The 57,671-nt window shown below is 62.1% G+C and carries 42 protein-coding genes, 2 tRNA genes and 2 pseudogenes (1 of these 46 running past the window's edge); 15 read left to right on the top strand and 31 right to left on the bottom strand.

What is annotated here, in order from left to right:
- From ACO2Q9_RS16655 to ACO2Q9_RS16615, 9 genes are all read left to right on the top strand, one after another.
- Nucleotides 1-690, top strand: partial view of an efflux RND transporter periplasmic adaptor subunit gene (locus ACO2Q9_RS16655; protein WP_423312904.1) — the 3' portion only. Its footprint begins 438 nt before the window's first position; the window shows 690 of its 1,128 coding nt (coding positions 439-1,128); its start codon lies beyond the left edge, outside the window; its stop codon occupies nt 688-690.
- Between the two features lie 7 nt (nt 691-697).
- Nucleotides 698-3,847, top strand: coding sequence for an efflux RND transporter permease subunit (locus ACO2Q9_RS16650; RefSeq protein ID WP_423312903.1), 3,150 nt, complete (start codon nt 698-700; stop codon nt 3,845-3,847).
- A gap of 79 nt (nt 3,848-3,926) precedes the next feature.
- Nucleotides 3,927-4,013, top strand: a tRNA-Leu gene (locus ACO2Q9_RS16645).
- Nucleotides 4,014-4,057: 44 nt separating this feature from the next.
- Nucleotides 4,058-5,371: a trigger factor gene (gene tig / locus ACO2Q9_RS16640; protein WP_423312902.1), complete on the top strand. Its 1,314-nt coding sequence runs from the start codon at nt 4,058-4,060 to the stop codon at nt 5,369-5,371.
- Nucleotides 5,372-5,483: 112 nt separating this feature from the next.
- Nucleotides 5,484-6,089 (top strand): ATP-dependent Clp endopeptidase proteolytic subunit ClpP, encoded by a 606-nt coding sequence (clpP, locus tag ACO2Q9_RS16635; RefSeq protein WP_423312901.1) that lies wholly within the window; start codon nt 5,484-5,486, stop codon nt 6,087-6,089.
- 108 nt (nt 6,090-6,197) lie between these two features.
- Nucleotides 6,198-7,463: an ATP-dependent Clp protease ATP-binding subunit ClpX gene (clpX, locus tag ACO2Q9_RS16630; RefSeq protein ID WP_423312900.1), complete on the top strand. Its 1,266-nt coding sequence runs from the start codon at nt 6,198-6,200 to the stop codon at nt 7,461-7,463.
- Between the two features lie 131 nt (nt 7,464-7,594).
- Nucleotides 7,595-10,012: an endopeptidase La gene (gene lon / locus ACO2Q9_RS16625; protein WP_423312899.1), complete on the top strand. Its 2,418-nt coding sequence runs from the start codon at nt 7,595-7,597 to the stop codon at nt 10,010-10,012.
- A 52-nt stretch (nt 10,013-10,064) separates the two neighbouring features.
- Nucleotides 10,065-10,140 (top strand) — tRNA-Gly (locus ACO2Q9_RS16620).
- Nucleotides 10,141-10,365: 225 nt separating this feature from the next.
- Nucleotides 10,366-12,300 (top strand): tyrosine-type recombinase/integrase, encoded by a 1,935-nt coding sequence (locus ACO2Q9_RS16615; protein ID WP_012112377.1) that lies wholly within the window; start codon nt 10,366-10,368, stop codon nt 12,298-12,300.
- 37 nt (nt 12,301-12,337) lie between these two features.
- Here ACO2Q9_RS16615 and ACO2Q9_RS16610 read toward each other — a convergent pair whose 3' ends face one another.
- Entirely contained in the window at nt 12,338-13,306 is a 969-nt protein-coding gene (locus tag ACO2Q9_RS16610; RefSeq protein WP_423312898.1) for a Dyp-type peroxidase, read from the bottom strand.
- 157 nt (nt 13,307-13,463) lie between these two features.
- The gene (locus tag ACO2Q9_RS16605; protein ID WP_012112376.1) at nt 13,464-14,117 is read right to left on the bottom strand and encodes a substrate-binding domain-containing protein; all 654 of its coding nucleotides are present in this window, start codon (nt 14,115-14,117) and stop codon (nt 13,464-13,466) included.
- Between the two features lie 119 nt (nt 14,118-14,236).
- Here ACO2Q9_RS16605 and ACO2Q9_RS16600 point away from each other — a divergent pair, with 119 nt between their 5' ends.
- On the top strand, nt 14,237-14,530 hold the full coding sequence (locus ACO2Q9_RS16600) for a helix-turn-helix domain-containing protein (protein ID WP_423312897.1): 294 nt from the start codon (nt 14,237-14,239) through the stop codon (nt 14,528-14,530).
- Between the two features lie 23 nt (nt 14,531-14,553).
- Here the strand turns inward: ACO2Q9_RS16600 and ACO2Q9_RS16595 are convergent, their stop codons facing one another.
- The 19 genes from ACO2Q9_RS16595 to ACO2Q9_RS16505 form a co-directional block, all read right to left on the bottom strand.
- Nucleotides 14,554-15,444 carry a LysR family transcriptional regulator gene (locus ACO2Q9_RS16595; RefSeq protein WP_012112374.1) on the bottom strand — a complete coding sequence of 297 codons (891 nt, stop codon included), beginning with the start codon at nt 15,442-15,444 and terminating at the stop codon, nt 14,554-14,556.
- 186 nt (nt 15,445-15,630) lie between these two features.
- On the bottom strand, nt 15,631-17,148 hold the full coding sequence (locus tag ACO2Q9_RS16590; protein WP_046482877.1) for a thymidine phosphorylase family protein: 1,518 nt from the start codon (nt 17,146-17,148) through the stop codon (nt 15,631-15,633).
- Entirely contained in the window at nt 17,145-18,503 is a 1,359-nt protein-coding gene (locus ACO2Q9_RS16585; RefSeq protein WP_423312896.1) for an MBL fold metallo-hydrolase RNA specificity domain-containing protein, read from the bottom strand. The genes ACO2Q9_RS16590 and ACO2Q9_RS16585 overlap by 4 nt, the downstream gene beginning before the upstream one ends.
- 35 nt (nt 18,504-18,538) lie before the next feature.
- Nucleotides 18,539-20,917 carry a xylulose 5-phosphate 3-epimerase gene (locus ACO2Q9_RS16580; RefSeq protein WP_423312895.1) on the bottom strand — a complete coding sequence of 793 codons (2,379 nt, stop codon included), beginning with the start codon at nt 20,915-20,917 and terminating at the stop codon, nt 18,539-18,541.
- Between the two features lie 38 nt (nt 20,918-20,955).
- Nucleotides 20,956-21,852 (bottom strand): ribose-phosphate pyrophosphokinase, encoded by an 897-nt coding sequence (locus ACO2Q9_RS16575; protein ID WP_003050021.1) that lies wholly within the window; start codon nt 21,850-21,852, stop codon nt 20,956-20,958.
- Nucleotides 21,853-22,055: 203 nt separating this feature from the next.
- The gene (locus tag ACO2Q9_RS16570) at nt 22,056-23,129 is read right to left on the bottom strand and encodes a lipid A deacylase LpxR family protein (RefSeq protein WP_132978739.1); all 1,074 of its coding nucleotides are present in this window, start codon (nt 23,127-23,129) and stop codon (nt 22,056-22,058) included.
- On the bottom strand, nt 23,126-23,620 hold the full coding sequence (locus ACO2Q9_RS16565) for a universal stress protein (RefSeq protein ID WP_132978740.1): 495 nt from the start codon (nt 23,618-23,620) through the stop codon (nt 23,126-23,128). The genes ACO2Q9_RS16570 and ACO2Q9_RS16565 overlap by 4 nt, the downstream gene beginning before the upstream one ends.
- A gap of 87 nt (nt 23,621-23,707) precedes the next feature.
- Nucleotides 23,708-25,459 (bottom strand): PHA/PHB synthase family protein, encoded by a 1,752-nt coding sequence (locus tag ACO2Q9_RS16560; RefSeq protein ID WP_423312894.1) that lies wholly within the window; start codon nt 25,457-25,459, stop codon nt 23,708-23,710.
- Nucleotides 25,460-25,602: 143 nt separating this feature from the next.
- Nucleotides 25,603-26,805, bottom strand: a complete 1,203-nt coding sequence (gene gltS, locus ACO2Q9_RS16555; protein WP_132978741.1) for a sodium/glutamate symporter — start codon at nt 26,803-26,805, stop codon at nt 25,603-25,605.
- On the bottom strand, nt 26,802-28,040 hold the full coding sequence (locus tag ACO2Q9_RS16550; RefSeq protein ID WP_054668798.1) for an acetate/propionate family kinase: 1,239 nt from the start codon (nt 28,038-28,040) through the stop codon (nt 26,802-26,804). The genes gltS and ACO2Q9_RS16550 overlap by 4 nt, the downstream gene beginning before the upstream one ends.
- A gap of 79 nt (nt 28,041-28,119) precedes the next feature.
- A complete protein-coding gene (locus ACO2Q9_RS16545) occupies nt 28,120-28,872 on the bottom strand; it encodes an SDR family NAD(P)-dependent oxidoreductase (protein ID WP_054667835.1) in 753 nt (250 codons plus the stop codon).
- A 61-nt stretch (nt 28,873-28,933) separates the two neighbouring features.
- Nucleotides 28,934-30,355: a bifunctional enoyl-CoA hydratase/phosphate acetyltransferase gene (locus ACO2Q9_RS16540; protein ID WP_068679681.1), complete on the bottom strand. Its 1,422-nt coding sequence runs from the start codon at nt 30,353-30,355 to the stop codon at nt 28,934-28,936.
- Complete coding sequence (locus ACO2Q9_RS16535) at nt 30,352-32,856, bottom strand: DUF3141 domain-containing protein (protein ID WP_132978742.1); 2,505 nt, start codon at nt 32,854-32,856, stop codon at nt 30,352-30,354. Before ACO2Q9_RS16535 ends, ACO2Q9_RS16540 begins: the two co-directional genes overlap by 4 nt.
- 85 nt (nt 32,857-32,941) lie before the next feature.
- Nucleotides 32,942-33,688: an acetoacetyl-CoA reductase gene (gene phbB / locus ACO2Q9_RS16530; protein WP_068679679.1), complete on the bottom strand. Its 747-nt coding sequence runs from the start codon at nt 33,686-33,688 to the stop codon at nt 32,942-32,944.
- Nucleotides 33,678-34,139 carry a phasin family protein gene (locus tag ACO2Q9_RS16525; protein ID WP_044396478.1) on the bottom strand — a complete coding sequence of 154 codons (462 nt, stop codon included), beginning with the start codon at nt 34,137-34,139 and terminating at the stop codon, nt 33,678-33,680. The genes phbB and ACO2Q9_RS16525 overlap by 11 nt, the downstream gene beginning before the upstream one ends.
- A 49-nt stretch (nt 34,140-34,188) precedes the next feature.
- Nucleotides 34,189-35,319 carry an ABC transporter permease gene (locus ACO2Q9_RS16520; protein ID WP_423312893.1) on the bottom strand — a complete coding sequence of 377 codons (1,131 nt, stop codon included), beginning with the start codon at nt 35,317-35,319 and terminating at the stop codon, nt 34,189-34,191.
- A gap of 1 nt (nt 35,320) precedes the next feature.
- Nucleotides 35,321-38,083 carry a ribosome-associated ATPase/putative transporter RbbA gene (gene rbbA / locus ACO2Q9_RS16515; RefSeq protein WP_132978744.1) on the bottom strand — a complete coding sequence of 921 codons (2,763 nt, stop codon included), beginning with the start codon at nt 38,081-38,083 and terminating at the stop codon, nt 35,321-35,323.
- 3 nt (nt 38,084-38,086) lie between these two features.
- Nucleotides 38,087-39,166 (bottom strand): HlyD family secretion protein, encoded by a 1,080-nt coding sequence (locus tag ACO2Q9_RS16510; RefSeq protein ID WP_132978745.1) that lies wholly within the window; start codon nt 39,164-39,166, stop codon nt 38,087-38,089.
- Nucleotides 39,167-39,180: 14 nt separating this feature from the next.
- The gene (locus ACO2Q9_RS16505) at nt 39,181-40,668 is read right to left on the bottom strand and encodes an efflux transporter outer membrane subunit (protein ID WP_132978746.1); all 1,488 of its coding nucleotides are present in this window, start codon (nt 40,666-40,668) and stop codon (nt 39,181-39,183) included.
- Between the two features lie 451 nt (nt 40,669-41,119).
- Here ACO2Q9_RS16505 and ACO2Q9_RS16500 point away from each other — a divergent pair, with 451 nt between their 5' ends.
- Genes ACO2Q9_RS16500 through ACO2Q9_RS16490 form a run of 3 tightly spaced genes read left to right on the top strand, consistent with a single transcriptional unit; the run spans nt 41,120 to nt 44,741 of the window.
- Nucleotides 41,120-41,758, top strand: coding sequence for a TetR/AcrR family transcriptional regulator (locus ACO2Q9_RS16500; RefSeq protein ID WP_068679673.1), 639 nt, complete (start codon nt 41,120-41,122; stop codon nt 41,756-41,758).
- Nucleotides 41,759-41,766: 8 nt separating this feature from the next.
- Nucleotides 41,767-42,801 (top strand): DUF4105 domain-containing protein, encoded by a 1,035-nt coding sequence (locus tag ACO2Q9_RS16495; RefSeq protein WP_068679670.1) that lies wholly within the window; start codon nt 41,767-41,769, stop codon nt 42,799-42,801.
- On the top strand, nt 42,798-44,741 hold the full coding sequence (locus tag ACO2Q9_RS16490) for an esterase/lipase family protein (RefSeq protein ID WP_068679668.1): 1,944 nt from the start codon (nt 42,798-42,800) through the stop codon (nt 44,739-44,741). Before ACO2Q9_RS16495 ends, ACO2Q9_RS16490 begins: the two co-directional genes overlap by 4 nt.
- Nucleotides 44,742-45,262: 521 nt before the next feature.
- Here ACO2Q9_RS16490 and ACO2Q9_RS16485 read toward each other — a convergent pair.
- From ACO2Q9_RS16485 to ACO2Q9_RS16440, 10 genes and pseudogenes are all read right to left on the bottom strand, one after another.
- Nucleotides 45,263-45,772, bottom strand: a pseudogene (locus ACO2Q9_RS16485) (transposase); the annotation flags it as partial.
- 66 nt (nt 45,773-45,838) lie between these two features.
- Nucleotides 45,839-46,645 (bottom strand): annotated as a pseudogene (locus ACO2Q9_RS16480) (LysR family transcriptional regulator); the annotation flags it as partial.
- A gap of 231 nt (nt 46,646-46,876) precedes the next feature.
- Nucleotides 46,877-47,161 carry a CopK family periplasmic copper-binding protein gene (locus ACO2Q9_RS16475; RefSeq protein WP_003090336.1) on the bottom strand — a complete coding sequence of 95 codons (285 nt, stop codon included), beginning with the start codon at nt 47,159-47,161 and terminating at the stop codon, nt 46,877-46,879.
- A gap of 128 nt (nt 47,162-47,289) precedes the next feature.
- Nucleotides 47,290-48,216, bottom strand: coding sequence for a copper homeostasis membrane protein CopD (copD, locus tag ACO2Q9_RS16470; RefSeq protein WP_068679650.1), 927 nt, complete (start codon nt 48,214-48,216; stop codon nt 47,290-47,292).
- Nucleotides 48,217-48,220: 4 nt separating this feature from the next.
- Complete coding sequence (gene copC, locus ACO2Q9_RS16465; protein WP_003090319.1) at nt 48,221-48,607, bottom strand: copper homeostasis periplasmic binding protein CopC; 387 nt, start codon at nt 48,605-48,607, stop codon at nt 48,221-48,223.
- Nucleotides 48,608-48,748: 141 nt separating this feature from the next.
- Nucleotides 48,749-51,055 carry a heavy metal translocating P-type ATPase gene (locus tag ACO2Q9_RS16460; protein WP_236081622.1) on the bottom strand — a complete coding sequence of 769 codons (2,307 nt, stop codon included), beginning with the start codon at nt 51,053-51,055 and terminating at the stop codon, nt 48,749-48,751.
- A gap of 287 nt (nt 51,056-51,342) precedes the next feature.
- Nucleotides 51,343-51,615, bottom strand: coding sequence for a DUF2933 domain-containing protein (locus ACO2Q9_RS16455; RefSeq protein ID WP_003097518.1), 273 nt, complete (start codon nt 51,613-51,615; stop codon nt 51,343-51,345).
- Nucleotides 51,616-51,648: 33 nt separating this feature from the next.
- Complete coding sequence (locus ACO2Q9_RS16450) at nt 51,649-52,134, bottom strand: DUF411 domain-containing protein (protein WP_003090303.1); 486 nt, start codon at nt 52,132-52,134, stop codon at nt 51,649-51,651.
- A gap of 37 nt (nt 52,135-52,171) precedes the next feature.
- Complete coding sequence (locus ACO2Q9_RS16445) at nt 52,172-53,152, bottom strand: copper resistance protein B (RefSeq protein WP_005408883.1); 981 nt, start codon at nt 53,150-53,152, stop codon at nt 52,172-52,174.
- Between the two features lie 25 nt (nt 53,153-53,177).
- On the bottom strand, nt 53,178-55,079 hold the full coding sequence (locus ACO2Q9_RS16440; protein ID WP_006217733.1) for a copper resistance system multicopper oxidase: 1,902 nt from the start codon (nt 55,077-55,079) through the stop codon (nt 53,178-53,180).
- A gap of 254 nt (nt 55,080-55,333) precedes the next feature.
- Between ACO2Q9_RS16440 and ACO2Q9_RS16435 the strand changes: the two genes are divergently transcribed.
- Both ACO2Q9_RS16435 and ACO2Q9_RS16430 read left to right on the top strand, forming a co-directional pair.
- Complete coding sequence (locus tag ACO2Q9_RS16435) at nt 55,334-56,026, top strand: heavy metal response regulator transcription factor (RefSeq protein ID WP_003097513.1); 693 nt, start codon at nt 55,334-55,336, stop codon at nt 56,024-56,026.
- A complete protein-coding gene (locus ACO2Q9_RS16430; RefSeq protein WP_003097498.1) occupies nt 55,998-57,434 on the top strand; it encodes a Cu(+)/Ag(+) sensor histidine kinase in 1,437 nt (478 codons plus the stop codon). Before ACO2Q9_RS16435 ends, ACO2Q9_RS16430 begins: the two co-directional genes overlap by 29 nt.
- Nucleotides 57,435-57,671 lie beyond the last annotated feature (237 nt).

Here is a 57,671-nt window from a genome sequence, read left to right as displayed (position 1 = left end):
TTGAAGGCCGCACAGGCCTCGCTCGAACAGGCGCAGGCGCAACTCAATTCGCAAGGCAATCAGGCGGCGTACACCAATCTCACGGCGGATGCCGCCGGTGTGGTGACCGCTGTCGAGGCCGAGCCGGGACAGGTCGTGACCGCAGGCACGCCGGTGGTACGGGTCGCGCAGGATGGCGGACGCGACGCCGTGTTCTCGGTGCCCGAAGACAAGGTCGCGGCGATCAGGACCGGGTCCGATGTCAGCGTGCGTGCCTGGGCCCAGAACGCGGAGCTGAGCGGGAAGGTGCGCGAAGTCGCCGCCAGCGCCGATCCGGTTACCCGCACGTTCGCCGTCAAGGTCGCGCTCGACGCAGCGTCTGCGCCGCCGCTGGGCGCAACGGTTTACCTCACGCCTGCGGCCCTGGCGCACGCTGGCGTGCAGGTCCTGAAGCTTCCGACCAGCGCGTTGCGTCAGGAAGGCCAGGGCAGTGCTGTCTGGGTACTGGACGAAGCGAACATGACCGTGCGCTCGCAACCCGTGGTGGTGGCGACGGCCGACGGCAACGAAGCGGTCATCGCATCGGGTCTGCAACCGGGCATGAAGGTCGTGTCTGCCGGTGTGCATGTGCTGTCGCCCGGCCAGAAGGTGACGTTGTACAAGTCGCGCGATGTCGCTGCAGCGGCTTCTGCTTCCCCCACGGCGAAGTGAGGCGCGCATGAGCCAGGTTCAACCGAAAGAGGGATTCAATCTCTCGCGCTGGGCGCTCGAGCATGCGGCGCTCACACGCTACCTGATGGTGGTTCTGATGCTGCTGGGCTGTGCAGCCTATTTCCAGCTGGGGCAGGACGAAGACCCTCCGTTCACCTTCCGCGCGATGGTGGTTCGCACCTACTGGCCGGGCGCGACCGCGCAGCAGGTGGCCGAGCAGGTGACCGACAAGATCGAGCGCACGCTGCAGGAAGTGCCGTACGCCGACAAGATCCGCAGCTACTCGAAGCCGGGTGAGTCGCAGATCATCTTCCAGATCAAGGATTCGTCGCGCGCTTCCGAAGTGGCGAACGTCTGGTACCAGACGCGCAAGAAGATCGGCGACATGCGCTACACGCTGCCGGCCGGCATCCAGGGACCGTTCTTCAACGACGAGTTCGGCGATGTCTACGGCGTGATCTATGCACTGGAGTCGGACGGCTTCTCCGATGCCGAGCTCAAGCTGTTCGCCGACGATGTGCGCCAGCAACTGCTGCGCGTACCCGACGTGGCCAAGGTCGAGCAGTTCGGCGTGCAGGACGAGAAGATCTTCGTCGAGATTTCGCAGAAGCGCCTCGCACAACTGGGCCTGGACTTCAATGCGGTGCTTCAGCAACTGGCGCAACAGAACGCGGTGGAAAACGCCGGCGCCGTGCAATCGCCTCTGGATGTGGTGCAGGTGCGCGTGGCCGGCCAGTTCGTCGCCGTCGAGCAACTGGCAGCGATGCCGATCCGTGGCAACAATGGCAACCAGTTCCGTCTGGGCGACATTGCCGACATCAAGCGCGGCTATGTGGACCCGCCCACGGTGAAGGTGCGTTACCAGGGCCGCAACGTCGTGGCGCTGGGGGTCTCCATGGCCAAGGGGGGCGACATCATCGCGCTCGGCGAAGCGCTCAAGGTCGCAACCACGAAGATCCAGCAGTCGCTGCCCGCCGGGGTGACGCTCGCGCAGGTGCAGGACCAGCCCGTGGCCGTGTCCACGTCGGTCAATGAATTCGTGAAAGTGCTGATCGAAGCTGTGGTCATCGTGCTGGCAGTGAGCTTCATTGCGCTGGGCCTGCACAAGGGTGGGCGCTTCGGCTGGCACATCGACATCCGGCCGGGGCTGGTGGTGGGCATCACGATACCGCTCGTGCTGGCGGTGACCTTCCTGGCCATGTGGTACTGGGGCATCGGGCTGCACAAGATATCGCTGGGCTCGCTCATCATCGCGCTCGGCCTGCTGGTGGACGACGCGATCATTGCTGTCGAGATGATGGTGCGCAAGATGGAAGAGGGCTACGACAAGGTACGCGCCGCCACCTTCGCCTACGAAGTCACGGCAATGCCCATGCTTACCGGTACGCTCATCACGGCGGCAGGCTTCCTGCCGATCGGCATCGCGCGCTCGGTGACGGGTGAATACACCTTTGCGATCTTCGCGGTGACGGTGATCGCGCTCGTGCTCAGCTGGATCGTCTCGGTCTATTTCGTGCCGTATCTGGGCACGCTGATCCTCAAGGCCAAGCCGCACGCGCCTGATGACCAGCCGCACGAGATGTTCGACACGCCGTTCTACAACCGCTTCCGCCGCGCGGTGCACTGGTGCGTGCAGCACCGCTGGATCACCATCGGCGCGACGGTGCTGATCTTCGCTTTGGGCATCGTGGGCATGGGCAAGGTGCAGCAACAGTTCTTCCCGGATTCGAGCCGTCCGGAAATCCTGGTGGACATCTGGTTTCCCGAAGGCACCTCCTTCAAGGCGAACGAGGAAGTGACCGCGCGCGTGGAGAAGCGCTTCATGGAGATCGAAGGCGTTTCCAGCGTGGCGACCTGGGTGGGTTCGGGCGTGCCGCGTTTCTACCTGCCGCTGGATCAGGTGTTCCCGCAGTCCAACGTGTCGCAGTTCATCGTGCTGCCCAGGGACCTGAAGACGCGTGAGTCGTTGCGCGTGAAACTTCCTGCGCTGCTCGCCGAGGAGTTCCCCGAAGTGCGTGGCCGCGTGAAGCTGCTGCCCAACGGGCCGCCCGTGCCGTATCCGGTGCAGTTCCGCGTGATGGGCCCGGACCCGGCGCAACTGCGCGAGCGTGCCGACGAGGTCAAGGCCGTCATGCGCCAGAGCGCCAACACGCGCGGCGTGAACGACAACTGGAACGAATCGGTCAAGGTCATCCGCCTCGAGGTGGACCAGGCGAAGGCGAGGGCGCTGGGCGTCACCAGCCAGTCCATCGCGCAGTCGGCCAAGACCATTCTCCAAGGCACGACGGTCGGCCAGTTCCGTGAGGGCGACAAGTTGATCGACATCGTCATGCGCCAGCCACTGGACGAGCGCAGCGCGATCTCGGACATCGGCAACGCCTACCTGCCGACGGCATCCGGCCGCTCGATCCCGCTGACCCAGATCGCCAAGCCCGTGTTCACGTGGGAGCCCGGCGTGATGTGGCGCGAGAACCGCGACTACGCCATCACGGTGCAGAGCGACATCGTCGAAGGCCTGCAGGGCGCAACGGTGACGGCGGAACTGCAGCCGCAGCTGAAGGCGCTGGAGGCGAAATGGCCGGCAGGCTACCGCATCGAAGTGGCGGGTGCCGTGGAAGAAAGCTCCAAGGGCTCGGCGTCCATCGCGGCGGGCGTGCCCATCATGCTGTTCATCACTTTCACGCTGCTGATGCTGCAACTGCACAGCTTCAGCCGCGCCATGCTGGTGTTCCTGACCGGACCGCTGGGGATCGCTGGCGTGGCGGGGGCGCTGATCCTGCTGAACCGTCCATTCGGCTTCGTGGCTCTGCTGGGCGTCATCGCGCTCATGGGCATGATCCAGCGCAACTCGGTGATCCTGATCGACCAGATCGAGCAGGACCGTGCCCGCGGTGTGCCGGCCTGGGACGCGATCGTCGAGTCGGCCGTGCGACGCCTGCGCCCCATCGTGCTGACGGCGGCTGCGGCGGTATTGGCGATGATCCCGTTGTCCCGGAGCGTGTTCTGGGGCCCGATGGCCGTGGCCATCATGGGCGGCCTCATCGTGGCCACGGTGCTGACACTGCTGGCGCTGCCGGCCATGTACGCGGCGTGGTTCCGGGTGCGCCGGGAAGACCCTCCTCCTCCGCAGGTCGAACCAGCCCTGGTTCCGGGGTAAAATCTAGGGCTCACCGATTTGCCGCGGGCGGCTCGGGTCAGTATCTGGCCGGGCCGCCCGTATGGTTTGGAACCCGACCGCGCGGGTGGCGAAATTGGTAGACGCACCAGGTTTAGGTCCTGACGCCAGCAATGGTGTGGGGGTTCGAGTCCCCCCCCGCGCACCAGGAAAGTCCCCACTGATGGGCTCACTTTGTAAGAGAGAAACGATATGGCCGTGAATGTTGAAACGCTTGAGAAGCTGGAACGCAAGATCACTCTGACCCTGCCGGTCAACGTGATCCAGTCGGAAGTCGATGCGCGCCTGCGCAAGCTGGCCCGTCAGGTCAAGATGGACGGCTTCCGTCCCGGCAAGGTGCCGCTGAACGTGGTGGCCCAGCGCTACGGCTACTCCGTGCAGTACGAAGTCATGAACGACAAGGTGGGCGAAGCCTTCGCTTCCGCCGCCAATGAAGCCAAGCTGCGCGTCGCAGGCCAGCCGCGCATCACCGAGAAGGAAGGCGCGCCCGAAGGCGAACTGTCCTTCGACGCGATCTTCGAGGTGTACCCCGAAGTCAAGATCGCCGACCTCTCTGGCGCCGAAGTCGAGAAGATCAACGCCGAAGTTACCGACGACGCGATCGACCGCACCGTGGACATCCTGCGCAAGCAGCGCCGCACCTTCGCGCAGCGCGCGCAGGACGCTGCCGCACAAGACGGCGACCGCGTGACCGTCGACTTCGAAGGCAAGATCGATGGCGAAACCTTCCAGGGCGGCAAGGCCGACGACTTCCAGTTCCTCGTCGGCGAAGGCCAGATGCTCAAGGAATTCGAGGACGCCGTGCGCGGCATGAAGTCGGGCGAAAGCAAGACCTTCCCGCTGAGCTTCCCGGCCGACTATCACGGCAAGGACGTGGCCGGCAAACAGGCCGACTTCCTCGTGACCGTGAAGAAGATCGAAGCCGCACACCTGCCCGAAGTGAACGAAGCGCTGGCCAAGTCGCTGGGCATTCCCGACGGCACGGTGGACGCGCTGCGCGCCGACATCCGCAAGAACCTCGAGCGCGAAGTGAAGTTCCGCCTGCAGTCCCGCAACAAGCAGGCCGTGATGGACGCGCTGGTTGCCAAGGCAGAGCTCGACATCCCCAATTCCAGCGTGCAGGCCGAAATCGACCGCATGGTCGAGAGCGCCCGTGCCGACCTGAAACAGCGCGGCATCAAGGACGCGGACAAGGCACCGATTCCCGACGACGTGTTCCGTCCGCAAGCCGAGCGCCGCGTGCGCCTGGGCCTGGTGGTGGCCGAGCTGGTGCGTACCCATGAACTGCAAGCCAAGCCCGAGCAGATCAAGTCGCACATCGAAGACCTGGCGGCCAGCTACGAAAAGCCGGCGGACGTGGTGCGCTGGTACTACGGTGACAACCGCCGTCTGGCCGAAGTCGAAGCCATCGTCATCGAGAACAACGTGACCGAGTTCGTGCTGGGCAAGGCCAAGGTCACCGACAAGGCGATCTCGTTCGACGAACTGATGGGTCAGCAAGGCTGATCCACTGTCCCCTTAAACGGGGCCTGCGGCGGACTTGCAGTCCGGCCTGCAGGCCCCATTTCATTTGGGGCACCGGAATTTTCGGTACAGTATCCCAATCATTGGAGAAAACATGAGTTCACTGGACACCCAAGCCCTCGGCATGGTCCCGATGGTGATCGAGCAATCGGGCCGCGGCGAACGCTCTTACGACATCTATTCCCGCCTGCTGAAGGAGCGCGTGATCTTCCTGGTGGGCGAGGTCAACGACCAGACCGCCAACCTCGTGGTGGCGCAGTTGCTTTTCCTGGAAAGCGAAAACCCCGACAAGGACATCTCGTTCTACATCAACTCGCCCGGCGGCAGCGTGACGGCCGGCATGGCCATCTACGACACCATGCAGTTCATCAAGCCCGATGTGTCCACGCTGTGCGTCGGCTTCGCGGCGAGCATGGGCGCCTTCCTGCTGGCGGCGGGCGCGAAGGGCAAGCGTTTCTCGCTGCCCAATTCCAAGATCATGATCCATCAGGTGCTGGGCGGCGCACGCGGTCAGGCGACAGACATCGAGATCCACGCGCGTGACATTTTGCGCACCAAGGACCAGATGAACCGCATCATGGCCGAGCGCACGGGCCAGCCGCTGGACAAGGTCAAGCACGACACCGAGCGCGACTACTTCATGACGGCCGACGAAGCCAAGGACTATGGTCTCGTCGACCAGGTCATTGCCAAGCGCTGAACGCGTTTTGCGCGACAGCAACAGCCGGGCGGCGGTTACGTCTGCCCCCGGCTCGATTGGTTATCATTGAGCAACTTGCGTAACAGGCACACCCGGATACTCTGACCAATGGCCGACAAAAAGGGCTCTACCAGCGAAAAAACCCTCTACTGCTCCTTCTGCGGCAAGAGCCAGCACGAAGTGAAGAAGTTGATCGCCGGTCCGTCGGTTTTCATCTGCGACGAGTGCATCGACCTGTGCAATGAAATCATCCGCGACGAACTGCCGACCACGGCAGAGACGCGCGAGGGTTCGGGCAGCTTGCCCACCCCGGCCGAAATCAAGGCCAACCTCGACAATTACGTCATCGGGCAGGACGCTGCCAAGCGCATGCTGGCCGTCGCCGTGTACAACCACTACAAGCGGCTGCAGCACAAGGAAAAGGCGCGCACCGACGACGTCGAACTCACCAAGAGCAACATCCTGCTGATCGGCCCCACTGGCTCCGGCAAGACGCTGCTGGCGCAGACGCTGGCCCGCATGCTGGACGTGCCGTTCGTCATGGCCGACGCCACCACGCTGACCGAAGCGGGCTATGTGGGCGAAGATGTCGAGAACATCATCCAGAAGCTGCTGCAAAGCTGCAACTACGAAGTCGAACGCGCGCAGCGCGGCATCGTCTACATCGACGAAATCGACAAGATTTCGCGCAAGTCGGACAACCCGTCCATCACACGTGACGTATCGGGCGAAGGTGTCCAGCAGGCGCTGCTCAAGCTGATCGAAGGCACGATGGCGAGCGTTCCCCCGCAGGGCGGCCGCAAGCACCCGAACCAGGACTTCCTGCAGATCGACACGACCAACATCCTGTTCATCTGCGGCGGCGCGTTCGCCGGCCTTGAGAAGGTCATCGAGAACCGCACGGAAGCGTCGGGCATCGGCTTCGGCGCACAGGTCAAGAGCAAGGAACAACGCTCGCTCACCGAAGTGTTCCGCGACGTCGAGCCCGAAGACCTGATCAAGTTCGGTCTGATCCCGGAACTCGTCGGCCGCATGCCGGTGGTCGCCACGCTGGCCGAGCTGAGCGAAGAAGCGCTGGTGCAGATCCTCACGGAGCCGCGCAACGCGCTGATCAAGCAGTACGGCAAACTCCTGTCCATGGAGGGCGTGGACCTCGAAATCCGCCCCGCCGCGCTCCGCGCCATCGCCCGCAAGGCACTGGCCCGAAAGACCGGCGCACGCGGCCTGCGGTCGATCCTCGAGCAGTCGCTGATCGACACCATGTTCGACCTGCCGAACGCGAGCAATGTTGACAAAGTCGTGGTGGACGAATCCACCATCGAAGAGAACAAGCCCCCGCTGCTGGTGTACCGCGAGGCGGCCCGCAAGGCCTGAGGCGCGGTCGACGGATGGCACCATTGCTGAATCCGTACAACCCAGCAACCATGCCCGGCGCATTGACATGCGCATGGGTTGAAAATTCCCGATTGGTGACGATATTCACCAGGTAACCTCGAAGGATTGCCATGTCCGGCCATACGCCCCTGCCAGCCACCCCCATCGACCTGCCGCTGCTTCCGTTGCGCGACGTCGTGGTCTTTCCCCACATGGTGATTCCGCTTTTCGTCGGACGGCCCAAGAGCATCAAGGCTCTTGAGCTCGCAATGGAAGCCGAGCGCCGCATCATGCTGGTGGCGCAGAAAACTGCCGCGAAAGACGAGCCCTCCGTGACGGACATGTTCGACGTGGGCTGCGTCTCCACCATCCTGCAGATGCTCAAGCTGCCCGACGGCACGGTGAAAGTGCTGGTCGAAGGCCAGCAGCGCGCGCGCGTGAACCGCATTGCCGACGGCGAGACGCATTTCTCCGCGAACATCACGCCCGTCGAGCCCGCAGCTGCGGCGCCGGACAACAGCGAGGTGGAAGCGCTGCGCCGTGCGGTGATGCAGCAGTTCGACCAGTACGTCAAACTCAACAAGAAGATTCCGCCCGAAATCCTCACGTCGATTTCCAGCATCGACGACCCCGGTCGCCTGGCCGATACGATTGCCGCGCACCTGCCGCTCAAGCTCGACAGCAAGCAGGTCGTGCTCGACCTGGCCGACGTGCGTGCGCGCCTCGAAAACCTGTTCGAGCAGCTCGAGCGTGAAGTCGACATCCTGAATGTCGACAAGAAGATCCGTGGCCGCGTGAAGCGGCAGATGGAAAAGAACCAGCGCGACTTCTACCTCAACGAGCAGGTCAAGGCGATCCAGAAGGAGCTTGGTGAAGGCGAAGAGGGCGCGGACATCGAGGAGATCGAGAAGAAGATCAAGCTCGCCAAGATGCCCAAGGACGCCCGGAAGAAGGCCGAAGGCGAACTCAAGAAGCTCAAGCTCATGTCGCCCATGTCCGCCGAGGCGACCGTGGTGCGCAACTACATCGACGTGCTCACCGGCCTGCCCTGGAGCAAGAAGACGAAGATCAAGCACGACCTCTCCAATGCGGAAAACGTGCTGAACGAAGACCATCATGGTCTGGAGAAGGTCAAGGACCGCATCCTCGAATACCTCGCGGTGCAGCAACGCGTGGACAAGGTGAAGGCGCCCATCCTGTGCCTGGTCGGCCCTCCGGGCGTCGGCAAGACCTCGCTCGGCCAGTCCATCGCCAAGGCGACGGGGCGCAAATACGTGCGCATGGCGCTGGGCGGCATGCGTGACGAGGCGGAAATCCGCGGTCACCGCCGCACCTATATCGGTGCGCTGCCGGGCAAGGTGCTGCAGAGCCTGAACAAGGTGGGAACGCGCAATCCGCTGTTCCTGCTCGACGAGATCGACAAGCTCGGCACCGATTTCCGGGGCGACCCGTCCAGCGCGCTGCTCGAAGTGCTCGACCCCGAGCAGAACCACACGTTCGGCGATCACTATGTCGAAGTGGACTTCGATTTGTCTGACGTGATGTTCGTCGCCACGTCGAACTCGATGAACATTCCGCCGGCGCTGCTGGACCGCATGGAAGTCATCCGCCTTTCGGGCTACACCGAGGACGAGAAGACCAGCATCGCCATCAAGTACCTGCTGCCCAAGCAGTTGAAGAACAACGGCGTGAAGGAAGAGGAACTGCTCGTCACCGAAGAAGCGGTGCGCGACGTGGTGCGCTTCTACACGCGTGAAGCCGGTGTGCGTTCGCTCGAGCGCGAACTGTCCAAGATCTGCCGCAAGGTGGTGAAGGGTCTGCAACTCAAGAAGATGCAGCCGCAGGTGGTCGTCACATCGGAGAACCTCAACGAATTCCTGGGCGTGCCCAAGTTCACCTACGGTCGTGCCGAGAAGCAGAACCAGGTGGGGCAGGTGGTCGGTCTGGCGTGGACGGAAGTGGGCGGCGACCTTCTCACCATCGAAGCTGCGCTCATGCCCGGCAAGGGCAACATCACGCGCACCGGTTCGCTGGGCGATGTGATGAAGGAATCGGTCGAAGCCGCGCGCACCGTGGTCCGCAGCCGTGCGCGCCTGCTGGGCATCAAGGACGAGATGTTCGAGAAGAAGGACATCCACATCCACGTGCCCGACGGCGCAACACCCAAGGACGGCCCCAGCGCCGGTGCCGCGATGACCACCGCCTTCGTTTCCGCGCTCACGGGTATTCCCGTGCGCGCCGACGTGGCGATGACGGGCGAAATCACCTTGCGTGGCGAAGTAACGGCGATCGGTGGCCTGAAGGAAAAGCTGCTGGCTGCACTGCGCGGTGGCATCAAGACGGTGATCATTCCCGAAGAGAACGTGAAGGACCTGCAGGAAATTCCCGAGAACGTGAAGAGCGGCCTCGAGATCGTGCCGGTGAAGTGGGTGGACAAGGTGCTTGAGGTCGCGCTCGAACGACGGCCCGTCCCATTGCCCGACGAAGAGCCAGTGGTTGCCGCCGCGCCGGTGGCTGCCTCGCCCGCAGGAGAGGCCATCAAGCATTGATTGCGGCAGCCTTGCAAAACAGCGAAAAAATGCGCTACAATGCAAGGCTTACGCGGGAATAGCTCAGTTGGTAGAGCGCAACCTTGCCAAGGTTGAGGTCGCGAGTTCGAGTCTCGTTTCCCGCTCCAAATTATGATCTACAGACTTCCACTGGGGTCTGTAAGTCGCTGAAAAGAGGAGCTTCGGCTCCTTTTTTCATTCCAGCAAAAGCCACTGGAATCCACCGACAGCCAGCGTTTTTGAGGCCAAAAACAAGGCCAAAGAATGCGGGCGGTGCCGGTTCCGGTTTGTTGCTGGGGTTGGATCGGGATGACCAGCAGCATCGGGCCTAAGTCCAAGACTTAGGAGCTTCGATGATGGCACTCTCTGATCTGACTGTGCGGCAAGCCAAGGCCGCTGACAAAACCTACAGCCTCCCCGATACCGATGGCCTCGGCCTGGTGGTCGCCCCTACCGGCGGCAAATCGTGGCACCTGCGCTACTACTGGCTCGGCAAGCAAAAGCGCATCTCCCTGGGCAACTACCCCGAGATCGGCCTGCGTGAAGCGCGTACCTTGCGCGACGAAGCCCGCGCACTCTTGGCTAGGGGCATCAACCCTCACACCGACCGCAAGCAGAAACGCCATGCCGTGAAGCTGGCGGCCGACTACACGTTCAAGGCGGTCTTCGATGCCTGGGTCGAGCATCGGCGCAAGGAACTCAAGGAAGGCCGTCAAAGCACCCTCTCGCAGATCCTGCGGATTTTCGGCAAGGACGTGCTGCCCGCCCTCGGGAAGATGTCGATCTACGACATTCGCCGGCCCCAGCTTCTGGGCGTCCTGGCAAGAATCGAGGAACGCAAGGCTTTCACCACGGCAGAAAAGGTCCGCACCTGGTTGAGCCAGTTGTTCCGCTATGCCCTCGTGATCGTCGAGGGGCTGGAGGCCAATCCGGCTTCTGACCTGGATGTGGTGGCGGAGCCCAAGCCTCCGGTGAACCACAACCCGTACTTGCATTTGCCCGAGCTGCCGGAATTCCTTCAGAAGCTCCGGCTCTACAACCCGCGTGGCTGGCAGACCCAGCTCGGCATCCGGCTGCTGTTCCTGACCGGGGTGCGAACCGGCGAGCTGCGGCTGGCGACCCCGGATCAGTTCGACCTGGACCGCGGCCTCTGGATCATTCCGCCCCAGATCGTCAAGCAGCTTCAGGATGAGATGCGCAAGGCCGGCAAGCGCCCCCAGGATGTGCCGCCCTACATCGTACCGCTGTCCCTTCAAGCCATCGAGATCGTGAGCTACCTTCTGGGGGTGATACGGCCGGCCCAGCGCCACCTGCTGGCGCACCGCAGCGAACTCAAGAAGCGCATCAGCGAGAACACCCTCAATGCCGCCTTGAAGCGGATGGGCTACGAGGACCAACTGACCGGCCACGGCATCCGGGGAACGATTTCGACGGCGCTCAACGAGATCGGCTACCCCAAGATTTGGGTGGACGCGCAGCTCTCGCACTCCGACCCGAACAAGGTGAGTTCGGCTTACAACCATGCCAAGTACGTTGAGCCGCGCCGCCGGATGATGCAGGACTGGGCGGATCGCCTCGACCTGCTCGAACAGGGCCAGGTGGAGGCGGCCAGCGCGCACCTCACCATTCACATCGAGGGCGTGCCGGCCATGGCAGAGGAGGACAAGCCCGACGCCATCGTTGCAGCGTCCTCTGCGGCACCCGTTCCGTCGATGGTGACCGCTCCCATCGTCGTGACGCCGAACGACGGGAGCATCACGTTCCAGCGGCTGTCGCAGGTGCCGCCGCCTCCGACGCATGCGCCAGAACCGGAAGTATCTGCCATCCAGCGCGAGCGCGAGGAAATGCTGGCCATCTATGAATCGCCGAGCAGCCTGCCGGTCCCCCTGTTCGGCAAGTTGGCCGGGAAGTCCAAAGACCAGATCAACCGCGAGTTGAAGGCCGGCAAACTGCTATCCGTCAGCTTGGGCAACCGGGGCCAGCGAGTTCCCGATTGGCAACTGGTGCCGCTCAAGCACAAGCTGGCCCAGGTGCTCATGCGCCAGTGTCCGCAAGCGGATTCGTGGGAGCTTTACCGCATGCTGACCCGGCCACACCCGGACCTGGGCGATCGCGCGGCCATCGATTTGGTGACGCCAAGCAATCTGGGCATGGTGGTCCAGGTCATCGCAAGCGGCCAGTTCCATGCGAATGCGCCAGAGACAGTCCCACCGCGGCCTATCCCAGAGGAGGTGCGGCAGAGCGTTCGCCGAATGGTGGACAGCGCCGTGGTTCTGGACGGCGCATAGGGCTACCAGCCCTTGCGGGCGCCTTGCGGCCCCCGCGCTACGCTTGTACAGCCTGCACGAGTTCGCTCAGCGTGCGCGGGGCGGACGCAAAGAACACGGCACCAGTGTGCGCCGTCGAGAAATCGAGCAGGCGGTCGTTCATGCCCGGCGGATCGCCGAGGAACATGCGCTTCAGCATCTTCTGCGTGACGCACAGATGCCTGGAGTAGCCGATGAAGTAGGTGCCGTATTCGCCTTGGCCGGGGCGGCCAAAGGGCATGTTGTCGCGCAGGATGTCGTGCTCGGTACCGTCAGCACCCACGATCGTGGCGAGGGTCTTGTGCGACTTCTGGCCGCTCGTCGCATCGGGCAATTCGATATTGCTGACGATCTCCCGGCCGATGATCTGCTCTTGCTGGTCCTCGGGAAGCCGAGCCCACGGCTGCATTTGATGCAGATACATCTGCACCACCACGTAGCTCCCGCCGGCGAATTCCTGATCCTCACTGCCGACCAGCGTGGATGCGCCGATTTCGTGCCCGGTCGGATTGGCTGTGCCATCGACGAAGCCAAGGAGATCGCGGGAGTCGAAATAGCGAAAGCACGCCACCTCGTCGGCCACCGTCACGCTGCTGCCCAATTGGTCCAACAGCAGGCGCTCGAATTCAAAGCAGAGGTCCTCGCCCTCGGCCCGGATATGAGCCGGGCGTGGCCGGCGCGGTGTGCTTCGCGCCCTTGATGGGTGCGAAGGGACGCAGTTCTTTCGGGCGCCTTCCGGCCTGGAAACGGTCCCACAGCGCCGATCCCAGGGCGGTGATGCACGACAGCCGGCCGTTGAGATCGCGAAGAAAGCCGTCTTGATCAGGTCGTCCAGGCCGTCCAGGACGCCGGCGACCGCCTGCAGGGACTCTCGGCCCTCGGCGACCGTCAATGTGAGAAACACCGCCGCGCGCGACAGTGGCGCATCGATGCTTTGCGAGTCGATGGGTACTCGGTCCCAACTACTTCCAACCATTGGCATCTCCATAAGGCCGGTTTAATTCGTCATGTTGCCAGAGATGAAAACGCGATGCTGGCGCATTGACAGCGCGTGCCGTTGCAATTACCAGGAAGCAGTGAATTCCCGCGCCGATTACGGATGCCTGGCATCGGCATCTGAGTGGAGAGCACTCAGCGCGAGTGAGCTATCGGGTATTCGAGTAGGCCGCGCTATCTTTGGCAACCTGCATCGCCCTGCGCTCGAACAGCTCAGAAATGGCGCTGGCTCGCTCCCTGGGCCGCTGCAGATGTGTCACGACCTCGTAGGGAGCATCAGAAAGCGGCCGCATGGTGATGCCCCAGGCATGGGCGCGCTCAATACGCGATTGCGCAGAGATCCCGACGCCATAGCCAGCGGCGACCCATAGCGCCAAAATCTCAAACGAAGTGACATGCTGCATGCTCTGCTCGCTCAGCGGCGGGAAGGAGGACAACCGCTGATCCAGCAGCGGGCAGGTCTCTGCTTGCCAGCGAAACCCGGGGTAGTCCAGAACCTCGGCGGTCGTGAGCGTTGCCCGGCCAAGCAAGGAAGACCGCAATGGCATGGCGACAGCCATGTTATCGATCCACAAAGGCTGGCTTCTCAGGAACGGAGCACTCACGTGCCGAAGCGATATTCCTGCGTCATAGCGGCCTTCTTCAAGGCCGATCACCAGGTCGTCACCCGAGGCTTCAAAGAAGGCGATGGGGGTGTCCGGCTCTTCCGTGCGCTGCAGGGCGAGAAGCGTGGAGAGGCATGAGGACGGCACCCCGGGTGCTATAGCAAGCCTGAAATGAGAAAACTGGCTGGTGGCATGCATGAGGACCCCCAAGAAGCGATCTGGCCAGGAAGGCGAACCAACATCGTGGTTAAGAGTGAAGTTTAACGTCGTTAAAAATAACGTGGTTAATTTTGGAAGATTGTTTGACGCTTCTGCTAATGCAGAAATCAACAATCCAGCCAGGCCGCCCTACTGGCACATCAACGTATGAATCCGAGTCGGCGTTGGCCTTCGGACAGGCCGTGCGCGCTGCCCGCGTCGCTCAGGGAGTCGCGCAAGACGAGTTCGCGTCTCGGGCAGTCATCTCGCGCTCGCACATGGACAAGATCGAGCGCGGTAAGCACGTGCCCACACTGCCTCTCATACTGAGAATTTCTACGGCGCTCAGGATAAGCGCGGCTGAACTGATGACGGCGACCGAACGCAATCTGCGTGCCGAAACCGATCCTTGAGGATGTCCGCCGGCAGGACTCCGTCAACCGTCGGACGAGTCGCGTAACCGAGCGATAAACCGCTCCAGCGAAGCCGACAAACTGTTGCTTTCAGGCCGAAGCAAGTAGGTGGTGATCACCGCGGAATCCATCGCCAAGGGACGAATCACCACATCCGGCCATTGGCAGACCGGAATCTTGGTCGCCGTCATGAAGCCGACGCCATATCCTGCACCGACCAGCGTGAGCATCATGTCCAGCGAAGACACTTCCTCGACGATGTTCAGCTTGTGCTCCAGCACCTGCAAGAGCCGCCCCAATTCGCGGCAGTACCCCTCGCATGCGTGAGGGTCGCACAAGACAAGCGGATGCCCCCGGAGTTCATGAAGTGGGACCTTCTTGTGGACGAGCAGCGCGTGCCGAGCTGGCACGGCGATCACCAACGGATCCCGCCAGATGGGTTCGGCAACAATGTCGTCACCGACTTCGGCCGTGTGCGCGAATCCGATCGTGAAGTCGCCTGACCGCAAGCCGCGTAGCTGCTCGGCCAACGGCACCTCGGATAGGCGTATCTCTATCTCCGGTTCCTCTGCGCGGCAGCGGACCAGAAATGCTGACAGTCGAGGATCGATCGCACCATCGGACACTGCAATGCGCAAGCTGCCTCGCAAGCCTGAGGCGACAGCCTTGGCGTTTTCTCGTGCCTGCTCCAGGACGGTGAGCAGGCGTCGAATATCCTGCAAGAAGGCAGCACCTGCTGCGGTCAGAACGGTTCCACGGCGATTTCGGTCGAAAAGTACCACCCCCAGTTCGTCTTCAAGCTCTTTGATGGCGCGAGATAAAGGGGGTTGCTCGATATGCAGGCGCTCGGCGGCCCGTGTGAAATGAAGCTCTTCGGCCAAAACGATAAAGCAACGCAGGTGTCGCAGTTCCATGAGCAATGTTCCTATTCAGACGCTGACGACCTCCTTCTATTTGCTCCACGCTATGCAGGTTGAAAACTTCTAGGCGATGTTTTTTGCATATTCTCTTTGAGCACGAGATGTAGGCGTTCAACTTTTCCAAACGAGAGGCCGGGCTGTGTTTGACTGAGCATTCAAGAGCCCTGTTTATCTACGGCGCTAAGGTTCAATCTTTACGATGTCACCAATGTCATGCACGTATGCGAGTGCATAGGCCATCTCTCCAGAGGTTTGCGCATGCAAAAACATCAATGATTGTCCGCGTGTTACCTCGTCACCTAAGCGCACTTGCAATTGAATCCCTGCGGCTGGACTCTCAGGCGCTCCGGCTAATTTGGCTAAACGGGACAGCTTACGGTTGTCGATGTGTACTGCTCGGCCTGAAGTGGTTGCCAAAAGCGGTTCGACATAGAGAGCTTGGGGCGGCTCACGAAATCCCCCCTGAGCCGCGCAGATTCTCTGAAATTTTTCCCAGGCGCGGCCACTGCTGATCGTCTCGTGAGCCAACCGAAGTCCGTCCCCTTCTTTGGCGACACCGCCAAGCTCAAGCACCGCGCCCGCGACCAACGCCACGCGGTCACATAGGTCTTGCGGCGCATCCGCCTCGTTGCGCAATACGGCCAACACGTCGCGCGCCTCCAACGCCGGGCCGATACCTCTGCCGACAGGCTGATTCCCGTCTGTAAACAGGCAACGCAATACAAGGCCAAATGACGCGGCGACTTCCGAAAGGTGATGCGCAAGATGCTCGGCAGTTTCCCGGCTGCGGACTTTTGCGGTTGGCCCAACCGGAATATCGATCACGATGTGGGTCGCCCCTGCTGCAATCTTCTTGGATAACACCGAGGCAATCAGTTGTCCTTGCGTGTCGATATCCAGTTCACGCTCAATACGCACGAAGATGTCGTCCGCGGGGCTGAGGTGCATCGCGCCGCCCCACGCCACGCATCCACCCTCTTTCTCCACGACCTTTCTGAGCGTATCCAGGTCCAGGTCTACAGGAGCCAGCGTTTCCATGGTGTCCGCGGTGCCAGCGGGAGAGGTGATGGCGCGTGATGAGGTCTTGGGCATCACCAATCCATTGGCTGCGGCGATGGCAACCACCAACGGCGTGGTGCGATTTCCCGGTAATCCGCCCACGCAATGCTTGTCCACAACAATCGGAGCCTGCCATTGCAGGTGATCTCCGACATCGACCATCGCACGGGTGAGATGGATGGTCTCTTGCATATCCAGAGGCAGTACCGCCGTTGCGGTCAGGAAGGCCGAAAGTGCGACATCGGTATAGCGACCATCGACCACATCACGGACGATCGCCTGCAACTCCGTCGTTTGCAGTCGGTGGCCGTGAATTCGCGCACGCACGGCCGACAACGATTCGAGCAGCGGAGGATGCCGAACCTGCACAAGATCGCCCTCATGAATGTCCAGGGCATCCCAGGCGGCCTCGGACAGAGCGATCTGTCCGGTTTTGAGCAGATCGCTGTCGATTTGGTACAGTAGCGCTTGCACAGTGCGGTCGCCGGCAATGATCAGTACCTGTGACCGCGGTGCCAGCCCTTCGGCACGGCAGACATGGCAATCGGTACGCATCAAGACGACGGGTTGATGCTGGGCATGCAGTCGCATGCGCAATGCTTGCAAGGCGGGTGTCTGGGGGGTGATGCGGGCACTCACAGGGCGAATTCCTGGTTTTGCATGGACACCGATGCGTGCCAATTGAGTTCGCGCTGGATACGTTCGCGCAGCGCCTCGGAGGCATCGGATTCACCGTGAACAATGAACACTCTTTCCGGTGCCTTGGTAAAGCTGCGCAGCCATCGCATCAGCTCATCGCTGTCGGCATGAGCCGACAACATCGCAAGCTCGGCGACCTCCGCCTTGATCGGCATCCAGCGTCCATGAATCTTGACTTCGCGAGCGCCCTCAAGCAGTTTGCGTCCGCGCGTACCTGCGGCCTGAAATCCAGAGAACAGCAGCGTGTTCTGATGAATGCCGCCAAACGCTTCTATGTGATGCAACACGCGGCCACCTGTGGCCATGCCGCTGGCGGAAATAATCACCTTGGGGTAGCGATTCGCCGATAGTGCCTTGGACTCTTCAACGTCGCGCACGTATTTGACTTCCGAAAATGCGGCCTCGAAATCGTGTTGCGTGAGCTTGTGGTCGTCGGCATGGCGGTGCAGCAGCGCAGTTGCGCTGGTGGCCATCGGACTGTCCAGATAGACGGGCACGTTGCGGAGCCGACCGCGCTGTCGCAGCAGCCACAAGTCGTAGATCAACGACTGCGCTCGTCCCACGGCAAAAGCGGGAATTACCACCGTGCCTCCGCGGCGAGTCGTGCGCTCGATGATGTCGCCCAGCGCTTCGACGGCATCGGAACGGTCATGACGACGATTGCCATAGGTGGACTCGATGATGATGTAGTCCGCTGCCGTGACGGGTTCAGGATCAGGCATGACCATGTCGTCAAAGCGTCCCAAGTCGCCGGAGAACACCAAACGCTTGCCGCCAATGTCGATCTGAGCCGTCGCCGCCCCAAGAATGTGACCGGCGCTGCGCAGCAGTAGACGGGCATTGCCCGGCAATTCAGTCTCTTGATGCAGCGGCACCGGTTTGAACTGCAGGAGCGTACGTTCTGCATCCCGAACCCGATACAGCGGAAGGGCTGGCTTGTGTTTGGAAAATCCTTTTCGATTGGCGAACTCGGCGTCCTTCTCCTGCAACCAGGCGCTGTCGAGTAGGATGAGTTCGGCGACATCTCGCGTGGCTGAGGTCGAGAAAATCTTCCCGCGGAACCCGTCCAGCACCAATCGGGGCAGATACCCACAATGATCCAGGTGCGCATGCGTTAATACGACCGCATCGATGTCCTTGGGCTCAACTGCCAGGCGCTGCCAGTTAAGTTCGCGCAGGTTTTTCAATCCCTGGAACAGTCCGCAGTCGATCAGGATGCGGGTATTGCCATGGGTGATAAGGTGTTTGGAGCCGGTGACGGTGCCGGCACCGCCCAGGCTGGTCAATGAGAGCATGTATTTGTCTCCCCTCTTGTTTGTGGGTTGTGAAATCAGGAACCGGCGCGGTCGCCGCGGACCGCGTCAGAACCACTTGAAATTCGCTCGTCGGTCGCGGCCGCAGCAACCTGCGAACTGTTCCGGCCGGTCACTTGCGCAGCGGCATAGATGGCGTCCACCCAGGTGCAGCGGTTGGCGATCAGCATTCCAGCCACATCGAGTGTGCCGCCGCGGTTGATGTAGCCCAAAGCCCGCGTCTTCGAGGGGCCGCTGTCAATGCGGCGCAGCACGCCCAGCATCGGCTCTGGGCGGGTATGGCTCATCAACACGCGCGGCAGGTGAGGCGGGAAGAGCGCTTGCAGTGCTTCGTCACCGAGCACGAAGGTGGCCTCAAGGTCATCTCGCGGAATGCGCAGGCGGCCGGGTTCGATCACTACAGTGACGCACGACGCAAGTCCATGGCGCTCCAGGCGGGCGTGGGCTTTGAACGCTTCCTCCAACTGGTAGGCGCCAATCACCACGAACTGCAGTTGTGCTGTAGCCGGATCGCCGGCTACATGGGCTGCTCCGTGCTCAACCAGCGATTGAGCGGCGGCGGCGTTGAAGTGATTCGGCGTGTCGCGCTTGGAGACCACCACACAGGCCACTTGGCCCCGGCTGGCGTAGACCGCTCGCAGCGCGGCGGACGCCGTGTTGGCATCCACCGGGAACAACACGCGTGCGGTGTCCGACATCTCCCCCAGCAATGCTTCGCCAATGGTCGGGTCCTGGTGTGACTGCTCGTTCTTGCTGTTCTCCCAGGTGTGGGATGTGACGATCAGCGGGACGGAGATCCAGCCTGGCGGCTGGCCCAGCTCCTTCTGCCGACGCGCGAAGATGATCTCCTGGCGCATCAATCCAAGCATCTTGACCGCGAATGCCTCGTAGCTGACGATCAGGTTCAGCCCCCCTTTGTTGGCGAGGGCGGCGGCCGCAACGGCTTCTTCATTGAGTGCGGTGACCACCGAGCCATCCGTCGATTCCGGGGCGCCGGGTTCGGGCACGTTGACGCGGTGCTTGAGCAGCGCTAGCGTGGTCCCCATCTTGTTGCTGGCCAGTTCATCGGGATTGCCGATCCGGATGCGCAACTGTGGATTTGCCTGCACTAGCTCCACGAACCAACGGTCCAGTGCGGACATGGCGCTGCCCGATACCTCAGTTGGCGCCCAGGCCGGCATCGGCAGATGAGGGCTCGCTGGATGGCGTAGGGCCATGGGGTGCTCGCTTTCGCGCGAGCGCTGGCTCTGGCCGTGATTCGCAAGGACGGTGAGCGCGTTTTCCAGTTCGCTCTCGGGCACGAACAGCGCCGCAGCCCCTGCGTTGAAGGCCTCGCGTGCCTGCGCATCCTCGCGCGGATTGCCGTTCAGCGGCAGGTTGTGGGCGGCATTGGTCGCCGCGCCCGGGAAGCCAAAACCTTTCTCCGTCTCGGCGATCACGTAGGGCAGCTTGACCGGATAGCGCCGATCCGAGCGTGCGGCGAAGGCGCTCAGCGTGTCTTCGGCTTCAACAATGGCCCATGCGATCGCCATCGGATCACGTCCATCAACGATGACCGGATCGAAGCCGTTGTGGCGCAGGTCCTCGGCCAGCCAGGTAGCGCCACCTTCCTGCACGATCTGGGTGCGCTGCTCGATGCGCCGTCCGTTGAGAATCATGACCGGGATGGCGAAGCCGCAGTCCTCGGCGCGCCACCAGCGCGGCGCCCAGTCCGAGCCACGTTGTTCCTCGAAAGCGCCATCACTGAGGAATGCCACCAGGCTTTCTCCCGGCAACGGCGTGTGCACATACTGCAGCCCGGCGAACCCCAGATAGCCGCCTTCGGAGATCGCGCCGGCCGTGTTCGGCCCGGCATGGCTACCCAGCGGTACCGCGGGCCGACCCTGCTTATCGATGGCATAGGAGTAGAAGTCCCCGATCAAACGCGACAGGCCCGCCTCGCTGCGGTCGTAGCGTCCACGCTGGGCGGCGGATACATCGCCGGTCAGTGCGTTCACCGCCTCGATCGCGGCCACGCAGTGCCCCTGCCCCATGAGCCAGCCGCGTGTCGTCCCGGTCAGCGCGTTGGCCAACAGATAACCCACGAAGGCTGGCACCATGTTGAGCGAGCCGCCGGTGTGGCCTTCGGGCGTTTGTTTGAAATCATCGGAGCCCAGTGGGCAGCCGCTTCGGTCGATGCGCCGGGCATAGGTCATATGCGCCACTACGCTCATGGCCGTGCAGGCCACCCGGTCGGCTGCAGCCAGCAGCGCATGGGCCGAGGCTTCGTCTGCTATACGCCTTTGCGCGACCAGACGTTGCACTAGGGCCTGCATACGTTCGATGGTTTCAGACCTGTGCGCGATGGGCCCGTAACCAGCACGCCAATCGGTTGCGAGGTTAGCTTGAGAGGACATTTCAGGTCTCCTTGAAAATAGTTGGATCGATAAAAAGATCAGCCTCGCGGATCGGTTTTCCCGCTAGAGAGAGCGTCGGCAATCAGCGAAGCGAGACCAATCCGGTTGCTCGGATGCGGTACTGCGTCGGTGGACGTAATTCGGGCAAACAACGGTGTCAATTGGGCCCAGGCATCCTCGGCGAACAGGGCATGCACCACTACGCACTCCGGCTTGCGCATTCCTTGCTCGGCGAGCTTGCGCGCCGCGACGGCGAGCGTGCGGCCTGATGATGCGATGTCGTCCACAAGCACCGGCGTTCTGCCGCGCCAGATCGACAGGTCGGGAACATCGATGTCCACGCTGCGATCGCCATGGCGTGTCTTGCGAAGCACAGCGTGCGGTACGCCGATGCGGGACGCGATGGCGCCGGCCCACTGCTCGCTTTCCTCGTCGGGGCCCACGATCAAAGGTTCTTCGACATGATTCGCGATCCAGTCGGCCAGCAGTGGTGCGGCATGCAAGGTGATGGTGGGGATCGTGTAGACCGCTGATAGTGTCGGATAGCGGTGCAGATGCGGATCCACCGTGAGCAGCTTGTCGAAGGTCGATGAGACCAGACGTGCGAAGGACCGCGACGTCACGCTTTCTCCGTCATGGAATCGCTTGTCCTGGCGCATGTAGGCCAGATACGGTGCGATCAGGTTCACCTCTTGCGCGCCAAGTTCGCGCGCCGCGTCAGCGGCAAAAGCCAGAAGCAGGAACTGCGGATCAGGATGGGCCAGCGTGCAAATCACATCCACGATCCGATCGGCAGGTTCGCCATGCAACCGGACATAGCTCTCGCCATCGGGGAATCGGCGCGTTTCGATGCGGCCGGCTTCGCTGCCGCATGCCTGCGCGATGCCGCGGGCCAGATCTTCATTGCCGGGTAGGGCCAAGGTGAGTCGTTGCATCCATTTATCTCCTTATTTGTTGTCCTTGGTCTCTTATCGAGCGCGGGTGCCTTATCGTTCAGCTCGCTGTGTTCACCTTGCCAACTGGCTAATGACGACGGCATTGGCAGTACTGCGTCGACGTGGTAGCTCCACAAGCAACCAGGCTCTTGTCATGAACAGCAACAGAGTGGCTTGCATGGCGTTCAAGGAATCGATCTGCATCAGAATCGCCGTCCTACGGTGATCGTTCCGTAGACCGGGATTTCCTTTTGTCCACGAAATTCGCGGGTGCGGTGGTAGCGGGCTATCGCGATGCGCCAGTTGCCCTGAGTCATCGCGATGCCATAGCCCACATCAGCCACGAATGGCCGTTTATCAACACTATGACTGGACTTGAACGTATTGCCGTCCAACGTGATGTCGTGCAAAACCCAGCGACCGTCGAGTGCCACGAACAGGTGCCCGTTCCAGTTGCTGCCAGCGGTCTTACGCACGGGCGAGGTGTTTTCTCCAGCCGGGCGCAGCGGTGCGGTGCCTAAGTCGTCCGGCAGGCGTAGGCCATAGCGCAGTTCTCCGCCGACATTCGCGTAGGTGGCGAAATTGCCCAAGCTGCCGCCCCAGTGGCGGGTCAGATCCCAACCCCAACCGCTGACGTTTTCTTGCCTGATGACTCGTGTTCGGCGTTCGTGGAGCAACTGCAGCACGGGTTCGTCGCGCAGTTGATGTCTCCAGCCATTGAATCTGTCCACTCCGACGGTGTCATGCCACCAGTTCTGGACTTGCCTGGCCTGGGAGGAGGGCCCCACCACCCCCACGCGGAGTTGCGAAGTGCGCAGCGTATCGCCCCGCCTCGCGTTATAGCCAAGGCTCAACATCAAGGCGCCCGCGAAAGGACGATCATCCTTGATGAGATCGCTGCGCGTTTTGTCGTTCGGGGTGTACATCATCTGCCCGAAGCCGATGGTCATGTTCTGTTCGTCAAAACCCTCGGGTTGCAGCACCGTGAGAAAACGATTCAGCCCACGGACGAGACGGGGTAGGCAAGGGTCATCGCGATAGTCCACAAGGTTGGGGGAGACCCAGCTGACGAGAAACCCGTTGGAGTACCCTTGGTCTTGTCCAATGCCGCCGAACATGTCGTTGTCGATCCGCAGATTGAGCGTTCCCGTTGAGCGCAGCGGGTTGTCCTGGTGGCAGGACTGGGCCTGTGCGGAGGCGCTCAGCAATAGCAGCAGCAAGGGGGCTGCGACTTTCAGCCTCCATTCAGTTTGGTCGGTGGACTGAACCTTCGTCACGCTGGCGTGCCACCCTGCCCAGGGGTTGCAGTCGCAATGACCGATTGGGGCTGGCGCACCAGCATCACCGGAACTGGTGCGATGCGAGCGAGCTGCTCTGCATCGCTTCCCATCAGCAGCCTGTCCACGCCCCGGCGTCCGTGGGTACCCAACACCACCAACTCGCATTGAGTAGTCAGTGCCTGCTGAGCGATGAGCACCGAGACGCGCTCGCCGTTACTTTCCAGAAGGACGGTCTCAACCACCAGGCCTCCCTGCCTCAGCCGCAGCGCCGCCTCGTCCAGCAGCTTCTGCCCGGCCGCCAGGAAGCCCGGCCTCACTTCTTCAATATAGATCCTCGGCCTCTCGAAGCCGTTGCTGTGCTTCATCTCCTCGATGACGTGCAGCAAGACGATGGTTGCGCCATTCAGGCGTGCCAGCACCGCAGCGTGGTGGAGCGCCAAATCGGCAGTAGGACTTCCGTCGAGCGGAACCAGGATTCTTGAGTACATGAATGTCTCCAGTTATCAGAGTAAAACGGGGTGACGAACAGATATTGCGTATACCGTGTCGCAATAGCGGACGCGGTATGCGCTTATTCAGTTGCGTACATATTCCCCTGGGGCGTCGCAAACAGTGGGGTATCCACTGGATTCAGCACCTATGAGCGGAGGCGCAACAACATCACCGGAACGCTCTCGCAGCCACGCCGACCATGCGGGCCACCAGGAATCCGGATGCGTCTGCATCGTCGCTTGCCACTCATCCGGCGCCATGTATCCATCACCGGCCGCGCGGGTATGGATTTGATATTGGCGCTTACCTCGGCCGGGCTCGCTCACGATGCCGCCGTTGTGTCCTCCAGTGGTCAGCACGAAAGTCAGCTCGGCCGAAGACAGGAGATGCAGCTTGTAAACCGAGCGCCAAGGCGCAATATGATCCGAGGCAGTGCCGACGCAAAACACCGGCACAGCGATGTCTCCCACTGAAACGGGGCGACCCGTGACGGGATAACGCCCCGCGCTGAGATCGTTATTCAGGTAAAGGCGTCGGAGATACTGCGAATGCATCTTCGCGGGCAGGCGAGTCCCATCGGCATTCCAAGCCATCAGGTCGGTCATTGGCCGGCGATCGCCCAATAGGTATTCGTCAATCATGCGAGACCATATGAGATCGTAGGAGCGCAGTAGCTGAAAAGCTCCGCTCATCTGGTCGGAGGTCAAATAACCGGTTTGAGCCATGCTGGCTTCCAACAGCGCCACTTGACTCTCGTTGATGAAAAGACTCAGCTCGCCCGGTTCGCTGAAGTCCGTCTGTGCGGCAAGCAGGCTTACCGACACCAGCCGCGTATCGCCATCACGCGCCATGGCTGAAGCACCAATGGCCAGTAGCGTTCCGCCCAGGCAATAACCAGCCGCGTGGACTCCATGCCCGGGGACAACGGAAGTCACAGCGTCCAGCGCTGCATGCAGGCCGAACTCCAGGTACTCATCCATGCCCAAATCTCGATCCTCAGCATCCGGATTTCTCCAGGAGATGCAAAAAACCGTATGCCCTTGCGCAACCAGATACCGTATCAGCGAGTTATGCGGTGACAGATCCAGTACGTAGTACTTCATGATCCAGGCAGGAATGATCATGATCGGTTCGGGATGGACTTTCTCGGTAGTGGGCGTGTCCTGAATCAGTTCGATCAGTCGATTTCTCAGAACGACTTTTCCTTCCGTGACCGCTACGTCGCGCCCAACGACGAAGTTCTCCGTTCCCGCGGGAGGCTGGCCGGATAGTTGCCGACGCAAGTCGTCGAGAAAGTTGGACGTCCCCCGCGCTAGATTGGCGCCTTGCTCTGCGATGGTTCTTTTCAGGACAACGGGGTTGAAAACCGCAGCGTTGGCGGGCGAAAGCATTTCCAGCCACTGTTTGGCGCCAAACGCCAGCAGGCGTTGGTGTTTCGGATCCACTCCCCACACCCCCTGCGTGGCCTGCTCCCACCATTTGGTCTGATTGACGAATGAACTGCGGAAAAGGTCGTAGGGCCATTGATCCCATGCAGGATCGTTGAAGCGGCGGTCATTGACAGGTGACCGGTCAGGAGCGGTGGCTCCCCGGTTCGGGTTGGCCCGATTCTTCTTCAATACGGCCATCCATTGCTCGGACAGGGAGGCTGCAAACGCCAAAAGCTCGGCTTGCTTGCCAGGACTGTTTGCTAAATGGCTCGCCCAGTCCACCCACGCGAGCAACGATGTCTCCGGCGAAATAGACGACCAAGCCTGTGCCCAAGCGACATGGGCATCCCCATCCAACTTCGGATTGATGGCTGAGTCGATATTGCCGTTCTTTTTATTCGTCAAAGCGTATTACCTCTATTTCTGCACAAGTAGAAAGAGCCCCTTGCTTGAAAACGGGAGTCGATTGCGATTTCCTGGGCGACGACGCCTCGCCAGCGCGTCAGCGATGTATCCATCTGCCAGCTCGCTCCGCTGTTTCGCTTCGCCTAACCGGCCATCAGGCTGATTACCAGTGCGTTCGCAATATCGATGACGAACCCACATACCAGGGGCACCACAATGAACGCCTCGCGTGCCGCACCATGCTCCCGAGTCACCGCCGTCATGTTGGCGATGGCAGTGGCGGTAGATCCCAGCGCAATACCGCCGAAACCCGCGCACACCACGGCGGCTTGGTAATCCTTGCCCATTGCCCGAAAAACAATCAGCAAAACGAATGCGATGACCAGGGCAATCTGCACCAGCATCGCCGCCGTGATGAAGGCAAGCACGGGCTGCAGCTCCCAGAGCCTGAGTCCCATCAGCGCCATGGTCAGAAACAGGCCCAGTGAGATATCGGAGACCAGGGCAATGCCTGGCTGCATGCTCGGCCAGTTCCATAGACGTCCGCCCCCACTCGGCCTCATCCAGTCGGCCACCATGCGCAGGAGAATCCCGGCCAGCAGGCAGCCCACAAAGGCGGGCAGCGTGACGGGGGTACGCGCTACCAAGGCATTGATTCCGTATCCCAGCATCAAGGCCAAGTTGAGCCAGAGCAATGCCAGCAGCACGCCGTAGTAGTCCAGGCGGGCATGCTGCTCATTGCTGTGCAGCGTGCCAATTTCCAGGGCGCTGTCTCCGGCTTGAAGCCGATGCCTGTGCATGAGCAGGCTTGCGATCGGGCCGCCGATGGTGCAGGCCGCGATCAGGCCGATCATGTTCGCTGCCAATCCCAGTTCCTGCGCTTGCGCAATGCCGAGGTTTTGAACGAAGTGATCGGACCAGGCCAAGGTGGTGCCCACGCCTCCGGTCAGGGAAATCGATCCCACCATCAGCCCGGCGCGCGGATCCAGGCCGAAGGCGCGTGCCATCTCCATCCCGGCCAGGTTCTGCAGCACCATGAACCCGATGGCCAACCCCGACAGGATCAGCAAGGGCCGCCCACCATGGCGCAGCGTGCGGGCGTCGGTACCCAGGCCAATGGCCGCAAAGAAGTACAGCAGCAGCGCGTCACGCGCTTCGAGATCGAAACTGACGACGATCCCCGCACCGTAGTACAGGGCGAAGACAACCAGGGCGCAGGCCAGGCCGCCCACCAGGGATTCCGGGATGCTGTATCGACGCAAGATGCCCCAACGCGCAACCAGGCCCTTGCCCACGAACAACAGCACGATGGCGAGCGTGAATCCATGGAAGGCATCGATCGTCATCGCGCCTTCTCCCTGTCCAGGCAGGACAGTGCGTGGCTGGCGGCTATCCACTCTTCGTTGGTGGGCTCGACCGCCACGATGACCTGGCTGTGGTCGCTGGAAATCTTCGCCGCGTGGCGGGCGTTGGCGTCGGTATCCAGGGCAATGCCCAGAAAGCCCAGCGCCGCACAGATGCGCTCGCGAATGAACGCATTGTGTTCACCGACACCCGCCGTGAACACCAACATGTCCAGACCGCCCAGCACGGCGACCAGGGCCCCGATCTCGCGCACGATGCGTCGCACGTAAAGGGCCAGTGCCAAGCGCGCTCGCTCCCCCGTTTCGCCTGCATCGTTCTCGTGCCCGACAATGACGCGCGGCTCGGCCGAGATTCCCGAAACGCCGAGCAGGCCGGACTCGTGATAGAGGACGCGCCCCACTTGCTCTAGTGAGAGCTTCTCGACTTCCATCAGGTAGAGCACCGCACCCGGATCGAGCGCGCCGGTGCGGGTGCCCATCATCAGGCCGTCAAGCGCGGAGAAGCCCATGGTGGTGGCCACGCTTTTGAGTCCTTGCATGGCGCACAGACTGGCGCCACTGCCCAAGTGGGCAACGACGGTGCGCCCGCACGCGGCGTCGCCATGGCGTTCGGGCAAGGCCACTGCCATGTACTCATACGACAGGCCGTGAAACCCGTACCGACGCAGACCGCGCTCCCATGCGGCATAGGGCAACGGCAGGATCTTCTCGACCTGGGGCAAAGTGTGGTGGAAGGCCGTGTCGAAGCAAGCCATCTGTGGCAGATCTGGCTGCTCCCGCAGCAGGATCTCCACGGCTTCGAGCGCGAATGGCTGGTGCAGCGGGGCCAGAGGAATGTAGCCCTTGAGGTCGGCCAGGACATTTGCGTCCAGGCGCACGGGCATGGAGTATTTGCTGCCGCCGTGGACGATACGGTGGGCGACCGTACCTACGTGGCGGCCGTCGAGCCGCCGGCTGACACGATCGCGGATGAGGCGCAGTGCGGCGCGATACGGATGTGCCGTGTCCAGTTCGATCGAGAACGGCGCAACTCCGGTCTCTCCGAAATCCGGGTTGGCGCCGCCGATTCCCTGCACCTTGCCATTCCACAATGCCTGACGCGGCAGTGGCGCGGCCGAGGAATCGAACACCGCAAACTTGATGCTGGATGAACCGCAGTTCAGCACAAGGATCAGTCCGTGTTCGCGGCGCCCGGAGCGGGCCATGGTGACGTCCATCAGGTCGTCCTCTCTGCGCGCCGTCCGCGCGACTTCGCCGAGGTGTGCGGGGGTGTCTGCTGTCTCATCGTCTTCAGACTCAGCGCGCCGTGTAGCCGCCATCGGCGATGAGCTGGGTGCCCACAAGGAAGCTGCTTCCTTCCGACAGCAAAAACGCCACGGCATGGGCGATTTCGTCCGATGTACCCAGACGACCGATCGGATGCAGGTCAACGGCCTTCTGGAGGGCCGATTCATCCAGGAAATCCAGGATGGGCGTACGCACGTAACCGGGATGAATCGAATTGATCCGGATTCCCTTGGACGCATAGGCCAGTCCTGCCGAGCGGGTCAGCCCGGTCACGCCATGTTTGGCTGCGACGTACGCAGGGTTCGCTGCGTCGCCCACCACCCCCAGGATGGAGGAGACGTTGACGATGGCGCCGCCTCCCGAGCGCAGGATGGCGGGAATCTGATGGCGCAGGCCATAGAACACGCCGTTCAGGTTGACATCGATCACCCGGCGCCAGGCGGCAGGGTCCAGTTCTCCCGCCGGGCTCTGGTCGCCACCGATACCGGCGTTGTTGACGGCAAAATGAAGGTCGCCGAACGTATCGACCGCGCAGGCCACGGCAGCCTGGACCTCATCGATGCATGCCACGTCGGCCACGTTGGCCACGGCGTGGCCGCCCTCGGCGTTGATGAGGCTGGTGACGCGCTGCGCATTGTCGGCGCTGACATCGGAGACGACGACATTCAGGCCGTTGCTTGCAAGCAGCCGGGCAATGGCCTCGCCAATGCCAGACCCTGCACCGGTGACCAGGGCTACGCGGCCAGAGAATGAGTACTGCATGGTGTTTCCTCCAAAGGGGTGGATTAAAAAGAGGGGGTTAATAAGTTGCCGATAAGTCGGCTCAAGGGGGTGACAGCCGATAGTGGTGGGCCAGCATCAGTGCGATCGCGCATGAGGCGATGCGTGTATCACGCGAGTCGGCGCGGCTGGTCAGAATGACTGGCACCTTGGCTCCAAGAACGATCCCGGCGCTGGCTGCGCCGCCCATGAAGATCAACTGCTTGGCAAGCATGTTGCCGCTCTCCAGGTCAGGCACGACGAGGATGTCAGCTTGCCCGGCGACCTCGGAAACGATCCCCTTGATACGCGCAGCGGCGATGGAGACGGCGTTGTCGAAGGCCAGCGGCCCGTCGAGCAGGCCGCCAGTGATCTGGCCGCGATCGGCCATCTTGCACAGCGCCGCAGCGTCCAGCGTGGCCGCCATCGTCGGGCTGACCGTCTCGACCGCGGCCAGGATCGCGACCTTGGGTTCGCGCACGCCGATCACCTGTGCCAGCTCGATGGCGTTGCGGATGATGTCTGCCTTCTGTTCCAGATTCGGGGCGATATTGATCGCCGCATCGGTGACGATGAACGGGCGCGGATAGGCCGGTGTCTGCAACAGGAAGCAATGGCTGACCCGGCGCTTGGTGCGCAACCCCGCTGCTGCCGAAACCAGCGCGGACATCAGTTCGTCGGTGTGCAGGCTCCCTTTCATCAGGGCTTCGACTTCACCTGCGGCTGCCAAGGCGACGGCTTGCTGCGCAGCGGCGTGGCTGTGCGGGACGTCCACAATGGCGACGTCGGCCAGATCCAGCCCGGCCTCGGTGGCGACTGCTTCGAGCCGCCCTCGTGGCCCGACCAGCACCGGCTCGATCAACCCCGCGTGGCGCGCTTCGAGCGCAGCGGACAGGCTGGGGACATCGCACGGATGGGCGACGGCTACCCGAATCGGTTGCAAGTGCGCGACATGCGCCAGCAGGTGCTGCAGGCCTGTGCGGCCCTGCGCATCCGGATGGATTTCCGGCAACGCCGTGCGCGTTCTTTCAATGCGCTCAGTGGGCGCTACGACCTCTACCTGGCCTTGGAAAATCGCCACCCCCTCCTGGCTGGTGCAGGTGCAGTCCAGCGTGACGTGATGGGTGGCCGTGTCTTTGCTGCTCACCTGCATCTGCACGGTCAGCCTGTCGCCGGGCCGAACGGCTCCGAGCAAGCGCAGGTTCTGGCTGACATATTGGGTTCCAGGCCCCGGCAGGCGTGTTCCCAGCACAGCCGAGATCAGGACGTTTGCACAAATGGCCTCCGTGGTGTCCCGCGAGGGCGAAGACACCGAAGATTCCGGATCCACATCGCCCGATTGCAGCGCGAACATGTGGATGTCTTGCGGCGAAAACGCGCGTTCGAGGCTGGCGCTGTCGCCGATGGCGATCTCGTCGAAGGTGCGGTTGCGCAGAACCTGCAATGCGTCGGCGGCGCCATCGACCGGTGCGGAGGACGTCGTCATTTGCCTTTCCCTCGCCGTGTTTGACTTGTCCGCGGGGCGGCTGGCGTCTTGGACACAGTTTTCTGCGTAGCAGTTTTCTTCTGAGGCGCCTTAGGCTTTGGAGAGGATGTCTTGGAGGTCGTGTTTATGGCCGGAGCGGAGGTGTCACTGGCGGAGCTCGGCATGGCTGGCGCCGCATTCGCATCCTCGACCGCAGCGGATGTGCCACTGGCAGAGCGTGGCATGGCGGTTGTCGACTTCGCGTCCACGACCGTAGCGGAGGTATCAGTGGCGGGACTTATCACGGCGGGCGCCGAAGCCGCCTGCGCTTGGCGCTCGGCCTGCTCGAACAAGGTAGAAACCTGTTCCAGCCTGGTTTGTTCTTGTGCGGACAGCACACCGCCGCTGCCAATCACTTGCACGATCATTCCCGCCACCTGGCGGATGTCATCAGGCGCTATGCCGTTGAGCAATCCGGGGATGGCGGACACCGTGGCGTCCTCGTCGAGCCTCATGAGCAAAGCCTGCCGACGAACGAGGTGGCGAAAGACCTGCATGTCGAAGTCGTTTGCCAAATGGGGGCGCGCGAGTTCCTCTGCGTGCCGGAAGTGCCGCCCGTCGGCCTCGCCACGCGCGGCCAGCACAAAGAACAGCGCCCGTATGGAGGCTTCGGTGATCCCGCCGCTGTGAATATCCGCTTCGAGCCGTGTCAACTCTTGCGCCAGATACTGGCGATGCTCGGGCGTCTCGCTGGGATGGGGTCGCGGCGGTGCATCGTCGTGCAGGCTCTGTCCAGTCATGGCCTGCACCAGCGGCAGGCTGTACAGCGTGTCAAACGCCTGTGCGTAGATCTGGTCGCGGCAATCACGGAATTGATCCAGCATCTGTTCGACGGCGGTGGAAAACTGCGCCTGCAGTTGCAGGAAAGGGTTGGCCTCGGAGACGGGCTGACGATGGTCGCGCACGTGTTGCGCAGCCTCATGTACTGCGGCGGCGAGCGGATGCCTGTCAGACCACAATTCATAGCCCATGCGCAGCGGATGCAGCGGCTCCAGCCACTTCGCACCCTGGTCCGTGACCAGGGCACGCATCCATGGCTGCACGAAGCTGCGGTAGCAAGCCAGGTTGACCTCGGAGATCCGCGCAACGGCGGCGAACCGGCGATCGTTCTCAGGGTCGGGACGGACGATCTCACGGACTTCATCGATGTTGCTGCGCTGGATCCGAGTCAGGTAGGCGTTCCCGGTCGGCTCGCCTTCCTGCGACCCGTCTGGATTTTCATCGACCAGCATGCGGTGGATACCGGCCGGCAGCACGTCGATGACGTCGATGTTGGCGGCGAACTCCTGGTGCTCTTTACGCCCGACGCTGCCGGAGACGAAGATACCCAGATGCCCGATGCTGTCATGGGTGGCGTAGACGATGGTCTGGTCATGCCCCATCACGTCCAGATCGTTGCGGTACAGATCGGTGATCCAGCCCAGGGCCTGGGGCGGTGGCGTGATGTTGTCCCCATAGGAGCAGAACACCACGATCGGCGAGCGAATATTGCGCAGGTCGATGCGCACGCCATCAGACGTCACCAGCTGCGCCGTACTCAGTTTGTTGCCGATGAACAGGTTATCGACGATGTACTGCATTTCCACGTCATTCAGGAAGACGTGGCCGCCCCAATACTTCTCGAACTGCAGGTGGCGGGGGCCCTCCGTGTCGACCTTGGCGTACAGGTTGTACTGTTTGGTCCAAAGCGTATTGGCCGGGTCCAGGTTTTCGAAGTTCTGAACCAGCCAGGCACCATCGAACCGACCAGCTCCTAGGTCGCTGGTCAATGCCGTCAACCAGCTACCGCCGGTCAGACCGCCCGCGTAGCGCATCGGCATGTCGCCCGCCCAGTACGACAGCGGCGCACCGGCCACGATGATCGGTCCGAACAGTTCGGGCCAGACGGCGGCTGCCATCAGGATCTGCCAGCCTGCCTGGCAATTGCCGATGACCGCAGGCTTGCCGCGGCTGTCGGGGTGCAGCTCGCCGACCTTGCGCACGAAGGCCGCTTCGGCGCGCATGACGTCTTCGACGGTCTGGCCGGGAACGGGATCGGGCAGAAAGCCTACGAAGTAGCAGGGATGGCCAGCCTTGAGAGCCGCGCCGACCTCGCTATCGGGTTTGAAGCCGCCGATGCCTGGGCCGTGGCCCGCTCGTGGATCGACCACCACGAACGGTCGCTTGTGGGGATCGCTCGGCGTGTCGGCTGGCGGCAGGATACGTACGAGGCCATAGTTGACCGGCTGCGGAAGGTCCAGCCCGGACATGATGACCTCAGAGGCGAAGTCGAGTACGTTCGGCGTCTGCTCCTGCAAATGCTCCTGGTACTGGTTGCCGCGTTGGCGGCGAACGTCGGCATACAGAATGGACCGCTGCCAGGCATCCACTGCATACTCGTTTGCCATCGCCGATAGTCGCAACGGGTCCCACAGCAACTGCCCCCAAGCGGCCGTTGGTGATGTCGTGGTGTCTTGATTCATGGCGATGGGCACTCCGTCTATGATGAAACTGAAAAATTGAATGAAAAGGGGCCGCAGGCACATCGTCTTGCCGGCCCTTCCTCACTCAGTACATGTGCTGGCCACCATTCATCGACACGTTGCTGCCGGTCATGAACCCCGCAGACTCACTGGCGATGAATGCAACCAGTGCGGCGATTTCCTCAGGCCGTCCCAGACGACCCACGGGAATACCGGCAGTCACTTGCTTGACCACTTCCTCCGACATGCTCGTCACCATCTTCGTATCCAGATACCCCGGCGAGACGGTGTTGACTGTCACACCCTTGCGCGCCACCTCTTGCGCAAGGGCTTTAGTGAAGCCATGCATGCCGGCTTTTGCGGCGGAGTAGTTGGTCTGGCCGAACTGCCCCTTGGAGCCGTTGATCGAGGAGATGTTGACGATCCTGCCCCAGCCGCGTTCGAGCATGCCGTCGATGAATGGCCGGGTGACGTTGAAAACGGAGTCGAGATTGACCCGCAGGACCGCATCCCAATCGGCGTAGCTCAGCTTGCGGAACGTAGCATCACGCGTGATGCCCGCGTTGTTGACCAGAATGTCGATGTGGTGACCGTCTGCTTGAATGAGGCCGGCCAGCTCCTGGCAGGAGGCATGGTCGGCCACATCCGCGCCGTAGGCGGCGAAGTCGTAACCTTCGCCGGCTTGGGTTTTCAGCCACGCGCCAATGCTGGCATTGCCCGGCGAATGGACGATGAGCACGGTATGGCCCGCATCGTGCAAGGCCCGGGCGATGGCTTCGCCCAGGCCGCCGCTGCCGCCGGTGACCAGTGCAGTGCGTTGCTCAGCCGGCATTGCGACCACCTGTCTTGGCTGGTGCGTCCTTGTCCTGTGCCTTGGCCCACACCGCTCCCCATTGCTTGAAAATATCCTGGAACGGCAATATCGCATCTGCCTGGCCTACGGCCTGCGTGACCGATTTCTGCCAGTCCTGAATGGCTTGCTGCAGGCCTTGGGTGAAGGTGGTCTGATTCTTGATTGCGACTTGCGTTAGTGCCTGCGCGCCACCCATCTGGTGCTGAAACTGACGCCAGAAGGCCTGCGCGGGCAGCGTGGCCAACTCCTGCCAGTTCTGGGCCTTGAGCAGGCTTTCGATCTCAGTGCCGGACTCGGCAATGTTTTCGCTGCCCGCGCGCGTGGCGTTCTCCAGCCATTGCTGGCCGTTTTCCTGCATCAGGCGCTGCAGGCGCAGTTGCAGTTCCAGGTTCGCCTTGAAGAGGTTGAGGGGGATGGTTTCATTGCTCATGGTCAAACTCCTTGCTTGGGTTGAAATGCCCAATCGGGCGGTCAAACGATCAGGCCATCTGGCCGATCGTTTTGCGAAAGCGTGCCAGCGACAGGAAAAACAGCACCGCGCCGATCAAGGCCAGCGCCAGGAAGGGCTGCCACACCGTCTCCAGCCCCGCGCCCCGATAAAGGATGGCCTGGCTCAGTTCCACGAAATGGGTGGTGGGTGCGACCAGCATGATGTTCTGCACGATCTCGGGCATGCTTTCGCGTGGCGTAGTGCCACCCGACAGCATCTGCAGCGGCATGATGGTGAGCATCATCAACATGCCAAACTGCGGCATGTTGCGCGCCAGCGTGGCGATGAAGATGCCCATCGACGTAGTGGCGAACAGACTGAGCGCTGCACCGGCGAAGAACAGCGCGATGGAGCCCTCGATGGGCACGCCCAGGACGCCGCGCACCATGAGGGTGAGCGACAGGAAGGAGGCGATCAGCACGACCAGGGCCATCGAACAGACCTTGGAGAGCATGATCTGGGCGGGAGTCACGGGCATCACCAGCAGGTGTTCGATGGTGCCGTGCTCGCGCTCGCGGATCAGTGCTGCGCCGGTCAGGATGATGGACAGCAGCGTGATGTGGTTGATGATCTGCACCACCGAGCCGAACCAAGCCTTGTCGAGGGCGGGGTTGAAGCGTGCGCGCAAGGCCAGATCCACAGGTGGCACGGTGGCGCCGCGATAACGTTTGACGAACTCGTTGACTTCACCGGTGAATATCTGCTGGATGTAACCACTGCCGGTGAAGGCCTGGCTCATGCGGGTGGCATCGACATTGAGCTGCGCGGCGGGTGATCGCCCTGCCAGCACGTCGCGCTGGAAGTTGGGCGGAATGACCAGGGCAAAGGTGTACTGCCCGGCATCCATGCCCGGATCCACGCTTCCATAGTCGATCATGGCCGGTGGCGTGAACTGCGGCGGGTAGAACGCCGAGGCAATCCGTTGGGAAAGCGCCGAATTGTCTTCATCGACGATGGCGATGGGCGCGTTGTGCAGCGTCTCCGGCATGGACGTGGCCGAGGTATAGACCGACGCGGTGAACACGTAGACGATGAGCACGATCATCATCGGATCGCGCCAAAGACTCCATAGCTCCTTGACACCGAGCTGGTAGATGTTGGCCAGGTTTCGTCTGCGCATCTCAGCGTTCCTGCTTTTTGAGTAGCAAAACGGCCGCGCCGAGAATCACCGGAACCGACAGGAGCATCGACCACAGCGGCCATGTCAGGTCGGGCAAGCCGAGCGCTTTGCTGAAAACGCCACGGCTGATGGAGATCATGTGCGTGGCGGGGTAGATCTCGCCGATGAACTTGCTGGAGCCTTCGAGCGAGGACACTGGATCGATCAGGCCGGCGAACTGGGTGGCCGGAATCAGGGTGCCGATCATGGCGAAGAACATGGCCGCGATCTGGCTGCGCGTGACGGCCGAGGCGAGCAGCCCCATGCCTGTCGCGGCGAAGGAGAAGATCAGCGCGGCCAGCGCCAGGGTCAAGAAGCTGCCCTTGACCGGCACACCGAAGATGGTGACCGCGAGCAGGCTCATCAGCAGGAAGTTCATCATGGCCAGGCCGACATAGGGCAGTTGCTTGCCAAGCAGGAACTCGATGCGCGTCACCGGCGTCACGTACAGATTGGTGATCGAGCCTGTCTCTTTCTCGCGCACCACCGCCAGCGCGGTCAGCATGGCCGGCAGCATGAGCAGCAACAGGGGAATCACGGCGGGCACCATCGCCGGCAGGCTCTTGACATCGGGGTTGTAGCGAAAGCGCGTCTCGACGCTCGCATTGCCTGCTGCGCTGGCGCCGCCGCGCTCGCTGGCCTGTACCAGCAGCCAGTGCTGGTGCATGCCCTGAACGTAGCCCTGCACGGTTTCGGCGCGCTGCGGCATGGCGCCGTCGAGCCACGCACCGATCTGCACGTTCTGGCCCCGCAACACATCGCGGGCAAAGCCAGCGGGGATTTCGATGGCCAATGACAGTTCGCCGCTGCGCATGCGCCGGTCGAGATCCTCGTAATCGACGATAGGCGGGTGCTCTGTGAAGTAGCGCGAGCCGGCCAGGTTCAGCGTGTAGCTTTGGCTGAGCGTGGTTTGGTCGCGATCGAGCACCGCATAGCTCAGGTCTTCGACGTCCATGGTGATGCCGAAGCCGATCACGAACATCAGGAGCAGCGAACCGCCCAGCGCCAGGGTGGCGCGCACCGGATCGCGCTGCAGTTCCAGTGCTTCGCGCCACAGATAGCTGAGCATGCGGCGCAGGCTGAAGCCTTCAGCGTTGTGCCCGATGTGCTCAGTGTGTGTCGCTGGCGTCTGAATCGCCGTATTGGCGGCCTCGGTGGGGCCGGCGGGAGCGACCGTGCCGCCCTCCGCCTCGATGAGGTAGCCGATGAAGGCCTCTTCGAGGGTTTTAGCGCCGCGCTTCTCGACCAGCTTGGCGGGCACGTCGCTGTCGAGCACCTTGCCCGCATGCATCATTGACATGCGGTCGCAGCGTTCGGCCTCGTTCATGAAGTGGGTGGAAATGAAGACCGTCACCCGGTCGCGACGTGACAGCTCGATGAGCAGCCGCCAGAATGCATCGCGCGCTACTGGATCGACCCCGGAGGTCGGCTCGTCCAGAATCAACAGTTCGGGCTTGTGCACCATGGCGACTGCCAGCGACAGGCGCTGGCGTATGCCCAGAGGCAGGCTGGCCGGCAAGCTGTCGATGACTTCCACCAGGCCGAAGCGCTCCACCATCTCTTCGACGCGGCCCGGAATGTCCTTCGGGGGCACGCTGAACAGCTTGGCGTGCAACTCCAGGTTCTGGCGTACCGTGATTTCGCTGTAGAGCGAGAATGCCTGCGACATGTAGCCGACGCGGCGGCGGGTGTCCAAGTCATGCGGGTCCACCTCATGACCGAACAGCCAGGCTCGTCCCTCGCTCGCCGGCAGTAGCCCGGTGAGCATCTTCATCGTCGTAGACTTGCCGCAGCCGTTGGAGCCGAGGAAGCCGAAGATTTCACCGCGCCGGATGCGGAAGGACACGCTGTCGACGGCGACGAAGTCGCCAAAGCGCATGGTCAGCCCTTTGGCCTCGATGGCGATGTCGTCGGCGCCGTCTTCCGGCAAGGGAGGAATGACCACCGGTTTGTGCCCGCGCTTTTTCTCTTCTGGGAGCAGGCGGATGAACGCCTCTTCCAGGTTCGGGCTGCCTGTTCTTTCCAGCAATTCCTTCGGTGTGCCGGTGGCGAGAACCTTGCCGTCGTCGATGGCGGCGAGCCAGTCGAAGCGCTGCGCCTCGTCCATGTAGGCGGTGGCCACGATCACGCTCATGCCGGGGCGGTCGGCGCGGATGCGTTCGATCAGATCCCAGAACTGTGCGCGCGCCAGCGGATCCACGCCGGTCGTCGGTTCATCGAGAATCAGGAAATCCGGGTCGTGAATCAGCGCGCAGCACAAGCCCAGCTTCTGCTTCATGCCCCCGGAGAGCTTGCCTGCCGGGCGTGCCAGGAATTTGAACAGGCCCGTGGCCTGGGTCAGCTCATCGATGCGCTGGCGGCGCTCGGGCGCGTCATGGCCGAACAGCCGCGCGAAGAATTGCAGATTCTCCTCGACCGAGAGCGTCGGATACAGGTTTTTGCCCAGTCCCTGCGGCATGTAGGCGATGCGCGGGCACACTTTATTGCGATGGGCCTTGCTGGCCATGTCGCCACCGAGCACCTCGACCGTGCCCTCCTGGATGATGCGCACACCCGCCAGCAATGAGAGCAGACTGGATTTGCCCACGCCGTCGGGGCCGATCAGGCCGACCATCCGCCCGGCGGGAATGTCCAGGTCGATGCCATCCAGGGCAATGACGTCGCCGTAGCGCAGGCTTACCTGATGGGCACTGGCAACGGTCGCGAGCTGCGCACTGTAGCTCATACCTTACTCCGGCACGCGAAGGGACAGGTTTTGAGGCCACTCGGCACTGGCGTCGAGCTTGACCCAGGCCACGCCGGGCAGCCCGGTCTTGACCTGGTCCAGGTGTTCACGCAGCAGCTCCTGCGAAATCTGCGCGCGCACGCGAAACATCAGTTTCTGCCGCTCGCTGGCGGTTTCCACCGTCTTGGGAGTGAACTGCGCCGCGCTGGCGACGAAGGAAACGGTGGCTGGAATCACATACTCGGGCGCGGCATCCAGAATGATGCGAACCTCCGAGCCCAGCGCAACGCGGCCGGCCACGGTTTCGGGCAGGAAGAAGGTGATGTACACGTCCGACAGATCAAGGAGGTTCAAGACACGTCCGCCCGCTCCAAGCACCTCACCGGGTTGCGCGACACGCACCTGAACCCGTCCGTCGCGCGGAGACCGCAGTTCGCTGTCGCGGATGTCGGCTTCGATGCGGCTGATACTGGCCGTAGCGGCGGACACACTGGACTGCGCGCCGACAAGCTGCGCCCTGGCGGCTTCGACCGCGGCGCGGGCAGCGGCGGCCTGTGCCTTGCTGGCCGCGAGGGTCGCTTGGGCGCCCCGTACGCGCGCCCGGTCATCGTCCAGTTCCTGGATCGAGGCGGCTCCCTCACTCGACAGCGTGCTGGAGCGTGTCAGGCGCCGTTGCGCGGCGTCCAGTTCGGACTCGCGCTGACCAACCAGAGCCAAGGCGGCAGTCACGTCGGCTTCACGCAGCGCCACCTGTGCCTGCGCCGCGGTCACCGAATGCTCAGCCTGCTGACGCATGGCCAGGGCCTCGTCGCGCTGCGCTTCCAGCGTTTCCAGCCGCATCTTGGCCAGTGGCTGGCCGGCTGTGACGAAATCGCCTTCACGCACCAGGATGTCTTCGATGCGGCCGGGAAGTTTGGTGGCCACGTCGATCTCGGTGGCTTCGATGCGGCCATTGCCGTTGACGAATCCTTCGCCCGGGCCGCTGTCGGTAAACCTCGTCCAGCTCCACCAGGCCAGCGCGGCAACAACCGCTGCAGCGAAAGCGACCAGGAGTTTTTTCTTGAGAGAGGGGGAGACAGTCATGGGTTCGGCGTGCCTTAACGGGTTGATGGGGTGGAAGCGGGAGTCGAGGCCGCACCCTGTGCCTCGCCGGCTGCGGCGAGGGTGCCGCCGCCGAGCGCGGCATACAGCGCCACCTGGCTGGACAGCAGCGCGCGGCGCGCCTGTACCAGTTGTTGCTGGGCTCCCAGCAGATCGCGTTGGGCATCCAGCACTTCCAAGAAGGCGGCCGAGCCGTTGTCGTAGCGCAACTTGGCCAGGCGTGCGCGTTCGCTTTGCGCTTCCAGGTTGGCTCTCTGGATCGTCAACTGCTCAGCCAGCCAGTGCTTTGCGCTCAGCGCATCGGCCACCTCGCGGAAGGCCGTTTGAATGGTTTTTTCGTATCCGGCGACGGCGATGTCGCGGCGCACTTCGCTCAGCTCCAGATTGGCGCGGCGGCGCCCGCCATCGAAGATGGGCAGCGACAGGGTGGGCATGAAGGTCCAGGCACGACTGCCGGAATCGAACAAGCCATTCAAGTCGGAGCTGGCCGTGCCGAAGCTGCCGGTCAGCGCAATGCGCGGCAAAAACGCCGCGCGGGCCGCGCCGATGTGGGCATTGCTGGCACGCAATTGGTGTTCGGCGGAAATGATGTCCGGGCGACTGACCAGCAGCTCCGAAGGCAGACCGGCCCGCAGCTCAGCCAGAACCGTCGTTTCATCGAAGGGTGCCTTGGCGGGCAGCGGGCCGGGATCAGCGCCTACCAGCAGTGCCAGGGCGTGCAGTTGCGTGGTGCGAGCCTGCTCAAGCTGCGTCAGCAGCGCCTGAGCTTGGTTCAGCAGGGTCTGGACCTGTGTGAGATCCAGCTTCGAGGTCGAGCCGACTTCGACGCGGCGCCGGAAAATGCGATAGGACTCCTCGCGGGTGGTCACGGTTTGCCGTGCGATCGCCACGCGTTCGTCGATCTCGCGCAGGCCAAGATAGCCGTCTGCCACCTGGGCGATCAGCGCCAAATGGACGGCCTGGCGAGCCGCGTCGGAAGCCAGCCAAGCTTGCAGGGCGGCGTCTTCCAGGTTGCGGATCCGACCCCACAGATCCAGTTCCCAGGTGGTCAAACCCACCTCGGCCCGGTACTCGCCGCCCACCAGCGATCGGCCCGACATGTTCAGGTCGCCAGGGACCCGCGCGCGTCCACCTTGGGCGCCCACGCCCATGGCAGGAAAACGATCCGAGCGCTGAATGCGGAATGTGGCGCTGGCTTCCTCGACGCGCAGCGCGGCCACGCGCAGGTCGCGGTTGTTTTCCAGCGCAGTCTCGATGAGGCGTTGCAGCAGGGGGTCGGTGAAGTACGCCTGCCAGGCAAGCTCTCCCGCGTGGGCGCCGTCGGTGCCTGATCCAAGATGCGCGGGCCAGGCTTCGGGCACGGGCAATGGCGGGGTGTCTGGCGCCGGAGCGAGCGACATGCAGCCGGTCAAGACGACGGCGCTCAGGGCCAACGAGGCAGCGCGCAATCTGAACGCGGGAAACAACGGGGAAGTTGGGAGCATGGTCACGTTCCGTACAGGTATCGGGCTGAAGAGGGTCTGGTCGCAGAGGAGGGAATGGCTGCCACCCCCGCAATGCGGGGTTCGTGGCTGGTGTCCGCAGGCCCTACTTTCTTGCTTGCAAGTGCTGTCAAGCCCACTTCATCTCCTTGTTGATATGTGCATCCCCGTGTTCCCCGGCTGGTTGATAGGGCGCTCTTCCTGTGTCGTAACCCGATGTGCCGGGTTCACTCGCGCCCTGTGTTGATCTGCATTGTGAAATCTGAAAACAAACGACTGGACGGTTGCTTTCAATTATACGTTACAATCCAAGAACCGCAATCAGCGGGCTCGTCGGTCATTGACGCAGGTCAATTCGAGCTGCCGGCTTGGGTTCAAGGAAGGCCCTGATTCTTGGTAGAGCCGGTGACAGGCCCATGGGAACACCCCTCAGATCTTTGAACAGAGCCTTTGAATGCCACCCAAGAAAGATGACGCGCCAGACAACAAGCGCCGCTACCTGTCCTCTGCCGCCAGGAAAGAGGAAATACTCGACGCGGCCCTGGTCGAATTCGCGGATCGGACATACAACGCAGTGTCGATGGAGCGCCTGGCGGAATGCGCGGGCTTGTCCAAGGCTGGCATCTATGCCCACTTCAAAAGCAAGGAAGAAATTTTTCACGCCTTGCTCGAACGTACGACGAAGCAGATTTGTGATTTCCAGGGCTGGCTCCCGGATGAGGATCTGACGTTGCCAGAGCTGGTAGATGTCTACCTGGATCGCCTGTACGCGACCTTCAGCTCCCCTGCCACGATGTCGATCTACCGGCTGCTTCTGGCCGAAAGCGCCCGAACTCCAGAGCTGGTGCAGCGTTGGCACAACGAAGTTGCGCTCGGGCTGAAAGAGCGGGCGCAGACCATCATCCACCGCAACATACGCCGAGGCGTCATTCGCCCAGGCGTCTTGACCGAACACTTCTTCCCGTTGGCGCTCGCGCCCGCAGTGCTGTGGCTGAGTTCCTCGATGCTGTCCAAGGGCAGTCCTTCCATCTCGCTGGTGCAGTTACGGGATGCGCACCGGCAACTGTTGCTTGAGCTTTTGCAGCCTCAATGAGCGGAGTGATGCACATAGTCCTGCGCGCCCTTGCAGGCTTGGCGATCGGCTTTGTGGTACTGCTGCTGACTGTGTGGGGTGCGCTGGCTCTGTGGCATCAGATGCCGGGACCTTCGGTGGTGCGATGGTTCGTCATTGCCATGTGGTCTACGTTGGGTGTGACCGTTGTCTTGTCGCGGGCGGGCTTGCTTGGGCGGCGCAATCGCAACATCGCCGGATTCGCATTTGTGATCGCAGCCGCCTCCCTGCTCATGTGGTGGGGGACGCTGCAGCCGTCACACCAGCGTGTATGGGCTGACGATGTCGCCCAGTTGCTGGAGGCCAGGATCGACGGCAACCATGTTCACCTGAATAATGTGCGCAACTTCCAGTGGCGCAGCGAAACCGACTACACCCCGCAGTGGGAGAGCCGCACATACGACCTGGATCGTCTGCGCAGCGCCGACTTGGTGCTTTCCTACTGGATGGGGCCGCACATCGCCCACACCCTGGTGTCGTTCGGCTTCGATGGCGGTGAACGCGTGGTGTTCTCGCTGGAAATTCGCAAGGAACGCCATGAGTCCTTCTCGGCGGTAGGAGGATTCTTCCGTCAGTTCGAGCAGATCCTGGTAGCCGCCGATGAGCGAGACATTGTGCGTACGCGCAGCAACGCGCGAGGCGAAGATGTTTATCTCTATCGCTTGCAGATGAATCAGGCGAGTGCCCGCGCGTTGTTTCTGGAGTTTCTGAACGCGGCCAATGAACTGCGGCAGAAACCGCGCTTTTACAACACGTTAACCAGTAACTGCACGACCATCGTATTCGAGCTGGCCCGGGTCATTGCGCCCGCATTGCCAATGGACTATCGCCTGCTGCTGTCTGGATATTTTGCGCGGTACGTCTACGACATGCATGGATTGACGCCTGGCTATCGTTACGATGAATTGCAGGCACTGGGGCATATCAACGAACGTGCCCTTGCTTCCGATGTGTCAGAGGATGACTTCTCGATGTCGATTCGACAAGGCGTGCCAGGCATCCCTGCCAACGAGGTGAATCCATGAGGTTCCCGCAGGCCTGCCTTCTCATTACATGCGCCGCTCTTGCTCCGCTGCTGCTGGGGGGCTGCTCGATCCTGCGCGAGTTCGGCCCAGTGGTTGAAGTTCATACGCTACCTGCCAGGGAGGCCATCGAACTCAAGCGCGGCGACATCCTGACACGTGGCAAGCTCAGCGATGCGACTGTCCAGACCATCAGGGTGGCGGCATTGGATGAGCAGGCATGCGCAAAGCCGATCTCCTCGGAGTGCGCGGAGGCCTTGGCTACCGTGACGGGGGTTGCCACGGATAGACGCCTGGCTGCACTGTCCGAACTATGGCTGGCGCAGGCTCAGGCCATGAAGCCCGGTTCAGCGCAGCAAGCCGCCTGGCTTGAGACGATTCGCTATGCCTATGCTTATCTGTTCCTTGGTGACCATACTCCGGGAGAGCGGGCCTTCGAGGATCGCCAGACCCAAGTGCGGGATTGGTATAACTATGCCGTCGAGCATGCGGCCACCGGCATGTTCGAAGTTCGGCAACAAATGCCGACGCAGTTGCCCGACCAGACCAGTTGGAACATTGCAGGCTGGGAACTGAAGCTGGATATGCGCGGCGCGCGCTTACCGGGCACTACGGCGGTGCCAGCCGAACTCCTGCCAGCCTCGTCCCTGTCTTTCCGTGGATTGCGTAGCCTCTACCGGCGCGACGGCTTTGGCGCCGAGCTTGTGGCGGTCATTCCGGACGAGTCCCTGAGCGCCGTCCCAACTCGGGGTGGTCGCCCAGCGGCAAAACATGATCAGCAACCGCTGCCCTGGAGCGAGATGCCCGCGCCGTCCATGACGGTTCTGCTGCATCCCGACGGAGACAACTTGGACAGTGTGCTGCATGCTCGTACAGCCCGTCTGACGGTGCATGACCCCTATGTGGAATCGGCCATTATGCTGCGCGGCCAACGTGTGCCGCTGGCGGCCAATTTCACGGCCGGCTATGGCGTATGGCTGGCCCGTGCCAATTTCAACCGCCAGTCGCTGCGCAGCCTGCTCGGGCGCGAGGGTGGCATCGACCGCCCGCACGTCTACTTGATGCAGCCCTACGATCCGAACAGGCGGATCATCGTCATGCTGCACGGACTGGCCAGCAGCCCTGAAGCCTGGGTGGAACTCGCCAACGAAATCCTGGGCGATGAGGCCCTGCGCCAGCATTACCAGATCTGGCAGGTCTACTACCCGACCAACATGCCAGTCGCGTTGAACCACGCCATGATTCGCAGGGCGCTCGGGGAGACGCTGACGCATTTCGACCCATCCGGCCAAGCGCCGGCGTCGTCCGACCTCGTGCTGGTGGGGCATAGCATGGGCGGGGTCATCGCGCGGTTGATGGTGTCGTCAACCGATCAATCGCTGGTGCAATTGGCTGCGGATCACAGTCGGTTGACGCCGCAGCAGATCAGGCGCATTGATCCCATGTTGCGCTTCGAGCCCTTCCCGAATGTCAGCAGTGCCATCTTCATCGCGGCGCCTCATCGGGGCACATCGGTCGCGGGTGGACGCCTGGGGCGCTGGATGGCGGGATTTATCCGCTTTCCCATTACGGTGCTCGAAGAACTCGCCCACACGCTGGTGCCCGATGCGGCTGCCAGCAGCCATGAAAGCCTGGGGCATATCCCCAATAGCGTCGACAATCTCGACGAAAACGATCCATTCGTGCGCACGGCTGCGGACTTTCCCATCTCTACCCAGGTGCGCTATCACTCGATCGTGGCCCAGGCCAATGCCGAAGTGGCCCTCGCTGATTCCGATGATGGTCTCGTGCCTTACCGCAGCGCTCATCTTCCCGGGGCGCAATCCGAGAAAATCATCATTTCAGGACACAGCGTGCAACAGAGCGCGGCGGCAGTGCTGGAAATCCAGCGCATTCTGAGAGAGGACATTGCTCTGCGGGAAGCGCATTTCATGCAGCCATAGACAACTGCCATCTGCTGTACGCAGCCGAGCTGATTTGGGCAAGCTTCTATCTTTCAGATGGGCGTAGTGCACTCCTCTGTAATGCGTAGGTCGTAGGTTCGATTCCTATTTCCGGCACCAGATTTAAGCTAACAAGCTGTAAGAAAGTATCGAAAAATCAAGGGGTTGGCCGGGTTCCCGTCCAGCCCCTTTTTTCATGCCCTCCCGGTCCGTCCCGGTGTTAGTGCCGACCCAAAACTGACCATCGGGGATGCGGACGATTTCCTGATGATCCTATCGATGCTAGCCGCCGCCATGCGCCATGAGCCGGTCGATAAGCGGCGAGAGAGAGGCGAACGTGCCCTAACCATGCTCAGTTCCAGCATATTTATATCTCAGCGGCCGAGCTGCTGACCGACCAAAAGGAAACACGAAATGCAAATGGTTCAATTATTCCAGTGGGGCTCAATTTTTACTGTGGGCTCTCATCATTGTTTTGCTGCTTACGGTCTGGAAGGGAAATCGGCACTTCCTGTGGAGCAGCCGTACTCGCCGCGCAACTGCTTGTGGATTGCTCGGATGTGGGCCAACAAGGCCTCATCGCTGTGCAGCCCACGACCGCCTTCTTCACCGCTGCGTGTCGATGCATGCCAGTGAAAGAACCCGCTGGCGCTGACCTGCAGCACCTCGCACATCAGCGTGATCGGCCAGCGTCCCTTCATCGATTGAATCCAGGCGTACCTTGCAGCACGTCCTGCGCAAAGTACGACGGCTTTTTTTGCGATGTCGCGCTCCATCGTCAGTCGCGCCACCTGCGCCCTCAACCGCGCGATCTCCGCCTGATCGGGCGTGATTGCCGGCGTTGCTGCCTTGCCTTCGGGCCCTGCGGTCACCTGGCCCCTCGCATCGGCCCTGACCCAGTTAGTCAAGCTCGCCTTGGGCATGCCCAGCGTCGCGGCCACGGCCGACGCCGCGCGCCCTGCCTTGACTTGTCGCACGGCCTCCTGCTTGAACTCCTGCGTGTACTTCGCTCTCGTTTGCTTCTCGTTCAATTCATGCTCCCGTCCCGGCATTCTCCGGGCTGGGGCTATGCACTCCGGAACTCGGGGGCAAGGTCAGGTTGTGATTACCGCCGTGTCCTGCGCCAGAGGGCGAATCACCACGTCCGGCCTCTGGCTGATGGGAATCTTGGTCGCCGTCATGAAACCAATCCCATAGCCTGCGCCGACGAGCGTTAGCATCATGTCCAGCGACGACACTTCTTCGACAACGTTGAGTCTGTGTTCCAGAACCTGTAGCAGCCGATTTAGTTCTCGGCAGTAGCCTTCGCAGGCCAGTTTGTCGCACAGAACCAGTGGGTGACCCTGAAGTTCGTTCAGCGGAACTTGCTTGTGCGCAAGAAGCGAGTGCCGCGCTGGCACGGCGATCACAATCGGGTCTCGCCAGATCGGTTCAGCCACGATGCCTTCGCCAACATCCGCCGCGTGTGCAAATCCGATCGTGAAGTCGCCAGACCGTAGGCCCCGTATCTGCTCGGTCAGCGGTACCTCGGAGAGACGTATCTCGACCTCGGGCTCTTCCGCGCGGCAACGAGCTAGGAACGCCGATAGTCGTGGGTCCATCGCACCATCGGAAATTGCAATGCGCAGGCTGCCCCTCAGGCCCGCGGCAATGGCTCTGGCATTCTCACGCGCTTGCTCCAGGACAGTGAAGAGTCGGCGGGTGTCCTGCAAGAATGCCGCCCCCGCCACGGTCAGCCGTGTGCCCCTGCGGTCGCGGTCAAACAGCGTGACCCCAAGCTCATCTTCCAATTCCTTGATCGCGCGAGACAAGGGGGGTTGCTCTATATGCAGCCTCTCGGCCGCCCGCGTGAAATGCAACTCCTCTGCCAAGACGACAAAGCATCGTAGATGACGCAACTCCATAAATCGGGCTCCTCGCAAGTTCTCATTCGCGCCAGATGTCCCGTGGACGAATCACGGTGGACGGGGAGGCTGGATCCATTTCAGGGAAGTTGATGCGCTTGACATCGCAAAAACTGGCACCTTGAGCGCTCGTGGTTGCTCGTGACGCGTCCCAAGCGCGCGCGCCCAATCGGGGCGCGCGTCTCTGTCACACTGTGCAGAAGCTTTGATAAGCACCGCACATCCGCGGCGTCATCCGCCGTGCTCTTTTTGTAGCAGCGACCCGAGGCGAGCGACTTCATTGCTGGTGATCGCGATGTTGCGCCCATCCTTCGTCGACACCGAAGCTCCGACATTGAGATAGACGGCGCGCCCGAAGCGGCTTTCCTGTGCCATCTTTCCGTCCTTGAAGATGTACAGCGTTCCCCCGTCAGCCAAGGGAACCATTTCCTTGGCTGCTTGGGCTGCTGCATGACCGGCGAAGGCTGGCACGGAGAGAGCGCTCAACAGGGCGGCAATGACAATTTGCGATTTCATGATCGACTCCTTTGTAAAAACGACGACAACTTGCGCCGCGTCGTTAAATGTAGAAGCAGGCGGTCTACAGAGCGCTTACCCGTGCATTACATTCAGTTCATGTGCTGTCATCTGCCGCCCATGAAGGACTAGGTTCCAGTGGGAGACAAGATGCCAAGCCATGCAACGCTCGCCAGAACCAAAACGGCCAAGGTCGCCTCCGTGAACAGACTCTGCCTAAGCTTGATGACTGCCTGTGCGCGATTGCCTGCCTTCAAAGCTGCCTCCAGGCTCGGGCTCAACCGATACCGATTGGCAGCAGCCAACGCCAGCATGCCTGCGAAAAGCAAGAGCTTTACCATCAGCAGCCGGCCATACAGCGTCGAGATGAGCGGATCAAACGATGGTCCGGCGATCAACAGGTAATTGAGAATTCCACTCACGACGAGTGCAGCCACGATCGCTGTACCTATGCGAGCAAAGCCATTCGACGTCCGACTGAGGACCGCTACCGGGTCTTGCGCGACATCCTGCTTGTGGGATGCCAGCATCAAGAACGCCACCAATGCGCCCACCCAAGCGCCCGCTGCCCAGAGGTGCGTGATATCCGACGCAAGATGGATGTAGCCGCGAACGCCGTCGTCCATCGCGCCGTGGCCTGCCCACGCAAGGGTCGCCAGCGCCACGCCGGTGGAGAGCGCCATCACTGCAAATCGCAAGGTAGCGTTCAATTTCAACATTGCGACGAGCACACACACCAACAGCGCGAGGAGGCGAATGCACCAGGCGATGCCCATGTGCGTGCCCGTAATGAGCATGTCGAAGACGTGCGTTGACAGCTCCGCGTAGCTCTGGGCACCGGACATGGCCTTGGCCATGACCGTCATGCCCCACATCGACAGGGCAATGCCGATGGCAGCGGATGCGCCAATGAGGACGCGATAGCGGCGCGAGATCGTCGAGGATCGCTCGTCGTTGCCCAAAGCATAGAGACCGAACATGGCGACGCCAAACGCCGCCGCCAGGTCCAGATACAGCGCCAGGCGCAGGACGATGGTCAACCAATCCCCGGCCATGGGCTTACTTCACCTTGAAGGTGACGTTACCCGTGATCGGATGCGTGTCCGAGGAGACGGCACGCCATTCGACGCGATAGTCACCGGGCTGGAGCGCCTGTGCCGGCGTGATGACCATGGTCTTGCCGTCGCCGGCAGCCGCGACGCTGGCGTTGATCTTCATCGGGCCATGGCTCGCCATTCCCGGCATGCCAGTCATGACAAGGCTCGCGGCGGAGAACTGCGGCACCAGCGTCTCGGAGAACTTCAGTTCGATGGTGGCTGGCGCAGAAACCTGCGACTTGTCGGCCGGCGTTGAAGACACCAGCGAAGGATGCGCGAATGCGGCGGTGGCGAACAGACCAGCAGCGATCGGCGCGACGAGCTTGGCGATGAAATGTGAACGGGTCATAGAAGTTTCTACCTGGATGTGTGAGGTGGGGTTTAAGAACGAAATGCCGAGATAAGGCTTGCACCTTTGCAACGGCGTGGAACGAAAGAAACGGTTTGCTGGGCGATAGCAGGCTCCTGTAGTTTCAGAAAGAAAATCCGGTCACAGTCGGCTCGCTCTCAGGCGCAAGGCGTTGCCAACGACCGACGCCGAACTCAGGCTCATCGCCAATGCTGCGATCAGCGGCGACAGCAGCCAGCCCGTGAGGGGATAGAGAACCCCGGCGGCGATGGGGATGCCCAGCGCGTTGTAGAGGAAGGCGAACATGAGGTTCTGCTTCATGTTGCGCACGGTACTCACCGAGAGCGTGCGAGCGACAGCGATGCCACGCAGGTCACCCTTGACCAGCGTGACCTGGGCGCTGTTCATCGCCACGTCGGTTCCCGTTCCCATGGCGATGCCCACGTCTGCCTTCGCCAAGGCCGGCGCGTCGTTGATGCCGTCTCCGGCCATGGCGACGATGCGTCCTTCTTTCTGCAGTCGCTCGATCAACATGAGCTTGTCCGCCGGCTTGACCTCACCATGCACCTCGTCGATGCCTAGGCGTGCACCGACGGCTTTGGCGGTGGTCTGCCCGTCCCCGGTGGCCATGATGACCCGCAGGCCCGCAGCCTTCAACGCGGCCAGGGCCTCGGGGGTGCTGCCCTTGACCGGATCGGACACGGCGAGCAAGCCCGCGAGCTGCCCGTCCACAGCCAAGTACATGACGCTGGCCCCTTCGCCGCGCAGAGCTTCGGCCTGGGGTACGAGCGGTTCCACCGATACGCCAGACTGTTCCATCAGCACTGTGTTGCCCAACGCCAGTTGCCGGTGCTCAACCTTTCCGCGCACGCCGATGCCGGTTCCCGATTCAAAGCTCTGAGGCTTCACGAGTTGGAGGCCCTGGGCACGCGCGGCCTGCACGATGGCGTCGGCCAGGGGGTGTTCACTGCCCTGGTCCAGGCTGGCCGCAAGACGCAGCACCTCATCGTTCGTAAAGCCGGGTGCTGCGACGACCTGATCGAAAGCAGGTCGGCCTTCGGTCAGGGTTCCTGTCTTGTCGATGACGAGGGTATCGACCTTGCGAAGATTCTCGATCGCCGCGGCATCGCGGAACAGCACGCCCTGCGTGGCGCCACGGCCCGTTGCGACCATGATCGACATCGGCGTGGCCAGACCCAGCGCGCACGGGCAGGCGATGATCAGGACGGCCACCGCATTGATCAGTCCATAGACCCAGGTGGGCTGTGGCCCGAAGAATCCCCATACAAGGAGCGTCGTTACCGCAATGGCGACGACGGCCATCACGAAGTAGCCGGCAACGACATCGGCCATGCGTTGCATCGGCGCCTTGGAACGCTGCGCCTGGGCGACCATCTGGACGATCTGCGATAGAACGGTGTCCGAGCCGATCCGCTCCGAACGCATGACCAGCGCGCCGCTGGTGTTGAGTGTGGCCCCGATGACCTTGTCGCCCACGCGCTTGCTGACGGGCAGCGGTTCGCCGGTCAGCATGGATTCGTCAATCGAGCTGCTGCCCTCGTGCACGATGCCATCCACCGGCACCTTCTCGCCGGGTCGGATGCGCAGCAGATCGCCGACGTGCACATGGCTGAGCGGCACGTCTTCCTCGCTGCCGTCCGCATTGATGCGCCGCGCGGTCTTGGGCGCCAGCCCCAGCAGCGACTTGATGGCTGCCGAAGTCTGGGAGCGGGCCTTGAGTTCCAGCACCTGGCCGAGCAGTGTCAGCGAGATGATGACGGCGGCGGCCTCGAAATACACGCCGACCCGTCCCATGGACATGAAGGAAGCTGGAAACACTTCCGGCGCAACGGTTGCCACAACGCTGTAGATGAATGCCGCACCCGTTCCCAGGCCGATCAGTGTCCACATGTTCGGGCTGCGGTTGACCACGGACAGCCAGCCGCGGGAGAAGAAGGGCCAGCCGGCCCACAGCACGATCGGCAACGACAGCACCAACTCGACCCAGCTCTGTGTAGCCATGTCCATCAGGTGTAGCCGCTCGCCCAGCATCGCCAGCGCCAGGACCACGAGCGTCAACGGCAAGGTCCACCAGAAGCGACGCGAGAAGTCACGCAACTCCGGGTTGTCGTCATCGAGGTCGGGCAGCAGAGGCTCCAGCGTCATCCCGCACTTGGGGCAGGTTCCCGGATGATCCTGGCGGATCTCCGGGTGCATCGGGCAGGTGTAGATGGTTCCGGGTGCGGTTGGCGATGCCGCCGGGGCCGGTGAAATCGCGGTGCTGGCATGGTGATGCGGTGCATGGCCGCTGCCTGTGCCTATGCCCGCGTCACCGCTGGCATATCGCGCCGGATCGGCGTCGAATTTGGCCTTGCATCCGGTGCTGCAAAACAAGTACGTGTTCCCCAAGTGCGTGGAACGGTGCTCCGACGCCGCCGTGACCGCCATGCCACACACCGGATCTCGCGTCGCGGCATCGGGCTGCGTGTGGCTTGAGGACCCGCCCGCGTCGTCACTTCCAGCATGGCTGGCGTGATGGTGGTGCGTATGCGGGCCGGACGTTGTGGCACCCGCCGCCATGCCTGCGTGCTCATGTCCTGAAGACTTGCTGGGTGAATTCATAGTGACAAGTGCCCTCCGCCGTTAACCTTTGGTGTCTGGTGATCGCAGCAGGCCGCAGGCGCGCAAGGAGACAAGCGCGGCGTCGCGTGCTCGCACGGTGCGAGTGCCTCGACTCATTGCTTCTGCTCCTTGGAGGCTGCGGCACCTTCCTTACCCTGACGCGCGGCATGATCGTGTCCGCCGTGGCCGTGACCACGGTGCATGAACAGGTGCATCAGCGGACAAGCCGCCAGCAGCAGGAAGGGGAGATAGCCGGCAACATGTGCCGTATGCTCCTTGAGCAGGAAATACGCGGCGACAGCGGCGATGATGAGGAACGCCACGCCGTAGCGCGATCGCCAGAACCGGGGGCGATCGCTGGGGGTCTGTGTGTGCTGATGCTGCATGGCATATCTCCACGGAGAAGGGTTGATGGATGGTCAGCGATGCGACTGATAGACCGTGCTGCTACCGTTTTTCCCAATCAGCAGCACGTCGTAGGCGTCCTTGCGTCCACCATAGGCCGGACCATCCATGCCGGGCGAACCGACCGGCATGCCGGGCGCCGCGAGGCCGATGGCCTGCGGGGCTTCGCGCAGCAAGCGTTGAATGTCCGAGGCAGGCACATGACCCTCGATGGCATAGCCGCCGATCTGCGCCGTGTGGCAAGAACCGTACTTCTGCGGGATGCCCAGCCGCGTGCGCGCTGCGGTGTTCCCGGTGTCGAGAACCTGCACATCGAAGCCTGCGCCTTGCAGGTGTGAGACCCAGTCCTTGCAGCATCCGCAGCTCGGGTCCTTCCAGACCTTGGCAATCGGTCGGCTCTGCGCCAGGCTCGGTCCTGCGAGTGCCATCACCAACAAGCCAGCGATCAATGCCTGGCGTCTCGGCACTTTGCCCTGGCTTCTGTCGTAGTGCATGTTCATGGATCGCCTCTCATCAGATGATCAAACCCGCTAGGTTCTAGAACCAGAATCGCACGCCAGCCACCCAGCGCGTCTGCTGCGCACGGCCGCCTTCGGCACGCACATAGTCCGCGGTGCGTCCGAAGCTGCCCGCCCGTTCCACGCCGATATAGGGGGCGAACTGGCGACTGAATTCATAGCGCAGGCGCAAGCCAGCAGACGCTTCGGCCAGGCCCTTGCCGATACCGCGTTCCGGGTCGTCCTTGCCATAAAACTGCAACTCGGCGCGAGGCTCCAGAATCAGTCGCTGGGTCAGCAGCAGCTCGTAGCTGCCTTCGACACGCAGCGCCGTACGTCCACCACTTCCCACGTAGCCCGTCGCCTCCAGCTCGAACCAGTAGGGGGCGAGGCCCTGGATGCCGAAAGCCAACCATTGACGGCTCGGGCCTTCCCCGTTATCCACCCGAACGCCGAGCTGGGTGTCCCAGTACGGTGCGACGGCGTGCCCCCAGAGAAGCTCGGTACGCGATTCTTCGAGCTTTCCTTTGGCGATATCGCCTTCGGCCTTCACGACGGCCTTGTTGTAGGTCGTCCCATACCACGCCTGGAGGTCGTAGGCCGTGGAGTCGTCTCCTTTGCGCGTGAAGCGGCGTTCCAGAGTTTCGCCGCGCAACGAAAAGAACCTGTGTTCGTCGGCCAGCATCAGCCGCGGCACACCGGGTACGGCGTAGTCGCCCGATCCCAATGTCAGGCCATTGGAGTAGCCATGCGGATCGCGGGCGTCAGGAGGCGCCGACCCGCCCTGCATCTGCATGTTGCCGTGATCCATGGCCGGGGCCGCGGTCGAGCCGCTCGCCGACGTCGCGTGACCCGCGTGCGGGTCGGCGGCAGGAGCCACGGTCTGAGTGGATGGCGCGGCCGTTTGAGCGTCGGCCTGGCCGTGCGCTGCATGGTCGTTCTGTGCTTGTGCCTGGGCGGCGACGCTTACCAGGGCCAGAAGCGTCGTGGCCAGTGCGCGAGTGGGGAGTGCTTTGGACATTCTTGGTCTTCCTTGTGCGCTGGGTTCAAGACACCACGACTTCGCGGAACATGCCGGCATCCATGTGGAACATCAGGTGGCAGTGCCACGCCCAGCGGCCGAGCGCGTCGGCTGTCACCAGGAAGCTGATGCGTTGTGCCGGCTGCACCGGCAGGGTGTGGCGGCGCGCAAGGAAGCGACCGTCGGGGCTTTCCAGCTCGCTCCACATGCCGTGCAGGTGCATGGGATGGGTCATCATGGTGTCGTTGTGCAGAATGACCCGCAGCCGCTCGCCGTGTTTGAAGTGCACCGGCGTGGACTTTCCGAACTCCAGCCCGTCCAGGGACCATGCGTAGCGTTCCATGTTGCCCGTGAGGTGCAGTTCGACCTCCCGGCCGGGGCCTCTCTTGTCCAGCGGCCCCGACGGGGTATGCAGATCCGCGAGGGTCAACACGCGCCGACCGTTGTTGCGCAGTCCGATGCCGGGGTCATCGAGGTTGGTGCGCGCCATGTCAACGCGCATGTCCGTGCTGGCACCATACTCGGTGCGAGCGTGGCGAGCAGTAGTGCTGGGCACGGCCAGTCCCCCCGCCGCCGCGGCGTGTTGGCTGTGATCCATCGCCATGCCACCGTGGTTCATGGCGCCGTGATTCATGCCTGCCATCGCCCCATGATCCATCCCGGACATCGAACCCGAGCCCATCCCGGTCATCCCGGTCATGCCCGTCATGCCCGTCATCCCGGTCATCTCCATGGCCTGGCCGGACCCGCCATGGTCCATGCCCCCCATCATGCCGCCCATCATGTCGTTCATGGTCAGCCATTCGACCGGATCGAGGGCAGGCACGGGAGCTTGAAGACCTTCACGCACGGCCAGCGTGGCACGCGCGTAGCCTGTCCGGTCCATCGCCTGGGCGAAGATCGTGTAAGCGTCATCCCGTGGCTGGACGATCACGTCGACGGTTTCGCCAGGACCGAATCGGAACTCATCGACGGTCACCGGCTCCACGTCAACACCATCGACGTGCACCACCGTGAGTTTCAGTCCTGGAATGCGTACGTCGTAGAAGGTGTTGCCCGCACCGTTGACCATGCGCAGCCGCACGCGCTCACCCGGTCGGAACAGCGCCGTCCAATTGCCGGCGGGGGTGACGCCGTTGGCCAGATAGGTCAGCGTGGTGGCAGACAGATCTGCGAGATCCGTCGGATTCATCCGCATCTCGTTCCACATCTTGCGCTTGTCGATCGCAGCGGCCGTGCCTTCGCGCGAGGCGTCCCGGAAGAAGTCGAAGACGGTAGGTTGGTTGTAGTTGTAATAGTCGCTTTGGGACTTGAGCTTGGTGAACACCCGCATCGGGTCTTCGTCGGTCCAATCCGAGAACAGCAGCACGTGGTCACGGTCGGCGTGGATGGTCTCGGCGCCAGCGGGGTCGATGATGATCGCCCCGTACATGCCCGTGAGTTCCTGGAAGCCGGAGTGCGAGTGGTACCAGTAGGAGCCGCTCTGCTGAACCTTGAAGCGGTACGTGAAGGTCTCGCCGGGAGCGATGCCATTGAAGCTGATGCCCGGCACGCCATCCATCTGATACGGCAGGATGATCCCGTGCCAGTGAATGGATGTGGCTTCACGCAGCTTGTTGGTTACACGGATTGTGACGGTGTCACCCTCGCGCCAACGCAATGTCGGTGCCGGCAGCGAGCCGTTGATGGTCGTAGCCACGCCTGGCTTGCCCGTGAAGTTCACGGGCGATTCGGCGATCACCAAGTCGAACTCGGTGCCCTTCAGCACAGGGGCGGCACCGCGCGTCGCGGAGCCTTGCTGGGCAAATGCCTTGAACGCCGGCGTGGACAGCCCAGCGAGAACGCCGCCGGCGGCTAACCCTTGGACGAAACGCCGACGAGAAAGGCCCTGTGTGGGCACGATAAAAAAGGGTGAACGAGGCGGCATGGCCTGAAATCCTCCATAGATGACTCGGAAGTCGTTCTAAACGCCACCCCATCCTGAGCGGCACAGTTCGACGCAATGCAGGTCATGCTATGGGTTGGGCACTTTCCATCGAATGACCCCTGAATTACATTCATGTAATGTTCGTGTCATGTTCGTGGAAGCTGGCAACCAGTAAATTGCTGATTGAAAGTGGATGAATGCGTACATCGTGAGCGGCTATTTTTCCGCGCCGTAGCGATTTCATGGGACATGCGATGAAACTGCTGGTCGTTGAAGACGAGAACAAGACGGCGGATTACGTCCGCCAAGGTCTCATGGAGGCGGGATTCGTCGTGGATCTGGCGCGCAACGGATTGGACGGACACCACCTGGCCATGGGCGAGACATACGATCTGGTGGTCTTGGATGTCATGCTGCCGGATGTCGATGGCTGGCGCATCGTGCGTGCCCTTCGAGATGCCGGTAAACAGGTCCCTGTGCTCTTTCTGACGGCGCGTGGCGGTGTAGACGACCGTGTCAAGGGATTGGAACTGGGAGCGGACGACTACCTCGTCAAGCCATTCGCGTTCTCTGAGTTGCTGGCGCGGGTGCGGACGCTGCTGCGACGCGGAAGCGCTCCGAGCCAGCCTGATCGCATCCAGGTTGCCGATTTGGTGCTGGACTTGGCGCGCCGGCGCGCAACGCGCGCTGGCCAACGCATCAATCTCACCAGCAAGGAGTTCGCGTTGCTTGAGCTCCTGGCCCGTCGCCAGGGGGAGGTCCTTCCACGGTCTCTGATCGCGTCGCAGGTATGGGACATGAATTTCGACAGCGACAGCAACGTCATCGATGTAGCCATCCGCCGTCTACGCGCGAAGATAGACGATGCGTTCAATCCGAAGCTCATCCACACCGTGCGTGGAATGGGATACACGCTCGATGCGCCCGATGATGCCCCTGCGCCATAAGCCGCGGCAAAGCCGTCCAGCGTCGCTTGCATTGAGGGTCACGGCCCTCGTTGGTATCGCCACGACCTTGGTGTTTCTTGTGTTCAATTGGGTCATTCTCCGGTCGTTGGAGCACCACTTTGCTCAACAGGATGCCCACGAACTGGAGGCAGTGACAACCGCTTTGGCTCAGCCCTTGCACCAGCTTGCAAGTGACATCGCAAGCGACGAACTGAAGCAACACTTGGCCAACGCAGTCGCAGGACATCATGGGATGACGTACGGCGTCTACGATGGGGCTGGCAATAGCATCTATGCCACGCCCGGTCCTGACCTGTCTAAACTTGCCAGTAGCAAAAAGTTGGTCAACCGCATCACCGCTGACGATTTGATCGTGTGGCAGGAGGATCAGAGGTCATATCGAGGTGTGGTGCTGCAACTGCCTGCTGACGATTCAGCGGCGCCCGGCTACCGCATCGTCGCTGCCATGGACATCGGCTTTCATCTCGACTTCCTGGCGGAGTTCAAGCGCATGCTCTGGTGGGCAACCGGCTTGGTCATGTGTCTGGCGCTCGGTGTGGCTTGGCTGGCGGTGCAGTGGGGCCACCTGCCGATTCGCAAGGTCAATGAAGAGATTCGGGCGATTCGCTCTTCAAAGCTGGATGTGAGGCTGGATCCTCGGGATGTGCCGATCGAACTGGCGGAACTGGTATTCGCCTTCAACGATATGTTGGCGAGAATCGAGGAAGGCTTCACCCGGCTATCACACTTTTCCGCAGACATCGCGCACGAGTTGCGCACGCCCGTCACCAACCTGGTCACGCAGACTCACGTGGCGCTTGGCCAGCCGCGCAGCAACGAGGAATACAGAGAAATCCTCTATTCAAATTTGGAAGAGTTTGATCGGATGGGACGCATGATTGGTGACATGCTGTTTCTTGCCCAAACGGAAAATGATCCCCGCAACTTGCGTCTGTCTACCATTGATCTGTCCGAATTGGTGCGGAGTCTGTTCGACTATTTCGAGGCGCTGGCAGAAGATAGCGGCATTACGCTTGGTGTTAAAGGGGCGATCGGCAGCATAGCGGCGGATCGGGAAATGCTCACCCGGGCGCTGAACAATCTTCTCTCGAATGCAATTCGACACACGCCTCGCGGCAAGAGCATCACGGTCTTGCTTTCGCAGGACGAGCAGTGGACAACGATCAGTGTGGTCAATCCCGGTGAGAGAATTCCTGAGCGCGATCTACCAAAGCTCTTCAACCGCTTCTACCGAGTTGATCCGGCACGGCAACGAAATACGGCGGGCGCCGGTCTTGGCCTTGCCATCGTGAAATCGATTGCGGAGGCACATGGTGGCTCCGTTGCCGTGACCTCCAGTGAGCTTGTCACCAGGTTTGACTTGGTATTGCCCCATCTGCGGCAGTAGTCCGAGGGCGCTGCGGTCCGTCCAGCCAACTGGCGTATCTCTTTGCCTGATTCTGGGATCTACCCGGCCGGCCACGTTGCTACGCGAGCGGGACATTTTTTCTCCGTGACGTAAGCGTCCGGCAATCCCATCTTGAGATAGACCCAGTGTCGAGGCATCGTGTGCACGATGAACATCACGCACACTATGGCGAACGACACGATCGCCCAGCGCCCCAAGCGGCACTACTACTCCCCG

The organism is Variovorax sp. VNK109 (assembly GCF_049445855.1).
Classification (GTDB): domain Bacteria; phylum Pseudomonadota; class Gammaproteobacteria; order Burkholderiales; family Burkholderiaceae_C; genus JAGOCV01.
Note: the sequence above shows the minus strand (reverse complement) of the source record. Positions and strands in the feature narration are given on the sequence as shown.

Excerpts from the sequence above, each read along its gene's own strand:
- copD (WP_068679650.1), bottom strand. The coding sequence starts at position 48,216 with ATGGCCGGGGATTGGTTGACCATCGTCCTGCGCCTGGCGCTGTATCTG.
- lon (WP_423312899.1), top strand. The coding sequence starts at position 7,595 with ATGTCCGGCCATACGCCCCTGCCAGCCACCCCCATCGACCTGCCGCTG.
- ACO2Q9_RS16440 (WP_006217733.1), bottom strand. The coding sequence starts at position 55,079 with ATGCCGCCTCGTTCACCCTTTTTTATCGTGCCCACACAGGGCCTTTCT.
- ACO2Q9_RS16580 (WP_423312895.1), bottom strand. The coding sequence starts at position 20,917 with ATGTCCTCTCAAGCTAACCTCGCAACCGATTGGCGTGCTGGTTACGGG.
- ACO2Q9_RS16545 (WP_054667835.1), bottom strand. The coding sequence starts at position 28,872 with ATGCAGTACTCATTCTCTGGCCGCGTAGCCCTGGTCACCGGTGCAGGG.
- clpP (WP_423312901.1), top strand. The coding sequence starts at position 5,484 with ATGAGTTCACTGGACACCCAAGCCCTCGGCATGGTCCCGATGGTGATC.
- ACO2Q9_RS16490 (WP_068679668.1), top strand. The coding sequence starts at position 42,798 with ATGAGGTTCCCGCAGGCCTGCCTTCTCATTACATGCGCCGCTCTTGCT.
- ACO2Q9_RS16510 (WP_132978745.1), bottom strand. The coding sequence starts at position 39,166 with ATGACTGTCTCCCCCTCTCTCAAGAAAAAACTCCTGGTCGCTTTCGCT.
- ACO2Q9_RS16565 (WP_132978740.1), bottom strand. The coding sequence starts at position 23,620 with ATGTACTCAAGAATCCTGGTTCCGCTCGACGGAAGTCCTACTGCCGAT.
- ACO2Q9_RS16450 (WP_003090303.1), bottom strand. The coding sequence starts at position 52,134 with ATGAACATGCACTACGACAGAAGCCAGGGCAAAGTGCCGAGACGCCAG.
- ACO2Q9_RS16650 (WP_423312903.1), top strand. The coding sequence starts at position 698 with ATGAGCCAGGTTCAACCGAAAGAGGGATTCAATCTCTCGCGCTGGGCG.
- ACO2Q9_RS16505 (WP_132978746.1), bottom strand. The coding sequence starts at position 40,668 with ATGCTCCCAACTTCCCCGTTGTTTCCCGCGTTCAGATTGCGCGCTGCC.
- ACO2Q9_RS16525 (WP_044396478.1), bottom strand. The coding sequence starts at position 34,139 with ATGAGCAATGAAACCATCCCCCTCAACCTCTTCAAGGCGAACCTGGAA.
- ACO2Q9_RS16500 (WP_068679673.1), top strand. The coding sequence starts at position 41,120 with ATGCCACCCAAGAAAGATGACGCGCCAGACAACAAGCGCCGCTACCTG.
- ACO2Q9_RS16475 (WP_003090336.1), bottom strand. The coding sequence starts at position 47,161 with ATGAAATCGCAAATTGTCATTGCCGCCCTGTTGAGCGCTCTCTCCGTG.
- clpX (WP_423312900.1), top strand. The coding sequence starts at position 6,198 with ATGGCCGACAAAAAGGGCTCTACCAGCGAAAAAACCCTCTACTGCTCC.
- ACO2Q9_RS16610 (WP_423312898.1), bottom strand. The coding sequence starts at position 13,306 with ATGGAGATGCCAATGGTTGGAAGTAGTTGGGACCGAGTACCCATCGAC.
- gltS (WP_132978741.1), bottom strand. The coding sequence starts at position 26,805 with ATGACGATCGATGCCTTCCATGGATTCACGCTCGCCATCGTGCTGTTG.
- ACO2Q9_RS16445 (WP_005408883.1), bottom strand. The coding sequence starts at position 53,152 with ATGTCCAAAGCACTCCCCACTCGCGCACTGGCCACGACGCTTCTGGCC.
- ACO2Q9_RS16550 (WP_054668798.1), bottom strand. The coding sequence starts at position 28,040 with ATGGACGTCACCATGGCCCGCTCCGGGCGCCGCGAACACGGACTGATC.
- ACO2Q9_RS16615 (WP_012112377.1), top strand. The coding sequence starts at position 10,366 with ATGATGGCACTCTCTGATCTGACTGTGCGGCAAGCCAAGGCCGCTGAC.
- ACO2Q9_RS16520 (WP_423312893.1), bottom strand. The coding sequence starts at position 35,319 with ATGCGCAGACGAAACCTGGCCAACATCTACCAGCTCGGTGTCAAGGAG.
- ACO2Q9_RS16600 (WP_423312897.1), top strand. The coding sequence starts at position 14,237 with ATGCAGAAATCAACAATCCAGCCAGGCCGCCCTACTGGCACATCAACG.
- ACO2Q9_RS16460 (WP_236081622.1), bottom strand. The coding sequence starts at position 51,055 with ATGGCGGTCACGGCGGCGTCGGAGCACCGTTCCACGCACTTGGGGAAC.
- rbbA (WP_132978744.1), bottom strand. The coding sequence starts at position 38,083 with ATGAGCTACAGTGCGCAGCTCGCGACCGTTGCCAGTGCCCATCAGGTA.
- ACO2Q9_RS16495 (WP_068679670.1), top strand. The coding sequence starts at position 41,767 with ATGCACATAGTCCTGCGCGCCCTTGCAGGCTTGGCGATCGGCTTTGTG.
- tig (WP_423312902.1), top strand. The coding sequence starts at position 4,058 with ATGGCCGTGAATGTTGAAACGCTTGAGAAGCTGGAACGCAAGATCACT.
- ACO2Q9_RS16540 (WP_068679681.1), bottom strand. The coding sequence starts at position 30,355 with ATGACGACGTCCTCCGCACCGGTCGATGGCGCCGCCGACGCATTGCAG.
- ACO2Q9_RS16575 (WP_003050021.1), bottom strand. The coding sequence starts at position 21,852 with ATGCAACGACTCACCTTGGCCCTACCCGGCAATGAAGATCTGGCCCGC.
- ACO2Q9_RS16430 (WP_003097498.1), top strand. The coding sequence starts at position 55,998 with ATGCGCCCGATGATGCCCCTGCGCCATAAGCCGCGGCAAAGCCGTCCA.
- phbB (WP_068679679.1), bottom strand. The coding sequence starts at position 33,688 with ATGCCGGCTGAGCAACGCACTGCACTGGTCACCGGCGGCAGCGGCGGC.
- ACO2Q9_RS16435 (WP_003097513.1), top strand. The coding sequence starts at position 55,334 with ATGAAACTGCTGGTCGTTGAAGACGAGAACAAGACGGCGGATTACGTC.
- ACO2Q9_RS16605 (WP_012112376.1), bottom strand. The coding sequence starts at position 14,117 with ATGCATGCCACCAGCCAGTTTTCTCATTTCAGGCTTGCTATAGCACCC.
- ACO2Q9_RS16455 (WP_003097518.1), bottom strand. The coding sequence starts at position 51,615 with ATGCAGCATCAGCACACACAGACCCCCAGCGATCGCCCCCGGTTCTGG.
- copC (WP_003090319.1), bottom strand. The coding sequence starts at position 48,607 with ATGACCCGTTCACATTTCATCGCCAAGCTCGTCGCGCCGATCGCTGCT.
- ACO2Q9_RS16535 (WP_132978742.1), bottom strand. The coding sequence starts at position 32,856 with ATGAATCAAGACACCACGACATCACCAACGGCCGCTTGGGGGCAGTTG.
- ACO2Q9_RS16585 (WP_423312896.1), bottom strand. The coding sequence starts at position 18,503 with ATGCTCTCATTGACCAGCCTGGGCGGTGCCGGCACCGTCACCGGCTCC.
- ACO2Q9_RS16595 (WP_012112374.1), bottom strand. The coding sequence starts at position 15,444 with ATGGAACTGCGACACCTGCGTTGCTTTATCGTTTTGGCCGAAGAGCTT.